Here is a 57,671-nt window from a genome sequence, read left to right on the forward strand (position 1 = left end):
ATGCAATGCACGACCTCGCCGGCTACACGCCGTTCGCGGGCCGCAAGCTGAAGGGCTGGCCGGTTAGCGTTCTCTCGCGCGGCCGGGTGATCATCGACGGCAACAAGTGCCTCGCGGAGGCCGGCAGCGGCAAATTCCTGGCGCGCGGCGGCGGCGAGGCGGCAAAGCCGACGGGGCGGCTCGTCGCCGACATGGATCCGGAGCGGAATTTTGGGGCAAAGCTGCTGTGACGGCAGATCGCGCGCGATGAAGATCGTCATCTTCGGCGGCACCGGCTTTGTCGGCCTCAATCTTGCCGAGGTACTGCTCGCGCGCGGGCATGACGTCACGCTGTATGACCGCGCGGAGTTGCCGCCATCCGCGCGGCGATCGCTTGCTGACTACGGTGCACGGCTCAAAGCCGTGCAGGGGGATATCACCGACGCAGACGCCATCGACGCCCTCATTGCCGCGGGCTGCGATGCGATCGCGCTGGGCGCGGCGGTGACGGCCGGCGATAAACTCGAGCGAGCGTCGACCTCGCGCGTTCTCGAAATTAACGTGATGGCGCAAATCCCCATCCTGCTCGCGGCGATCCGTCATGGCGTTCGCCGTGTCGTCAATCTGTCGTCGGCATCGGCCTATGGCGCATCCGGTGGGCGGGTGGACATTCTGGACGAGGAGACGCCCTGCGATCCCATCTCGTTCTATGCGATCAGCAAGTTCACCTCGGAGCGCTCTGTCGCTCGCCATGCCGAACTCTTTGGCGGCGATTTCCTGAGCGTGCGGTTGACTGCGGTGTTCGGGCCGTGGGAGCGACCCGGTTCAGTGCGCGATACACCGAGCCTCCAGTATCAGATCCTGGCCGCATTCGCTCGCGGTGAGCCGGCGATCATGCCGGGGCCGGGTATGCGAGACTGGACCTACGCGCCGGACGCTGCCGAAGCGGTCGCGATTCTGGTCGAGGCCGAGCGCCCTCGTCACCAGCTGTACAACATTTCGAACGGCGGGGCGTGGCCCGCATTGCAATGGGGCGAGGCGTTCGCGGCGTTGCATCCCGGCCTGGAGTGCCGGCTCGCGGCACCCGGAGAAAAGACCGCCATAAAGCTGCACGGGCCGGCTCGCGCGCCGCTCGCGGTGAACCGGATGGCGGACGAATTCGGCTGGCGCGCGCGGTTCGGCTGTGCCGAGTCCGCCGCGGCGATGAGCGCCTGGTTGACCCAGCACAAGGAGTGGATCTGAGATGCGGCTGCAAGGGCACACGGCCATCATCACGGGAGCAGCTTCGGGCATTGGCCGTGCCAGCGCAAAGCTGTTTGCGGAGGAGGGCGCGCAGCTTGCTTTGGTCGATCGCGATGCCGCCGGCCTCCAGGAGACGCTGAGTCTGGTCGGCGAGGCAACGACGCATGTCGGCGATGTCGGTGACGCCGGTTTCGCGGAGACCGTTGTCAGCGATGTCGTGGCGCGGCTCGGCCGGCTCGATATTCTGATGACCGCGGCGGGCTTCTCCTGCGGTGGCACGGTGCTGACGACGACCCTGGAAGACTGGGACGCGGTGTTCCGCGCCAATGTCGGGGGCACGTGGCTGTGGGCGCGCGCGGCGGTGCCGCAGATGCAGCAGCAGAAGAGCGGCTCGATCATCACGCTGGCGTCGCAGCTTGCGATCGCCGGCGGCAAGGGCAACAGTGCCTATATCGCCGCCAAGGGTGCGATCGTCAGCCTGACGCGCACCATGGCGGTCGATTTCGCGACCGACGGCATCCGTGTCAACGCGATTGCGCCCGGCGCAATCGACACGCCGATGCTGCGCCGCAGCTTTGCCCGCCACGCCAATTCGGACGAGGTGCGCGAAGCCTCCCGCAATCGCCACGCCATGAAGCGGTTCGGTGAGGCGGAAGAGATCGCGCAGACCGCGCTGCATCTCGCCAGTGATGCGTCTTCGTTCACGACCGGCACCGTGATGGTGGTTGACGGAGGCTGGCTCGCGGCATGAGCGACGCGCTGGCAAAGCTTGAAGCGACCGTGCGCGCCGATCTCGCGATGATCGCGCATCCCGGCGCTGCCTGGCTCGAGCCGAAGACGGGGCCGGATGGCAAGCCCGCGCTCGATGTTCTCATCATCGGCGCCGGCCAGTCCGGTATCGCCATCGGCTTCGGCCTGATGCGCTCGCGCGTCAGCAACATCCTGCTGCTCGACAAGGCCGAGGAGGGGAAGGAGGGCCCGTGGCTCAGCTATGCCCGCATGCCGACGCTGCGCAGCCCGAAAGATTACACTGGCCCGGACCTCGATATTCCCAGCCTGACCTATCAGTCCTGGCACGAAGCCCGTTTCGGCAAGGAGAGCTGGCAGGAGCTGAATCTGATCCTGAGAGAGCATTGGGCGGACTATCTGCTCTGGCTGCGACGCACGATCGGTCTGCCCGTGCGCAACGGCTGCGAACTTCTGGAGATTGCGCCTGCGTCAGGCGGTCTGCTCGCCGCGCGTGTGAGACGCGCCGATGGCGTCGGGACGCTCTATGCCCGCAAGATCGTGCTGGCGACGGGGCAGGAGGGCATGGGCGACTGGATGATTCCCGAGCCCCTGCGCGATCTGCCGGCAGATTCGGTCGCAACTGTTGCCGACGACATCGACTTCGAAAGCCTGCGCGGCAAGCGCGTCGCGGTGATCGGCGCCGGCGCGTCCGCCTTCGACAATGCAGCGACCGCGCTGGAGGCAGGCGCGGCGGAGGTGCATCTGCTCTGCCGCCGCGCTCAGATCCAGGTGATCCAGCCCTATCGCTGGCTCACCTTTCGCGGCTTCCTGCGCCATCTCAGCGATCTCGACGATGCCTGGCGCTGGCGCTTCATGCGCAAAATCCTCGAAATGCGCGAGGGATTTCCGCAGCCGACTTACGACCGCTGCGCGCGTCACGCCAATTTCACACTGCACGAAGGCGCGCCGGTCGAGGGCACCAGGCAAACCGATGGCGGTGTCGAATTGCACACGCCACGCGGCGCCATCACCGCGGATTTCGTCATTTGCGGCACCGGCATCGACATGAACTTCGCCGGCCGCGGCGAGCTCGCCAAATTTGCCGGCAATATCGCGACCTGGGCCGATCGCTATCAGCCGCCTTCGAGCGAGCACAACGCGCGGCTCGGCCGCTTTCCCTATCTCGCTGACGATTACGCCTTCACCGAGCGTGCGTCAGGCGAGACGCCGTGGATCTCCGACATCCATCTGTTCGCCATTGCCTCCACCATGAGTTTTGGTCCGTCGGGATCGTCGATCAATGCGATGACGACCGCCATTCCCAAGCTGGTCAATGGCCTGACGCGCGGCTTGTTTCGCGCCGATGTTGAACGCCACTGGGCTTCGCTCAGCGCCTACGACGTGCCGCAGGCCGTGGTTGCGCGGCCCGCGCGAACAATGGAGGAATCGCGATGATCATCCATGCACCGCCGCGACGAAGCGCCTCTGCGGGATTGGCGCGCAACTTGCTTCTTTCTTGACCTGCCTTGCTGGCGTTCTTGCCGAAATTTTGGGGAAAACGAATGCGTTTTGTGTCTTTCAGGCCCGCGGCCTCAGTCCTCGCCACCACTGCGCTGTTGCTCATTGCCACCGCGCCTTCGAAGGCACAGACCAGGGCGGAGACGTTGCGCTACGTCACGGGATCAGCGGTCAACACGCTCGATCCCAACATCCCCGGATCGACGCGCGAATCCTTCGCGCTGAGCATGAGCACCTACGATCGGCTGGTGGCGTTCGGCCGCAAGCAGCTCAACGGCAAATGGGTGTTCGATCTCGACACGATCACCGGCGAGCTCGCCGAATCCTACGATGTCAGCCCCGATGGACTGAAGCTGACCTTCCGCCTGCGCAAGGACGCCAAGTTCCAGGATGGCTCGCCCGTCACGGCCGAGGACGTGAAATGGTCGCTCGATCGCTGCGTCACCGCGCCGATCCTCGGCAAGGCCCAGCTCCTGACGGGTTCGTTGACGTCGGCGGACCAGTTCAAGGTGATCGATCCCCTCACCATCGAGGTGACGCTGCCGAAACCCGACAAGCTCGCGCTGCCCAATCTCGCCACCGTCTATCCCCTGATCATCAACTCGAAGGTGGCAAAAGAGCACGCGACGCCGGATGATCCCTGGGCCACCGCATGGCTGAAGGAGCACACCGCCGGCAGCGGTGCTTATGTGGTCGAGACCTTCAAGCCGGGCGAGCAGGTCATCCTCAAGCGCGACGAGACCTGGAACCGCGGTTCGGCCAACAAGCCCGCATTCTTCAAGCGCGTGATTATTCAGTCCGTGCCGGAGCCGGCGACCCGCGCCAATCTCGTCGAGCGCGGCGATGCCGACCTCGTCGTCGATCTCCAGGCCAGCGACGTGCAGTCGCTCGAGGCCAAGGGCAAGCTCAAGGTGGTCTCGACCCCGCAGTACAATGCGATCACCTATGTCTCGATGAACAACCAGATGCCGCCCTTCGACAACGTCAATGTCCGCCGTGCCATCGCTTACGCGCTGCCCTATGACGACATGTTCAAGGCCGCCCTGTTCGGCCGCGGCGCGCCGCTGTTCGGCGCGACCTGGCCGGACGGCAAGCCGCTGAACGGCATCTATCCTTTCCAGCAGCCCGTGAAGGTCGACCTCGACAAGGCAAGGGAATATCTCAAGGCGGCCGGGCTCCCCGAGGGTTTCTCGACTACCTTCAGCTTCAACGTCGGCCAGTCCTCGACCGCGGAGCCGATGGCCGCGCTGGTGAAGGAGTCACTCGGCAAGATCGGGATCAAGGTCGACATCCAGAAGCTGCCGGACGCGCAGATGTCCACGCAGATCAACGAGAAGAAGCTTCCCTTCTACACCGAGGGCATCGTAGCGTGGCTGCCGTCGACCGATTATTTCTACCGCAACTTCTACACCGGCAATCAGCGCTGGAATTACGGCTCGATCAACAACCCGGATCTTGCCGCAATCGCGCAGGAGGCGCGTTTCGAGCCGGACAAGGCCAAGTATGAGGACGCCGGCCGCAAGCTCAACGCGATGCATGTCGATCTGATGCCGCAGATCATGCTGTGGCAGCCGAACCAGGATGCGGTGATGGCGTCGTCGGTCGAAGGCTACACCTACGAGTTCCACCGCCAGGTCGACTATCGCGACGTCAGCCGCAAGTGACATCGGACAACGAGAGGAGCTCTCAGAGGTGACGACCGGTCTTGGTGCAACCATGGTGCGGGCGGGCAGGCGGCTTCTGTCGTCGCTGCCGGCGCTGTTCGGTGTGCTGGTGTTCACCTTTCTGCTGATGCGCGTGCTGCCCGGTGACCCCGCGGTGTTCTTCGCCTCGGGGCCGAATGCCGGCAAGGAGGAGATCGAGCAGATCCGCAAGCAGATGGGGCTCGACAGGTCGGTGCCGGAGCAGCTCGTGTTCTATCTCTCTGACATCGGCCACGGCAATCTCGGCCGCTCCATGATGACGGGACAGCCGGTGCTGAAGGACCTGCGCGAACGGCTGCCGGCTTCGCTGGAGCTCACCTTCACGGCGCTCCTGATCGCGCTGATCGCGGCGGTACCGCTCGGCGTTGTCGCAGCCTTGAAGCCCGGCTCGATCGTCGATCACGGCGTGCGGCTGTTCTGCGCGCTCGGCGTCTGCGTGCCGACTTTCGTCTCGGGCCTGCTGTTGATCTATGTCTTCTACTACCTGCTCGGGCTCGCGCCTGATCCGACCGGGCGGATCGACGTGTTCACTTCGCTGCCGCCGCAACGGACCGGGTTCCTGTCGATCGATTTCCTGCTGGCGGGAGATATCGAGGGCTGGTGGGCGGCCTGCAAGCAGTTGATTCTGCCGGCGGTGAGCATGGCGCTGTTCGTGATCGCGCCGCTGGCGCGGATCACGCGGGCCTCGATGCTGGTCTCGCTCGGCAGCGATTTCGTCCGCACCGCGCGCTCGGTCGGATTGTCCTGGCACAAGGTGGTCGTCACTTATGCGCTGCGGAACGCGATCCTGCCCGTCATCACCATCGCCGGCATCGTGTTCTCGACCATGCTGGGCGCCAATGTCCTGGTGGAGAAGGTGTTCTCCTGGCCGGGCGTCGCTTCCTACGCGCTCGATGCGCTCTTATCCTCCGACTATGCGCCGGTGCAGGGTTTCGTGCTGCTGATGGCCAGCCTGTTCGTGCTGGTCAATCTCGTGGTCGACATCTGCTACGGCATCGCCGATCCCAGGGTGTCAATCGAATGACCAGCGCAACTCTCCGCCATTCGGTCTGGATTCTGCGCGGCAATCCGCTCACCGCCGTTGCCGCGGCCGGCGTTGCGCTGTTCGTCCTGATTGCGATCTTCGGGCCTTGGATCGTGCCCTATGATCCCGTGGTCTCCAATGTCTCGGAGGCGCTTTTGCCGCCGAGCGCGGCCCATCTCGCCGGCACCGACCAGCTCGGCCGCGATGTGTTCAGCCGCCTCATCATCGCCGCGCGCCTCGATCTTGCCATTGCGGTTTCCGCGGTCGGCATCTCCTTCGTGATCGGCGCCGTCGTCGGCGCGTTCTGCGGCTATGCCGGCGGCAAGCTCGACCGTGGCGTCGGCCGCTTCGTCGATGTGATGATGGCCTTTCCGCTGTTCGTGCTGGCGATGGCGATGGTTGCCGCCCTGGGCAACCGGATTGAGAACATCGTGATCGCGACTGCGATCATCAATCTTCCGTTCTACATCCGCTTCGCACGCGCCGAGGTCAACGTTCGCCGCAATGTCGGCTGGGTTGAAGCCGCGCGCGCCTGCGGCGAGAGCCATTTCTCGGTGGTGCTGCGCTTCCTGCTGCCGAACATCCTGCCGGCGATGGCGGTGCAGATCTCGCTCAATCTCGGCTGGGCCATTCTCAATGCCGCCGGCCTGTCCTTCATCGGTCTCGGCGTCAAGCCGCCGACGCCGGAATGGGGCATCATGGTCGCGGAAGGGGCACGCTTCATCTCGACCGGGCGATGGTGGCTGGTGGCGTTTCCGGGCCTTGCGCTGATGATGGCCGTGCTGTGCTTCAATCTTCTCGGTGACGGGATGCGGGACATTCTCGACCCGCGGATGCGCACATGAGCGAGGAGCTGCTAGGGATCAACGACCTCCACGTCTCGTTCTCGACGCGGCGTGGCATGGTCGAGGCCGTGCGCGGCGTGACGCTCTCGGTCGAGAAGGGCGAGATGCTCGGCCTCGTCGGCGAGAGCGGCTCGGGCAAGTCGGTCACCGGCTTCGCGACCACGCGGCTGCTCGATGCGGCCGGGCGCGTCACCGGCGGCAAGATCCTGTTTCGCGGGCAGGACGTCACAAAACTCAGGGGCGATGATCTTCGTCAGCTCCAGGGCGCCGCGATGTCGATGATCTTCCAGAATCCGCGGGCCGCGCTCAACCCGATCCGCGCGATCGGCCTGCAGATCGCGGATGCGATCCTCACGCATAAGAAGATATCGAAGGACGCCGCAGGCGCCGAGGCGCTCGAGCTGCTGCGCGCTGTCCAGATCCGCGACCCCGAGACGCGGATGAACGCCTATCCGCATGAGCTGTCCGGCGGCATGTGCCAGCGCGTGATGATCGCGATCGCGATTTCCTGCAATCCCGCGCTGCTGATCGCCGACGAGCCGACCACCGGCCTCGACGTCACGACCCAGAAGGTGGTGATGGATCTGCTCGCAGAAATTGCCGCCGCGCGCGGCATGGCGACGATCCTGATCACGCACGATCTCGGTCTCGCGGCGCGCTATTGCCGCCGCATCGCCGTGATGGAGCGCGGCCGCATCGTCGAGGAAGCGAGCCCCAAAAAGCTCTTCAGCGCACCGCAGCACGCCTATACCCGCCGCCTCGTTGCGGCATCGCCGACCGCGACGTCGCGGATCGAGGATCTCGTGACGGAGGAGGAGCGGGAACGGCATGCGACGATCGTCAGCAAGCCAAGGCAGGAGCTCCCGCACGGGACGCCACCGCTCCTCGAGGTGCGCAAGCTCGCCAAGCGTTTTGACCAGGGCTCCGCGGCGGTCGCGGATTTCTCGATGACGATGGCCGGCGGCGAGAGCGTCGGGCTCGTTGGCGAGTCCGGCTCCGGCAAGAGCACGACGTCGCGGATGATCTGCCGTCTTATCGATCCGAGCGAAGGCGATATCGTGTTCGACGGGCAGTCGATCGGCCACGTCGCCTCGCGCGACTTTCACCGTTCGCCCTTGCGCAAAGACATCCAGATGGTCTTCCAGGACCCGAACGAGAGCCTCAACCCGCGCTTCACGGCGTTCGACTGCATCGCCCATCCCTTGATGCGGCTCGACGGCATGCGTACGGGCGATGCGCTGCGCAAGCGGGTGGAGGAGTGCGCCGAGCGGGTGGGCTTGCCGCTCGATCTGCTGCCGCGCTTTCCGCACCAGCTCTCCGGCGGCCAGAAGGCCCGCGTCGGCATCGCCCGCGCCATCGCCTGCCGGCCGCGGCTCCTGGTGCTGGACGAGCCGACCGCCGCGCTCGACGTTTCGGTGCAGGCGGTGGTGCTGCAACTGCTCGACCGTTTGCGCCGCGAGAACGACATCGCGCTGCTGTTCGTCAGCCACGATCTCAATGTTGTGCGTATGCTCTGCGACCGCACCATCGTGCTGCGCAATGGCGGCATCGTGGAGCAGGGGGAGAGCCGGGCGCTGTTCGACAATCCCAAGACCGACTACACGCGCAAGCTGGTCGAGGCGATTCCGCATATCGAGACCGGACCGGCACTGGCGGCCGCGCTTTGACGCCTGAACCGGTCGTAATCCAGATGAGATCCCGCTGGCGAAGGCCCGGTTAGTGGCATACCATTTGCACGCCAATGGGTTCTGGTTTCACCTGCCTTTGGCCAACGATGGCCGGCATCACGGCACTACTGGGAGGATTTCATGGATCGCAGGACCGTATTGAAGGGACTGGCCGGCGCGGGCGGTCTGGCATTGTCGGGCGGCCTCTCGGCCCCGGCGATCGCACAAGGCGCCTCTGCGCGCACCCTGCGCTTCGTGCCGCAAGCCAACCTCGCCAATTTCGATCCCATCTGGGGCACGCAATATGTCGTGCGCAACGCGGCGGCGCTGGTCTGGGACACGCTCTACGGCGTCGATGCCAAGCTCCAGCCGCAGCGTCAAATGGTCGAGTCCGAGGAGACCACCGACGACGGCAAGACCTGGACCTTCAAGCTGCGCGCGGGTCTCAAGTTCCATGACGGCGAGCCGGTGCTGAGCAAGGACGTTGTCGCGAGCCTGTCGCGCTGGGCCGCGCGCGATCCAATGGGTCTGATGATCCTCGCTATCCAGCAGGAATTGACTCCGGTCGACGACCGCACCTTCAAATGGGTCCTGAAGCAGCCTTTCCCGAAAATGTTGTACGCGCTGGCCAAGAACAACGCGCCGTGCTCCTTCATCATGCCCGAGCGCATCGCGAAGACCGATCCGTTCAAGCAGATCACCGAATATGTCGGCTCGGGTCCGATGAAGTTCGCCAAGAGCGAATGGGTGCCCGGCGCCAAGTCGGTGTTCGAGAAGTTCACCGATTACGTGCCGCGACAGGAGAAGGCGTCGTGGCTTGCCGGCGGCAAGAACATCCTGGTCGATCGCGTCGAGTGGCTGGTGATGCCGGATCCGGCCACCGCTGCGGCCGCCTTGCAGAACGGTGAGGTCGACTGGTGGGAGAACCCGATCTCCGATCTCGTGCCCGTGCTGAAGAAGAACAAGAACATCAGCGTCGATATCGGCGATCCCCTCGGCAATATCGGCTCATTCCGGATGAACCATCTGCACCCACCCTTCAACAATGTGAAGGCGCGGCGCGCGGTGCTGATGGCGTTGAGCCAGGAAGACTATATGCGTGCGCTGGTCGGCGACGACGATACGTTGTGGAAGCCGCTGCCCGGCTTTTTTACGCCGGACACACCGCTCTACTCCGAGTTGGGCGGCGAGATCCTGAAAGGAAAGCGCGATTTGGATGCGGCCAAGAAGCTGCTCGCCGAGAGCGGCTATTCCGGCCAGCCGGTCACATGCGTGGTCGCGCAGGACCAGTCGATCACGAAGGCGCAGGGCGACGTCACCGCGGATCTGCTCAAGAAGCTCGGCATGAATGTCGATTTCGTCGCGACCGATTGGGGCACGGTGGGCGCGCGCCGCGCGATGAAGACACCGCCGGGGCAAGGCGGCTGGAATATGTTCCACAGCTGGCACGCCGGCGCCGATTGCATCAATCCGGCCGCCTACACCGCCATCCGCGCCAATGGCGACAAGGCCTGGTTCGGCTGGCCCAACAGCCCGAATACCGAGAAGGAGATCACGGCCTGGTTCGACGCCAAGAATCTCGAGGAAGAGAAGGCCGCGATCGGGCAGGTCAACAAGGCGGCGCTCGAGGATGTCGTCTACGCGCCGACCGGCTTCTTCCTGACCTACACGGCATGGCGCAAGAACGTCTCCGGCATCACCAAGGGGCCGCTGCCGTTCTTCTGGAACGTGTCGAAATCCGCATGATGGTACGCTGAAGCCAGATGCTCTCTTACATCCTCCGTCGCATCGTCTCGACCTTGCCGGTGATGGCAATCGTCGCGCTGTTCGTGTTCAGCCTGCTCTACATCGCGCCGGGTGATCCCGCCGTGGTGATCGCAGGCGATCAGGCGAGCCCGGAGGATGTGGAGCGCATTCGCCAGGGCCTCGGCCTCGACCGGCCCTTCCTGATCCAGTTCGGCAGCTGGGTCTGGCGCATCCTGCACGGCGATCTCGGCACCTCGATCTTCACCAACCTTCCGGTCTCCGCGATGATCGGACAGCGTCTCGGACCGACGCTGTCGCTGATGACCGTCACGTTGCTGCTCACTATCGTGGTCGCCGTGCCGCTCGGCGTGGTGGCGGCATGGAAGGCTGGCAGCTTCATCGACCGCGCCATCATGGCGTTCGCCGTGTTCGGCTTCTCGCTGCCCGTGTTCGTCGTCGGCTATGTCCTTGCCTACATCTTCGCGCTGGAGCTCGAATGGCTTCCCGTGCAGGGCTACACGCCGCTCACGGAGGGCTTCTGGCCGTGGCTGCAAAACCTGATCCTGCCGTCGATCGCGCTGGGCTGCGTCTACATCGCGCTGATCGCGCGCATCACGCGTGCCACCATGCTTGAAGTCTTGCAGCAGGACTATATCCGCACCGCGCGCGCCAAGGGCCTCGGGCAGGGCGGCATCCTCTTCGTTCACGCGCTGAAGAATGCCGCGGTCCCGATCGTGACCGTGATCGGGATCGGCATCGCGCTCCTGATCGGCGGGGCGGTCGTCACGGAAAGCGTGTTCGCGATCCCCGGCCTCGGCCGACTCACGATCGACGCGATCCTGCGCCGCGACTATCCCGTCATCCAGGGCATCGTGCTCCTCTTCAGCTTCGTCTACGTCCTCGTCAATCTGATGATCGACGTCATCTATACGCTCGTTGACCCGAGGATCCGCTATTGACCGATACGACCGTCAATCCGCAAGCGCTGCCGGCGGGCTTCGTTCTCGCGCCGCAACTGCCTGAAATCCTGCGGCCGGTTAGGATCCGGCGCGGCTTCATCGGCCTCTTGCGTGGCCATCCCACGGTCGCGATCGGCGGCGCGCTGCTGCTGACGCTCGTTCTGATCGCGATCTTCGCGCCCTATCTCGGGACGGTCGATCCGACGGCACTTGCGCCCGCCAAGCGCACCCGCGCGCCGTCCGCCGCGTTCTGGTTTGGCTCCGACGTGCTGGGCCGCGACATCTATTCGCGCGTGCTCTTTGGCGCGCGGGTCTCGCTCACGGTCGGCCTGTCGGTTGCGATCCTCGCATCCGCGGCGGGCCTCGCCATCGGCATCGTCTCCGGCTTCATCCGCTGGGCCGACGGCATCTTGATGCGCTTCATGGACGGCCTGATGTCGATCCCGCCGATCCTGCTTGCGATCGCACTGATGGCGCTGACGCGCGGCAGCGTCGGCAACGTCATCCTGGCCATCACCATCGCCGAGATCCCGCGGGTTTCCCGTCTTGTCCGTAGCGTGGTGCTGTCGCTGCGCGAGCAGCCCTATGTGGACGCCGCGGTCGCCTGCGGCACGCGGACGCCGATGATCATCCTGCGCCACATCCTGCCCAACACGCTGGCGCCGATGCTGGTTCAGGCGACTTACATCTGCGCCAGCGCCATGATCACGGAGGCGATCCTGTCCTTCATCGGGGCGGGCACGCCGCCCACCATTCCGTCCTGGGGCAACATCATGGCCGAGGGCCGCGCGCTGTGGCAGGTCAAGCCCTACATCGTGTTCTTCCCGGCGGCGTTCCTCTCCGTCACCGTGCTCGCCGTGAACCTGCTCGGCGACGGCCTTCGCGATGCGCTCGATCCGCGCATGGCCAAGAGCCTCTGATGTCGAGGGGTTGATCGCGATGGCCTTGCTCGAAGTCGAGAACCTCCAGACCCACTTTCGCACGCCCGGCGGCATCAACCGCGCGGTCGACGGCGTGTCCTTTCATGTCAACGAAGGCGAGACGCTCGCCATCGTCGGCGAATCCGGCTGCGGCAAGTCGGTGACCTCGATGTCGCTGATGCGGCTGATTCCGGAGCCGCCGGGCAGGATCGCAGGCGCTGTCCGCTTTGCGGGCAGGGACCTGCTGCAACTGTCCGATCGCGAGATGCGTGCCATTCGCGGCAACGACATCTCGATGATCTTTCAGGAGCCGATGACGAGCCTCAACCCGGTTCTGACGGTCGGCCGCCAGATCCGCGAGACGCTGATGATCCATCAGGGCCTGGACAAGCAGGCGGCCGAGGCGCATGCGATCGAGATGCTGACGCTGGTCGGCATTCCCGAGCCCAAGCGGCGCGTGCGCGAATATCCGCATCAGCTTTCCGGCGGCATGCGCCAGCGGGTGATGATCGCGATCGCGCTGGCCTGCAATCCGAAGCTCCTGATCGCGGACGAGCCGACCACGGCGCTCGACGTGACCATCCAGGCGCAGATCCTGAAGCTGATGCTTGATCTCAAGCGCCGGGTCGGTGCGGCGATCATCCTGATCACCCACGATCTCGGCGTGGTCGCCGAGATCGCCGAACGTGTCATGGTGATGTATGCCGGCCGCAAGGTCGAGGAGGCGCCGGTGGCCGAGCTGTTCCGCTCACCCCGTCATCCCTATACGCAGGGCCTGCTCGGCGCGGTGCCGCGGCTCGGCTCCTCGCTAACAGGCACGGCGAGGCGGCTGGCCGAAATCCCGGGGCAGGTGCCTGATCTGCGCAAGCCCATCATCGGCTGCGTCTTCGCCGGCCGCTGCGCGCTCGCGACCGATCTTTGCCGCCAATATGCGCCGGGGCTCGAAGAGAAGGCGCCTCGCCACGTCGCCGCCTGCCACTATTCCGCCAAGGGGGCCATCGCGGCATGAGTCCTCCGCTGCTCCAGGTCAACGACCTCAAGAAGCATTTTCCGGTCAAAAAGGGCCTGTTCGGCCGCAAGTCCGAATATGTCTATGCCGTCGACGGTGTGTCCTTCGAGATCGCGAAAGGCGAAACGCTGTCGCTGGTCGGCGAGTCCGGCTGCGGCAAGTCGACGGTCGGCCGCGCCATCCTGCGGCTGTTCGACATCACGGCGGGCCAGGTGATCCTCGACGGCCAGCGCATCGACGACGCGCATCCGAGCACGATGCGCCAGATGCGCCGCCGCGTGCAGGTGGTGTTCCAGGATCCGTTCTCGAGCCTCAATCCGCGCATGCGCGTGCGCGACATCCTGGCCGAGCCGATCCGCAATTTCGGCCTCGCCAAATCCGCCACCGATCTCGAAACCCGCGTGACGGCACTGATGGATACCGTGCGGCTGCCGCGCGAGGCGCTCAACCGCCGGCCGCACGAATTCTCCGGCGGCCAGCGTCAGCGCATCGGCATCGCGCGGGCGCTCGCAGCCGAGCCCGAGCTGATCGTCTGCGACGAGGCGGTCTCCGCGCTCGACGTCTCGGTCAAGGCGCAGATCGTCAATCTCTTGCAGGACCTCCAGCGCGAGTTCGGCCTGGCGCTGCTGTTCATCAGCCATGACCTCGCGATCGTCGAGCACATGACCCATCGTGTCGCGGTGATGTATCTCGGCAAGATCGTCGAGGTGGCGCCGCGCCGCGAGATCTTTGCCGCGCCAAGGCATCCCTATACCAAGGCGCTGCTCTCCGCGGTCCCGCTGCCCGAGCCCGGCGCCCAGCGCAATCCCATCATCCTCAAGGGGGACGTGCCGAGCCCGGTCAACCCGCCGAGCGGGTGCCGCTTCCACACCCGTTGCCCATACGTCTTCGATCGCTGCCGCACGGAGGAGCCGACGCTGCGTTCGACCGGACCCGAGCAATGGGTGGCCTGTCACCTCGAAGAGGCGCCGTAGGCCCTTCAGCCCTGGCGGCGCAGGAAGCCTGTGATCGTGACTTTCTCCCAGATGCCGGCTGCGGCGAAGGGATCGGCGCGGTTGAAGGCTTCGACCTCGGCGCGGCCGGGCGCTTCGATTAGGAACAGGCTGCCGATCATGGTCGCGCCGTCGTCGGAGACCAGCGGCCCAGACATCACGATCTTGACGCCGAAGCGCGATGTGTCGCTCAGAAAGGCCTTGTGGGCGTCGTAATTGGCGAGCCGGGTCGGCAGCGCGCCGGCGCGGTCGAGGGCGTGAATKGCGAACAGCATGATGTCTCCGTTGACGTGTCGGTTTTCTTGTGACGATTCTTGGGACGGCCGCGAAGGCGGCCGTCCGTGCTTGTGATGAGCGGTTGGGCTATTTGGCGCCGAGCTTGCCGGCGTCCTCGAAGGTCGGGCAGGTCCGTTGCTCCAGCGGTACGTCGAACGGCTGGTAATTGTCCTTGGTGATGACGGTCGGCTTCAGCACGATCTCGGAAATGACAGGCTGGTTGCGCAAGCTGCGGATCGCCATCATGGTGCCGAGACACCCTTGCGCAAATCCGTTGTAGTCGCCGCTGGCGAGCAGCTTGCCGGACTTGATCGCGTCGATCGCCTCCTTGGTGCCGTTGATGCCGATCACCTGGGCCTTGCGGTTCGCGCCGTCGAGCGCCTCGATCGCGCCGACCGCCATGGCGTCGTTGGCCGCCAGCACGGCTTCGATCTGCGGGTTCGACTGCATCAGGTTCTCCATGACCTGGAGCGCCTGCAGCCGCTGGTAGTTGCCGGGCTGCGAGGCCAGCAGCTTGGCGCCCGAATTCTCCTTCAGCGCGTCGTTGAAGCCGCGGACGCGATCGACATTGGTCAGCGAGCCCTTGACGCCCTCGATGATGACGATGTTGCCCTTGCCGCCCAGCGTCTTGAGCAGGAAGCGCGCGGTTTCGAGTCCGAGGCTGTAATCGTCGGCGCCGACGAAGGAGAGGAACTTGCCGCCGGCGGAGCGGTCGGTGATGTTGACGACGGGGATTTTCGCCTCGTTGATCTTCTCGACGCCCGGCACCATCGCCTTGTAGTCGACCGGCGTGAACACGATCGCGCTCGGCTTCTTCACCACGACGTCCTCGATTTGGCTGAGCTGCTCGGGGATCGAGTCCGGCTTGGTCGGGATGTACTGCAGCGTCTTCGCGTTCAGCGCTTTCGCCATGTTGTCGGCACCGACCCGCACCGTCTGAAAGAACGGATTGGTCTGGTTCTTGGTGAACACGGCGATGGTCTCGCCGTCGGCGCGCGCCTGTGTCGTGAACGCGGCCGCCATCAGCAGCGGCAGCGCCAAATAACCCATTTTCTGTTTCATGTAGCCTCCATCCCTCATTTTGCTTGTTGGATTTCTAAGAGCTCATTGCGCGCGGCGGCGGGTCTTCATGTCGAGCCAGACCGCGAGAATGACGATGATGCCGGTGACGAGCGGCTGCCAGTTGGCGCTGAGCGACAACAGGTTCATGCCGTTCAGCACCAGCGTCAGGATCAGCGCGCCGATGAAGGTTCCGAACACGGTGCCGACACCGCCGAACAGCGAGGTGCCGCCGATCAGGACGGCTGCGATCGCGGGCAGCGTCAGGCTTTCGCCGATGTCGGCTTCGGCGGAATTGAGCCGCGACAGGAAGATGATCGAGGCCAGTCCTGCCATGGTGCCGGATACCGCATAGACCAGCAGCAGGCGGCGCGCGACCGGGATGCCGGAGAGGCGGGCGGCGACCGGATTGGCGCCGATCGCATAGATCTCCTGGCCCCAGATCGTTCGCTGCGCAAACAGCGTCCCGATTCCAAGGAACACCAGCAGCAGGTAGACCGGGATCGGCAGGCCGAACAGATAGCCGCTGCCGATCTGGCGGAAGCCTGCCGGGAAGCCGTGCAGGGTTTCGCCCGCCATGTACCAGTAGGTGAGGCCGTTCAGCACCCAGAGCATGCCATAGGTGGCGATGAAGGAGGGGATGCGCAGAGCGGTGACCATGATGCCGTTGAGCAGGCCAACGATGCCGCCGCAGGCGAGCCCGGTGAGGATGCCGAGCGCCGGCGAACCGGTCTTGTGGATCACGGTGCCGGCGATGCAGGCCGACAGCGCGACATTGGCGCCGACGGAGAGATCGAGGCCGGCGGTGAGCACCACCAGCGTCAGGCCTGAGGCGATGAAGAAGGTCAGGCTCGCTTGTCTCAGCACGTTGAGGATGTTGCCGAGGCTCAGGAACGAGTCGCTGAGCACGGCAAGCACCGCGCAGATCAGCAGAGCTGCGAGCAGGCGGTAGAACACCTGGATTGCGTCCTGCGACAGGAACGAGCGGGGCGGCGAGAGGGCCTCTTTGGAGATGTCGGTCATGCGCGGCTCCGGAGGCCGTCGAGGAAGAGAGCGACGATGACGAGGACGCCGACGCTTGCGACCTGCACCGAGGAGGGCATCGAGATCAGGTTGAGCCCATTGCGAAGCACGCCGACCGCGATCACGCCGAGCAACGTGCCGAGCAGCCAGCCATTGCCGCGCTCGAACGAGGTACCGCCGACCGCGACCGCGGCGATGGCGTCGAATTCGAGACCGAGGCCGGCGGTCGGATGGCCGGAATTCATGCGCGCGGTCATCAGCAGGCCGGCAATGCCGGCCATGGCGCCGCCGATCGCGTAGACCGCGATCAGCAGCTTGTTCGGCGAGAGGCCGGCATAGCGCAGCGCCTCGCGGTTGCCGCCAAGCGCGAAGATGTAGGTGCCGAAGCGGGTATGGTAGAGCAGTCCGTGGAAGGCAGCATAGGTCACCAGCGCCATCACGATGGGCACTGGCACGCCCAGAAGCGTCGCCGAATAGATGTCGCGCACGCTGTGGGGAATGCCGACCACGCTCTGGCCGTCGCTGACGATCAGCGACAGGCCTTGTGCCATGCCGAGCGTGCCGAGCGTCGCGACGAAGGGCGGAATGCCGACGATGGCGACCAGCCAGCCGTTGGCGAAGCCGAAGGCCGCGCCGACGAGAAGCCCGGCGCCGAGGCCCAGCAGCATCGACTTGGTCGCGAGCGACACGATGGCGACGCAGAGCGAGGTCAGCGTCAGCACCGCGCCCATCGACAGGTCCAGCCCCTCGGTCATGATGATCAAGGTCATCGGCAGCGCCAGCATGGTCAGGATGGTCGACTGCACCAGTACGTTGGAGAGGTTGGCGACCGACAGGAATCCGGGCGCGATCGCGCTGAACAGGGCGATCAGCAGCACCAAGACGATGGCAACGCCGGGAATGCGTTGCAGCGGATTGGGTTGAGAGACGACCGCGGCTTCACGCATGATGCATCCCCAGTCGCACGATGTTCTCCTCGGTCAGTTCGTTGCGCTTCAGGTGCCCCGCGATGCGACCCTCCCGCATCACATAGGCACGGTCGCAGACATGGCAGATCTCGACCTGCTCGGACGAGATCATCAAGGCCGCCGCGCCTTCGGCGACCAGCCGGTCGATCAGCGCAAAGATCTCGGACTTGGCGCCGATGTCGATGCCGCGCGTCGGCTCGTCGAAGATGAAGAGCTTTGAGCCGGCCGCCAGCCATTTGCCGATCACGACCTTCTGCTGGTTGCCGCCCGAGAGCAGGCCGACAATCTGGCGCGCGCTTGGCGTTGCGATGCGGAGCTGCCGGATCAGGCCGTCGGAGGTGCGCTGCGCGCTGCGCTGGTCGAACAGGCCGCTCGGGAACAGTTTTCGCAGCGCGGACACCACCAGATTGTCGCTCACCGACCGCAGCAGGGCGAGGCCCTCGCTCTTGCGGCTCTCCGGGATCAGCGCGATGCCGCGGCGGGCGGCAAGATCAGGCTCGCCGGAGATGGCCTTGCCGTCGAAAATGATCTCGCCTGACGTCACGGCATCGGCGCCGAAGATGGCACGGGCGACCTCGCTGCGGCCGGAACCGACCAGGCCGCACAGGCCGACGATCTCGCCCCGGCGCACCTCGATGTTGATATCGGAGATACCGGTCGACGAGCTCAAGCCCTTGACCTCGAGCAGCAGTTCGCCGGGCTTGTCGGCAAAATTGCGCGGGTAGGTCATGTCCACGTTGCGGCCGACCATCATGCGGACGAGCTGGTCCGGCGTGACGTCGGCGGGGCGAACGCCGTCGATGCGGCGGCCGTCGCGCATCACCGTGATGCGGTCGCCGAGCGCGAACACCTCGGCCATGCGATGCGAGATATAGACGATGGACACGCCGTCGGCCTTCAGCCGCGCGATCAGGGCGAACAGCAGCTCGGTCTCGCGGTCGGACAGCGCCGCCGTCGGCTCGTCCATGACCAGGATGCGCGCGTTCTGGCTGATCGCCTTCGCGATCTCGACCATCTGCTGCTGCGCCACCCCCAGCTTGTCGACGGTGGTGGAGGGATCGATCTCGAACCCGATCGTGCCGAGCACGCGCCTGGCGTCGGCCAGAATCTTGCGGCGGTCGATGGTACCGGGAATGCGGCCCTTCGGCTCGCGGCCGAGGAAGATGTTCTGGGCGATATCGAGATGGGGGACCAGCGAGAATTCCTGGAAGATCACGGCGATGCCGAGCTTCTGCGCATCCGCGGTCGAAGAGATCGCGACCTTGTCGCCCTTGTAATAGAACTCGCCGGCATCAGCACGGTAGGCTCCGCACAGCACCTTCATCAGGCTCGACTTGCCGGCGCCGTTCTCCCCCAACAGCATATGGACTTCGCCGGGGAAGACGGCAAAGGAAACATCATCCAGCGCCTTGACGCCGGGAAACTCCTTGCTGATGCCGCGCAGCTCCAGCAGAGGCGCGGGTGAGGCGGGCTCGATAGCCAATGCGGCGCTGCTCATGCGTGCACTCCGCTCGCAAAAATCTTTCCGGGATTCATCAGTCCATCAGGATCGAGCGCGGTCTTGATCGATCGCATCACGTCGACGGCCTCGCCGAGCTCATCGGTGAGATATTCGATCTTGCCGAGCCCGATGCCGTGCTCGCCGGTGCAGGTGCCGTCCATCGCGATGGCGCGGGCGACCATGCGGGCCTGAAGCGCCTTGGCGCCCTCGGCCTCATCCGGCTTTGCCGGGTCGATCAGGATCAGCATGTGGAAATTGCCGTCGCCGACATGGCCGACGATCGGGGCGGTAAAACCGTGCTCGTCCGCGTCGCGCCTGGTCTCGGTCAGGCATTCCGCCAGCCGCGAGATGGGGACGCAGACATCGGTGATCACGGCGCGTGCGCCGGGCCGCAGGCCCAGGCCCGCATAGAGCGTGTTGTCGCGGGCGTGCCAGAGCCGGCTGCGGTCCTCCTGCGCCTTCGCCCAGGCAAAACCATGGCCGCCGTGGTCGGCGGCGATGGCTTGCGCGGCCTCGGCCTGCTCGGCAACGGAGCTCTCCGAGCCGTGGAATTCGAAGAACAGGGTGGGGGCCTCGCGATAGCCGAGCTTTGCGTAGGCGTTGATGCCGCGCATCATGACGTCGTCGAGCAGCTCGATGCGGGCCACGGGGATCGCGGACTGGATCACGGAGATCGCAGTGTCCACGGCATCGTGCAGGGTGTCGAAGCTGCAGACAGCGGCCGAGATCGCCTGCGGAACCGGGTGCACTTTCAAGGTGACTTCGGTGATGACGCCAAGCGTGCCTTCCGCGCCGACGAACATCCGCGTCAGGTCATAGCCGGCGGCCGATTTGCGTGCGCGCCTTGCGGTCCGGATCACGCGGCCGTCGGCCAGCACCACCTCCAGCGCCATGACGTTGTCCTTCATGGTGCCGTAGCGCACCGCCATGGTGCCGGAGGCACGCGTGGACGTCATGCCGCCGATCGAGGCGTCGGCGCCGGGGTCGATCGGAAAGAAAAGTCCGGTGCCGCGCAGCTCCGCATTGAGCTGCTTTCGCGTGATGCCGGGCTGCACGACGACGTCCATGTCGCTGTCATGCACCGTCAGCACCTTGTTCATCCGGGCGAAGTCGAAGCAGACGCCACCCGCGACCGCGGCCGCATTGCCTTCGAGCGAGGTGCCCGCGCCGAACGGAACGATTGGCATGCCCGCACTGGCGCAGAGCTTGACGATCTCGGCGACCTCCTGCGTGGTTTCAGGGAAGACGACGATGTCCGGCGGCAAATTGCGATAATGCGATTCGCTCTGCCCGTGCTGATCGAGCACGCCGCGCGCGACGCTCGCGCGCGGGCCGATCATGCCGGTGAGGCGATCGGCCAATATGCTCGTGCTGACCCGCGGTCCCATCCTTAGCTCCCGTCTGCTCCCTGTTGCCGGACTCTTGTTGGTCCTTCGTCTAGCCTAGGCGGCTCTCGCGTTACTCGCGACCTGCTTCAGGCCGAAATCGTAATTGAGGTGGAAATAGTCGCGCTCCACCATGCGACCATCCGGCGCACGGCCAGCAGGATGACCAGTGAATTCGCGGATCAGGCTGTCCTTGACGCCGAACACCACGTCAGAGTCGAGATATTTGTCGCCGGCGACGAACACATGGGTCACCAGCTGCTCGAAACCGGGCGCCGAGATCATGAAATGGACATGGGCGGGACGCCAGGGATGGCGGCCCTGGACCTCCAACATCTCGCCGACAGGGCCGTCATGCGGGATCGGATACGCCGCCGGCTTGATCGACCAGAAATGGAAGCGGCCATTGGCGTCGGTATGGAAGCGCGCGCGCATCGCGAGATCGCCGATGTCGTCGAGCTGCTGCACGTCGTAATAGCCGTCATCGTCGGAATGCCAGACATCGACGATGGCGCCCGCGAGCGGTTGTCCGTCGACGGTCGAGACCGAGCCGGTGACGAGCATGGGATCGCCTTCCATCGGCCCCGAGATATCCGCGCCGCTGTCCTTCTCCGGCGCGGCCTGGACGAAGAACGGGCCGAGCACCGTCGTCTCGGTCGCGCCTTCCGGCACCGGATGGTTGATCGCGTCGACCAGCATGGAGACGCCGAGCGTGTCGGACAGCAGGATGAACTCCTGGCGCTTGTCGTCGCACATGTGCCCGGTGCGGGTCAGGAAATCGATGCCGTATTCCCATTCCTTCTGGGTCGGGCGGACCTCGCGGACGAAGGCATGAAGGTGGCGCACCAGCGCTTCGCTGACCTCTTTGATGCGTGGATCGGTCGCGTCCTTGATCCGCTCCAGCACCGCGTCCGTGATCGTGGTCTCGTTGAAGTTACGCATAGGTGTCTCCGCGATCAGAGTTTGGGTTCGCCAAGCCCGGACAGACGTTCCAGGTGCTTGACGGTCGCGATGAAGTCGGTGTCGCCGTCGCCCTGCGCGACCAGCGAGCCATAGGTCTCACGCACCTGCGCGGCGAGCTGCAGCGGCACGCCCACGGCGTGGCCGGCGCCGAGGATGAGATCGAGATCCTTGGCCATCTGCTTGCACGAGAAAGTCGACTCGAAATCGCGTGTCCGCAGCGGTGCGGTCTTGTACTTCACCATCGGCGAGGCCACCGCGCTATCGTCGAGCACCTTCAAAATGTCCTGCCAGGCGATGCCGCCCTTGCGCGCCAGTGCCAGGCTCTCGGCCATCATCGCGGCCGACACCGCGATCATCAGATTGACCGAGAGCTTTGCGTAGCGCGCTTCCTCGGCCGGCCCGAGATAGGTCTGGGCGCGGGTGAAGGCGGCGAACAACGACTTGGCGTTGTCGAAGGCATCCTTCGGCCCGGAGACGAAGCAGGTCAGGGCGCCGGTATGAACGATGCTGGCGTTGCCGGAGACCGGCGAACGCAGATAGGCAATGCCGCGGGCTTGATCCGCGGCCGCAACTTCAGTGGAGGCCTCGACGCTCACGGTGCTGGTCTCGATCAGAACAGATCCAGCCGCCATCGCGGCGATCAGACCAGCGGGGCCGAGCAGCGCGCCGCGCAAGGCGGCGTCATCGGGCAGGGACGTGATGACCGTGGCCTTTCCGCTCACGGCCTCGGCCGGCGAAGCCGCAATCGAAATGCCTTGCGCACGCGCCTCGTTGATCCGGGCTGCGCTCTGATCGAATGCGGTCACGGCGTAGCCGGCCTTGGCGACGAGCGCCGACATCGGCAGGCCCATCTTGCCGATCCCGATGAAAGCGACATTCCTTGAAGCGTCGGTCATTGATCTCATCCATCGGCGCCTTCAGGCGGCGCGTCCCTGTCGTTCGATATCCTGCACCAGCCGCCGGCCGGATTGGGCCAGCAGGTCCTTCTTCGTCTCCAGCCCCTCGACCAGCAGCCGGCCGTCCCGCTTCTTCCAGGTACCGCCGATCATGACGGCCTCGATATTGGCAAGGCTCGTCTGCATCACGACGGTCGCGACGGGATCGTGCACCGGGAAGAGGTTGAGATCGGATGCGTTGATGATGACGAGGTCGGCGAGCTTGCCCGGCGTCAGCGAGCCGATCTGGCCCTCGCGGCCGAGCATGCGGGCGCCTTCGGTCGTGATCCAGCGCAGCGCCTCGCGGACGGGGATCGTGGTGGTCGCCGGAATGGTGCCGCTCACTTGACGCGACTCCGCATTGTCGAGCGCCCGCTGCATCGACAGCGCGACGCGGGCGACGGAGAAGAGATCGCCGGCCAGCACGGATTCCAGGTCGATCCCGATGGTCGGGCGCACGCCGCGCTTGAGCAGCCGTCCGGTGATCGGAAAACCGTGGCCCTGGATCATCTCGTTCTCGGGCGTCACCGAGAAGGAGACGCCGAGATCGACCATCTTGTCGAGGAGATCGTCGGGCAGGTCGTTGCCATGGACGATGTTGATGCCGGCGCCGACGAGGCCGGCCTCGATCAGCTTCTCCCAGCCGCCGGGCGTCTTGGCCGGACCGCCGCCCTGATGCATCGAGGCGATCAGCTTGAGCTCGCGCGCCAGGCGGAAATCGTGCATGGCGACGTCGAGCGTCGAATAATGCGGACCCAGAATGGCAAGCCCGAGCGTGACGAGGCCGTCGCGATCGGCGAAGGGACCTGCCAGCAGCCGCTCGACTTCGCTGCGCGGATGCGGAATCTCGGAGAAATGCGGCTCGCCCGGTTTCGGCTCGGGCTTCGGCGAGCCATGGAAGAAGGCGGCGCGGATGCCGCTTTCGATCAGCCCGCGCACGGCAGCGTCGGTATGGTCAGGCGTCGGATTGTTGTGGCACCAATCGACCAGCGTGGTGGTGCCGCAATTGATCTGGTTCAGCGCTCCGACGAGGGTCGCAATGTGGATGTCGTCGGGCCGGAACACGGTCGCGAGCCCGGCATGCATGCGGCGGAAATATTCCAGCAGCGTCCAATTGGCGGCATAGCCGCGCAACGCGGTCTGCCAGGTGTGCATGTGCGCGTTGATCAGGCCGGGGATGACGATGCGCCCGGTGCCGTCCACGATCTCGGTCTCGGAAGCGCCGCTGCCGAGGTCGATCGATGGGCGCACGTCGACGATGCGGCTGCCCTCGACCAGCACATCGCCGGTGCTGAGGTCGCCAATCGCGTCATCCATGCTGATGATGACCGCGGATTTGATCAGCGTGCGCCGCATCGCTTCAGGCCGCCGCTTTGATGGTAACAGGCGGCTCGCCGGCCCAGGCGCGGGCTATCAACTCCCGGATGGCATTGCGCTCGAGCGGGCGCGGATTCCAGTAGGCGTTGGTGACGGCAAGATCAGCCGCCCTGTCGATGCCGCTCTCGGGCATGCCGATGTCGCGCAATGCCAGCTTCGCGCCCAGCCGCTTCGCGAGCTCGTAGAGCCCCTGGGACGCGTCGGCCGCGCCGATCGCGCGCGATATCCGCGCCATGGCATCGGGCACCGCCGGTGCGTTGTAGGCCAGCGCATGCGGCAGCACGATGGTGTGGGTCTCGGCGTGCGGCAGATCGAAGGTACCGCCGAGCGTGTGGCAGAGCTTGTGATGCAGCGCCATGCCGACCGTGCCGAGGCAGACGCCGCAGAGCCAGGCGCCGTAGAGTGCTTCGGTGCGAGCCTCGCGGTCATCGCTTTTGGCCGCAATGGCGGGGAGGGCGCGCGCGATCGCGCGGATGCCTTCTTCCGCCATCAGCGACGTCACGGGATTGGTGTCGCGCGCATAGAGCGCTTCAACGGCATGCGCGATCGCGTTGATGCCGGATGTTGCGGCGAGGCTCGCCGGCAGCGTCAGGGTGAGGTCGACGTCGTAGATCACGGTCTCCGGCAGCACGGCTGCGTCGCGCACCGTGGTCTTCAGGCCGTTCTCGGTCTGGCCGACGATTGGCGTCATCTCCGAGCCGGCATAGGTGGTGGGAATGCAGAGCTGGTTGACGCCTGTGCGCAAGGCCAGCGCCTTGCCGAGGCCGGTGGTCGAGCCGCCGCCGAGCGAGACAACGCAATCGGCCTCGCATGCCTTCATCGCCGCGAGCGCGCGCTCCGTGACCTCGACCGGCGTATGCATGGTCGCGCCGGGAAAGATGCCGGCGTAGAGCGGGCCGAGGGCGGCCCCCAAGCTCTTGCCTTGCGCCTCCTGCTGCGGCGTCGTCAGCACCAGCGCGCGCTTGCCGCCGAGCCGCTCGATCTCGGCCTTGGCCGAGGCCAGCGTTCCGCTGCCGAACACGACGCGGCAGGGCAGGTTTTCAAAGGTGAACGAACCGATCATGCGCCGGTCTCTTTGATGGGATAATCGACCTGGAAGCGTCCGATCCGCAAGTCGCCCAGCGCCTCGCGGACGCGCAAATGTTCGGGGTGGGTGGCATAGGCGGCGAGTGCGGCCTGGTTGGTGAATTCGGAGAACAGCACCACGTCGCAGGCGTAGTCGACATCGCTGACGTCGACGCCCACCTCGATGTGGGTGAGGCCGTCGATCCGGCCCCGCAGTCCCTCGAACAGGGTCTTGACCTTGGAACGGGCCGCGGAACGCTCCGCGGGGGTCTCCCCGCGTAGCCGCCACATCACGATGTGCCTGATCGGGCCCGACATTTCCCAGTTTCCTCACCTGCTATCTTGCTCGTGTTCTGGCCATTTTGACTTGCGGGATGTGGAAATAAAGGTCAATATTTGTAAGTCTCTTTTTCTAAAAGTGGAAAAATGGATCGCCTGCTGCAATTGGAGGTGTTCTCCAAGACGGCCGAGCTCGGCAGCCTGTCAAAAGCCGCCGAGGCCTTGCGCATGTCGAATGCGGCGGCGAGCCGCCATCTCAGCGCGCTCGAGGAGCGCCTTGCGGTCAGGCTGATCGAGCGCAACACACGCAGGCTGTGGTTGACGGAGGCGGGGCAGGAGCTGCTGGAGCGCTCCAGCCGGGTGCTGAGCGAACTGGCGGAGGCCGAGGACATCGTCAGCGATCGCGCGCTGTCGCCGCAGGGCACGCTGCGGGTCACGAGCTCGCTGTCTTTTGCGGTGATCTATCTGGCGCCGATGCTGCCTTCCTTCCGCGCGCGCTATCCGAAGCTCAACATGCAGATCACGACCGCCAACCGCTATCCCGATTTCATCGAGGCCGGCATCGACGTCGCGATCCGGACGCGCGAGCAGGAGCCGGATTCGAACATCATCGTCCGCCGCATCGGCCAGATGCGGCGCGTGCTCGCCGCCGCGCCCTCCTATCTCGCAAGCGCCGGCGAGCCGGAGCAGCCCGCCGATCTCGCGCGCCACAACATGCTGGTCTACAATCTCGCGAACGATCCCTATTCGTTGCGCCTGCGCAAAAGCCATGGCGCGCAGACCGTCCGCATCACGCCGACGCTCGACAGCAATGACGGCCAGGTCATTCGCGGCGCGGCGCTGGCAGGGCTCGGCATCCTCATCCAGCCGCTCTACATCGTTCAAAGCGATATCGCGGCGGGCCGTCTCGTCCCGGTGCTGGTGGATTGGGAGCTGCCACTGCTCACCATGAACATCGCCTACCAGAACCGCGCCGGGCTGCCCGCCAAGATCAGGGCTTTTTCCGACTTCCTCGTCACCCACATCCGCGAGCATTCGGAGCCGGGCATCTGGATGGACGCGGCGAAGTGAGCGGGTAGCAGCCATGTATCTCGGCATCGATCTCGGCACTTCGGCGGTCAAGACCGTTCTCGTCGACGGTGCCCAGCGCGTGATTGCGAGCGAGAGCCGGCCGTTGACGACCGCCTCGCCGCTATCAGGCTATTTCGAGCAGGATCCCGCGCAGTGGATCGATGCAACCTTCGCCACGCTGGATGCCTTGAAGGCGACGCATGCCGGCGCGTTGGCGGCCGTCGAAGGCATTGGACTGTCCGGGCAGATGCATGGCGCCACGCTGCTCGATGCGAGCTCGAGACCGTTGCGGCCCTGCATCCTCTGGAACGACGGACGCTCCGCCGCCGAGTGTCGTGTCCTGGAACGACGCTGGCCCGCCTTGCGTGCGACGTCGGGCAACAAGGCGATGCCGGGATTCACCGCGCCGAAGCTGCTCTGGATCGCGACGCACGAGCCCGAAATCTTTGCGGCGACGAAACTCGTTCTGCTGCCAAAGGCCTATCTGCGCCTGGTGCTGAGCGGCGAGGCCATCGAGGACGTCTCGGATGCATCGGGATCGCTGTGGCTCGACGCCGCGCGCCGGGACTGGTCGGACGCAGCACTGGCAGCGACCGGCCTGTCGCGCGATCACATGCCGCGTCTGGTCGAGGGATGCGCGCCCGCGACCACGCTGCGCGGCGAGCTGGCGCGGCGTTGGGGCATGACCGGACAGCCGGTGATCGCAGGCGGTGCCGGCGACAATCCGGCAGGCGCTGTCGGCATCGGCGCGATCAGGCCGGGAACCGCGTTCGTGTCGCTGGGAACCTCGGGGGCCTTGCTGGCACCGACCAGCAGAATCGCTGCCAACCCGGACCGCGCGGTGCATACGTTCTGCCACGCCATTCCCGACATGTGGATTCAGGCCGGCGCGATCCTCTCGGCCGCATCCTGCCTGGCCTGGATCGCGCGCCTGTTCGGCGCCACCGAGGCCGAGTTGCTGGCGCCGCTTGGATTGCGCCCGCAGGCACCGTCGCCTGTGAGCTTCCTGCCTTATCTGGCGGGTGAGCGGACACCGCACGACGATCCCGCCGTGCGCGGCATGCTGAATGGTTTGAGCCATGGCACCGATCGCGGGTCGATCGTGCAGGCGGTGCTCGAGGGCGTTGCCTTCGCGCTTGCCGATTGCCGCGACGCGCTCGCGGATGCCGGCATTGCGATGACGGAAGCCGACGCCATTGGCGGTGGTTCACGGTCCGGGTTCTGGCTCTCGGTGCTGGCAAACGTGCTGAATGTTCCGGTCCATCGCTTTGCCGGAGGCGAGACCGGCGCGGCGTTCGGTGCGGCGAGATTGGGGCGGCTTGCTGTCACCGGTGAGGCGATCGCCGCCGTGTGCACGCGGCCGCAACGCATTGAGACGTTCGAGCCCGACGCAAGACTGGTCGATGCCTATGCCGAGCGGCTTCCCGCCTGGCGCGAACTGTATCGGCCGCGCCACTAGCACCGCCTCGACGTTGCATTCCCGTCTGTTCGGTATTGCTCTGTGCCGCAGCCTTTTGTTTAATGCGTGAACCGCGCTGACAAAATCATTGAGACGCGGGTAGGAAACGCATTGTGCGTCGGGAGGCACGATGAACGATCCGATCCTGGAGATGCGTGGGGTCTCAAAATCCTTCTTTGGCATCAAGGCGCTGCGTTCCGTCGATCTCACCGTCTATGCCGGCGAAATTCATGCCCTGATGGGTGAGAACGGCGCCGGAAAGTCGACGCTGATGAAGATCTTGTCCGGCGCCTACAGGCCCGATCCCGGCGGCGAGATCCGCATTGAAGGAAGCCCGGTACGGATCGAAGGTCCGCTCGGGGGGCGCGCGGCGGGCATCTCCATCATCTACCAGGAGCTGTCGTTGGCTCCCAATCTCAGTGTTGCCGAGAATATCTATCTCGGCCGGGAGCTGTCGCGAGCAGGCTTGCTGGCACGCGGCGCCATGCGCGAGGGCGTCGGCCCCATCCTGAAACGGCTGGGCGCGGACTTCCTGCCGTCGACGCTGGTGGCGCACCTCTCCATGGGCCAGCGGCAACTGGTCGAGATCGCGCGTGCGCTGCACGTCAGATCAAAAATCCTGATCATGGACGAGCCGACCACCGCGTTGTCGGCCGGCGAGAGCGCGCGGCTGTTCGCGCTGATCCGCCAGCTTCGCGCCGAGGGGCTTGCCATCATCTACATCTCGCATCGCATGGACGAGGTCTACGCGCTCGGCGACCGCGTCACCGTGCTGCGCGACGGCCGGCTGGTCGGGGCGCTCGACAAGCAGGACATCCGCGCCGACACCATCGTTCGGCTAATGGTCGGGCGTGACGTCTCCTCGTTCTACAAGAAGGATCATGATCCGGAGGCGGGGCGGGGGCATCCCGTGCTCGCAGCGATCGACATGGCCGATGGCCGGCGCGTCAAGGGCTGCTCGCTGACCGTGCATGCGGGCGAGGTGGTCGGCCTCGCCGGCCTGATCGGCGCGGGTCGCACCGAGCTTGCGCATCTCATCATTGGCGCGGCGCCCAGGACCTCCGGCCGTGTCGAGCTGGAAGGACGCCCGGTCGATATCCGCACGCCGGGTGAGGCGCTCGACATCGGCGTCGCCTATCTGACCGAGGACCGCAAGGCGCTCGGCCTGTTCCTGGACATGTCATGCCTGGACAACATCAACCTCGCGGTGCTCGGCCGGGATGCCCGGATCGGTTACATCCTCGACCGCGACAAGGCCCGCGACCGTGCCAACAGGGCGTTCGCAGCGCTCGGCATTCGTGCCGCCGATATCAACGTCACCGTCGGCGCATTGTCCGGCGGCAACCAGCAGAAGGTGCTGCTGTCGCGCCTGCTTGCGACCACGCCAAAGGTCCTGATCCTCGATGAGCCGACGCGCGGCGTGGATGTCGGCGCCAAGTCCGAGATCTATTCGATCATCGACAATCTTGCCAAATCCGGCACCGCGATCCTCGTCATYTCGTCCGATCTGCCCGAGATCATCGGCATCTGCGACCGCGTGGTCGTCATGCGGGCGGGGCATATCGCCGGTGAAATCGAGCGTGGCGCGACGTCGCCCCTGAACCAGGAAGACATCATGGCGCTCGCCACGGGGATGGAGCAACTCGATGCATGACGGCTCTCCAAAAACGGACACCGCCGCCGCCGCGGGCCTCGCGGCCGCGCAGGAGACGAAGCGTCAGCGTATAAGGCTTCTGATCCGCGCCGCCGGTATGCTGCCGGTGTTGTTGATCTTGTGCGGCGGCTTCCATTTTCTGTCGGAGGGCCGCTTCTTCACCGGACAGAATCTCGGCATCGTGTTGCAGCAGGCCGCAGTGAACACCGTGCTCGCCGCAGGCATGACTTTCGTCATCCTCACCGGCGGCATCGACCTCTCGGTCGGCTCGATCCTGGCGGCGTCCGCGATGGCCGGGTTGACGCTCTCCAAGCTGCCGGAGCTCGGGATGCTGTGGCTGCCGGCCGCGCTGCTCACCGGCCTCGGCTTCGGCGTCATCAACGGCGCGCTGATTGCACTCCTCCGCCTGCCGCCTTTCATCGTCACGCTCGGCTCTCTCACCGCCGTACGCGGCCTGGCGCGACTGCTCGGGGCCGACACCACCGTCTTCAATCCTTCCATTCCCTACGCCTTCATCGGCAATGGCTCGCTGACGCTCGTTCCCGGCGTCGCGTCGATCCCGTGGCTCTCGGTGATCGCCTTGCTCGTCATCCTCGTCTCGTGGCTGGTGCTGCGCCGGACGGTGCTCGGCGTGCACATCTATGCGGTGGGCGGCAATGAAAGCGCGGCGCGGCTTGCCGGCATCAAGGTCTGGGCCGTGCTGATCTTCGTCTACGGCATCTCGGGACTCTTCGCCGGGCTCGGCGGCGCCATGCAGGCGGCGCGGCTCTATGCGGCCAACGGTCTCCAGCTCGGTCAGTCCTATGAGCTCGATGCGATCACCGCCGTGATCCTGGGCGGCACCTCGTTCGTCGGCGGCATCGGCTCGATCTGGGGCACGCTGGTCGGCGCGCTGATCATCGCCGTCCTGTCGAACGGCCTGATCCTCGTCGGCGTCTCGGACATCTGGCAATATGTGATCAAGGGCCTGGTGATCATCGGCGCCGTGGCGCTGGACCGCTACCGGCTGCAGGGCTCCGCCAGAACCTGAATGGGTTCGGCGCGCACCTGAGTGCGCATGGTGTGATGCGAATTTCCGCTGCGGCAACTGGTCTGCCGTGCCGGATAAGAATACAGACCAGGGAGGAAGCCAATGTTGAAGACGATCACGCTCGCCGGCGCCGCGATGGCGCTTGCCCTAAGCACCGCGCCATCCTTCGCCAAGGAACTCAAGTCGATCGGCGTCTCGCTGGGGTCGATGGGTAATCCGTTCTTCGTCGCGCTGTCGAAGGGCGCCGAGTTCGAGGCCAGGAAGACCAATCCCAATGTGAAGATCACGACGGTCGGCTTCGAATACGACCTCGGCAAGCAGGTTACCCAGATCGACAATTTCATTGCCGCCGGCGTCGACCTGATCCTGTTGAACCCCGGCGATCCCAAGGCGATCGGGCCGGCGATCAAGAAGGCGCAGGCGGCGGGCATCGTGGTCGTCGCGGTCGACACCGCGGCCGAAGGCGCCGACGCCACCATAACCACGAACAACGTGCAGGCCGGTGAGATCTCATGCCAGTACATCGTCGACAAGCTGGGGGGCAAGGGCGACGTCATCATCGAGAACGGGCCGCAGGTCTCGGCCGTGATCGACCGCGTCGTCGGCTGCAAGAACGTTCTCTCGAAGAATCCCGGGATCAAGGTGTTGTCCAGCGACCAGGACGGCAAAGGCTCGCGTGAAGGCGGTCTCACCATCGCGCAGGGCTATCTGACGCGCTTTTCCAAGATCGACGCCATCTTCGCTATCAACGATCCGCAGGCGATCGGCACCGATCTCGCGGCGCGCCAGCAAGGCCGCAGCGGCATTGTCATCACCGCGGTCGATGGCGCGCCCGACATCGAGGCCGCGCTGAAGGATCCGGCGGCGCCGCAGGTCCAGGCGTCCGCTTCGCAGGACCCGTTCTTCATGGCGCGGCGCGCGGTGCAGGTGGGCGTCGGCATTCTCAATGGCCAGAAGCCGGCCTCGACCGTCGAGCTCCTGCCCTCGAAGCTCGTGACCCGGGACAACGTCGCCGAGTACAAGGGCTGGACCTCGGATCGTTCTCAGTAGAACGCCGCCTGCTGCGGGAGCGGTCGGAACACGAGATGACGGGCGGCGTTGTGATCCACGCCGTCCGTCGTGCCACGCGCTAGCAGGCGGTGTGGGGGCTGGTTCGCGGGGGCAAGACGACCGATGGAAATTTGCTTGCGAAGGCGCGGGTCTTGGGTTGAACGCGCGATCCGTCGATCACCTCGAGCCGGCCGCAGCGGTTCAGCGTGTGCAGCTTTCTGCCGGGCCATGCCGGTCCGGGTCTGAGGGAGTGGCGCACGACCTGCTTGAACGTCGTCGGAGACAGTTCGATCACTTCCGCGAGGCCGAGCGCGGCGCCATATCCGTCGGCGCAATCCTGCACCGGCCGCCACAATTTGCCATCGATGGTGACGAAATTCCCCGCGGGTCGCGTACTTGCGCGATCGATCAGGACGGGGTTGCTGGCATGGGGCAACCAGGGGCCGAGCAGGTGCTCGGCGCAATAGATCGCAAGCGAATCCGAATAGCCGCCGGTTCCGTCTCGCCAGGCTCCGAACAAATAGTTCAGACCGTTGTGCTGCGTGATGGTCACATCGGCCAGTTCGAGGCCCGAGAGCAACGTGGCGTGTCGCTCCCATTTGTCCGGAAACCGAATGCATTTGTAGAGCGCGACGTCCCCGTGGAGCGAGCTCTCCGGGATCATCCACAACTCGCCATTGTCCTCGATCAGGAACGGATAGGACAGGTGCCAGGCCTCCTCCAGCACGGGCACGACCTCTCCGACCGGGCCGGCGTCGCCGAACTCGACGGCCGAAATGATGCCTTTTCCAACCCGATGATCGAGATCTTCGAAGTAGACGAATGTTCGTCCCTGCCATGTGATCGGGAAGGGATCGGCGTAGAAATGATTTCCGGGATCGGCGAGAACGTTCCAGCGAGGCCCGGAGAGATCTCCCGTCTGCCAGACACCCGCGCCATCATTGAAGCGCCATCCGACATGCCAATGCGGCGCATAGCAGCAGAGGCGGTAGATCTCCTTGGCGATCGATACGGCGAGGCCGCGCACGACATAGGCCGCCGGCGGCAGGCCGTTGCCGGCTCGGGCCCGGCGTGCCAGCTGAGGCACGATACGCGGCCGTCCCGACAGGATGGCCGCCACCATGGTCAGGGTTCGCGCCATGACCGTTTCGAGTCCACCGCTCAAACCGGCCGCGATCTCTGCGGAGGGATGGCCGCGATCGAGCACCGCGCCGTCGACCTCRTTGACGATCTCGATCACGGGCAGGTCGCCGGCGAGAATCGCCGCGAGTGCCGCGTTTTCACCTGCAGTTCCGTTGAACTGCGGGCGGAGATACAGCCGGGCCGAACAGTCCGGATCGCGCGCGGCGCTCGTGAAATCGACGATCACATCGGCCGTGCCGGTGCGGGCCTGCGTCTGTTCCGGATCGATCTTCAGCCCGTCGGCGCCGCTGTGCCTGCCTTTACGCAGCACCACGCGCTCGAGCTCGAACAGGGCGTCGAGCCCCGCGGGCCGTGGCTCCGCCGTTGCAGTCAACGCGATTTGAACCGGAACGTCCCGGCCGTCGATCGACAGCGTCTGGCGGTGCATCCACCGCCGCGCATGGTCACGTTCGCAGCGAAACTCGATGATCATGTCGAGCCAACCTATTCCAACGCATCGGTTCAGACGACCCGGTTGAGGATTTGAACGTATTCCTCAACCATCGCATCGACCGAATAGCGCAACCTCAGGCCTTTGGCGTTCTCTTGCAGTTCGTCGCTCAGTGCTTGGTCGGTCAGAAGTCTGGAGACGGCAGCCGACAGCTTCGCTTGATCTGAAGCATCGACAAAGAGGGCAGTGGGCTTTCCTTCGAAAGACAGCACCTCGCGCAGCACGGGAAGATCGGTGACGACCGAGGGAACGCCGGCGTTGGCGGCTTCGACGGCGGCAAGGCCAAAGGTCTCGGCCTGCGTCGGAAACACGAATATGTCGAGACAGGCGAGAAAATCCGCGATCTGGCGTGGCGCGATTTCACCGAGCAGATGCAATCGGTCCGAGACCTTCAGCTCGTCCGCGAGCTGCCGCAGTCGCGCCTCATCGGCGCCCTGGCCGGCGAGTGCAAGGTGCCACGACGGCTCGTCCGGCAAGAGGCGTATCGCCGCATCGAGCCGCTTGTGCGGATGCAGCCTCGCCGCGCAGCCGAGCAGGACGCGGTCCGGCGGCAGGTTGAATTTCTGTCGTGCGGCGCCCTTCGGCAGGATGAGGGCCTTGTCCTCGAAGCCGTGCGGGACATGCACCATGCGCGACCGGTAGGCCTGAGGGTAGCGCGAATACTCGCGCTCCATGTCCTTTGAGTTCAGCGTGATGCGGTCGAAGAAGCCGACGCTGCCCATGACGATGTCGGCCGTGCGGATCGGCCAGCTCATCGACAGCGCGGATGAAACCTGGTTGGCGACGACAGGGGCGCGGCTGACGAGGCGCGTCACGCCCGCGCCGATGACGTTGCCGAAATGCTGGAAGGTCAGGACGGCGTCGGGCCGCGTGGCTCTGATATGACCGCCAAGCGTCCACAGCATCCGCAGCAGCGCAACCGGATTGCTCGGCCGGCTCGATGCGCAATAGAACGTCTCGGGCGGCTCGTCGAACGAATCCGATTTGCGGAAGAAAAACAGGTTGGAGACGCGATGGCCGCGCGCGGAGAGGCCGGCGCCGAGAAGCCTGGAGATCTCCTGCGCGCCCGCGTTCTCGGCCTGGGTCTGTACGAGAAGGACATGCAGCTTTCGTTCGCTGCCGTTCAGCCGCGCCAGTTCTGTCGCGGTCGTCTCGCCCAATTCCTTGTTCGGCTGGTAATGGAGCACGGATCCCGACCGCTAAAGAAACGAAATCTTCACCTTCTTAACCCCGTACCTATCATGCAGGCATCGGGCAGACACCGACTAGCAACAAACGGAGTTAATGCGCGAGCCGCCGATTGCCGCGTTCTCGCGGGAATTCTGCCGATTCCCGGATGGTGCGCAGCGAGCGCGTTAACCAACGGGACCTGCACGCGCCGTCGCGGATCAACCAAGCCGATCGTACGGCTGACGCCTATTCGGCGGAGTCGGCGCCGCGAACCGCATAGCGGCCGCGCCGCCACGCCGAGAAGCGCAACAGCACGAGAACCGAAGGATCGACCCCGGTTCGCCGGCGGCACAAGATATTGAGCGCGATGGTCGTGAGCGCCAGCGACACCGTGGCGGCAATCGCCGCGCCAAGCACGCCGAGCCAGGGGATCAGGACGAGGAATCCGACCAGTCTCAATGCGACATTTGCGGCGACGACGGGGACGTAGATGCGTTCATGGCCGGTCAATTGCAGGATCGCCGCCGACGGACCGCCCGCGGCCTGGATGGCCGTTCCGATCGCCAGCACGATCAGCACCGAGTGCTGCTCGGTGAAATGAGGCCCGAACAGGTTGAGGAGATAGGGGCCGCCGATCCAGATCATGGCGAGCCCCGCGACCACGCAAAGCGCGGTCACTTCCGCCATGAGCTGCAGCGTCCGCTCGAATTCCTGGTGATTTTTGCTGAAGTAGAGCGAAGGAAGCCGGCGCGCGCCGAACGAGTACAGCGCGGCGGAGAGCATGGCGAAGATGTTGGCGAGGCGTGACGCCGCGAAGTAGATGCCGGCGGTCGCCGGATCCAGCATCCAGTAGACCAGAATGACGTCGAAATACTGGTTCGCGACTTCAAGGATGGACGCAAGCCAGAAATGCAGCGCGCTCGATCGCCAGCGCGATGCTTCGGAATTCGCTGCTGTCGTGCGCAAATCCGGCAGCACCCGTACAATCGCAATGATCTGTGCGACGAGGCCCACCGACATCGCAATCGTCATTGCGGCGATCAGCTCGGCGGGATCGAGCTGCCGATGCCCGAACAGCATGGCGWGCAGAAACAGCACGACGAAAACCCGCCAGAAGAACTCGCGGTTGCCTTCGCCCATGATAATGCTGACCAGCGAGCGCGCGATCTGGCTGCCGAGCATCAATCCGGCACTCACGGCGGTGTAGGCCGAGACGGCGAGGATCAGCAGCCACAAATCCCCTCTGAAATGCGCAACCAACGCAACCGCGGCGATCGCGATCAGCATCGCGACGGCGGAATTCCTGAAGCTGGAGAGCAGGAGGCCCTTGGTGAGGTCGGGCCTGTCGCCGACCTCATACTCGTTCAGGAATYGCACCAGCAATGCTTCCTGACCGACCAGTCCTACGACTGCGGCGATCTGGGCAACCGAAAGCCAGGTCGCAAAGATACCGAATCCATCGGGCGTCATCGTTCGCGCGGCCAGCGAGAACAACGCAAACGCGAGCGCGCCGCTGCCAACCTTCAGAAGGATGGTCCCGACGACACCGCGCGTGACGTCACGCCGCAGAAATTGAACAATGGAATCGATCATCGAAGATGCGGAGCGTTCCCCGAAGATGGGCGTTGCAAGGACGGCGAGAGCCTAGCATGCCGGAAAAATGCGAGTGTTAATGCGCGGTCTTGAGGTCCCGTCGTCTGTCGTCGACGAAGGTCGTACGCCGCTGCTTCACTGCGGAACAGCCGCGTCCCCGATGTGCCAGATTGACCGGGCACCGGCTCGATCGAAAAGCGGCGCGATGTCGTGCCGGTGCAAGATGCGGGGCGAAGCCGGCCGGCCTGCGGCTGTTCGAGCATTGGAATGGCCTCTCTGGAACGAATTCGGACGCTTGGTCTGACGAGACAGCAGTATTTCGAGGTCGTTCTGAGCAAGGCGCGTGCCGGGACGGATGTGTCCGGCGACCCGTTAACCTCAATCGCCGGAAATGATCGCGTTTGGCTCTGCGATACGACATCAGGCGAGGGAATTGCACATGGAACCACCGTTAACCGTGGAGCCCTAAACCATGACGACGGATAGACCCGTGACCGAGCCGAGCGATGCAGCTGCGACTGCGGCCATCGTCGCAGACATCGCGATCGTCGGTGGCGGCCTTGCGGGATCGCTCGCCGCGTCCGTGCTTGCGCGGGCGGGGCATCGCGTCGCACTCGTCGACAAGCGCGCGGTGCATCCGGACGAATTCCGGGTCGAGAAGCTCGGTGGCCAGCAGCTCGAGATGTTCCGCAGGCTGGGCTTCCTCCATGCGCTCGAGAACGTCGCCTGCCGGTATGACCGGGTGCTCAATATCCGGGAGGGCAAGGTCGTCGATGTCAGCGTCGGCCAGGCTTACGGGTTTTCCTATGCCGGCCTCGTTGCGATGGCGCGCAGCCAGCTGCCTGATCCGTCCAATCTGATCGTCGACGAAGTCATCGCAATCAGCCCCAGCAATGATGTCCAGCATATCGAGCTTGCGTCCGGACGACGCCTTGAGGCGCGGCTCGTCGTGCTCGCCACGGGCATGGCGGGAGCTCTCGGCTACAAGCTCGGCATCAAGCGGCGCGTGCTGGCCGAGCGCCATTCGGTGTCGTTCGGCTTCACGATCGCCCGCCGCGATGGCACGCCGTTCGATTTCGAGGCGCTGACCTGTTACGGCGAGCGCACCACTGACGGCATCGACTATCTCAGCCTGTTCCCGGTGCCATCAGGTATGCGGGCCAATCTGTTCATGTTCCGCGACCCGACCGATCCGATCATGCGCGAGCTGCGCCGCGAACCGGAAGCGACCGTCCCGCGGCTGCTGCCGGGACTGCGGCCTTACCTCGGCGACTTCCACGTGACCGACAGGGTGCAGAACTGGGTGATGGATCTGACCGTGGTGGAGGGACACCTTCAGCCCGGAATCGTCCTCATCGGCGATGCGTTCCAGACCAATTGTCCCGCCGCCGGCACGGGCGTCGCCCGCCTGCTGGTGGACGTCGATCGCCTTTGCACGGAGTACGCGCCGCGCTGGCTCGCAAGCGCCGGCATGGGCACGGAGAAGATTTCGCAGTTCTATTCCGATCCCGACAAGCTCGCGGCAGACCAGCGGTCGCTGAAAATGGCGCGCTTCCGTCAGGCCCTGACGTCCCGCAACGATATCGAATGGGATGTGCGGCGGCGGTTGCACTTCCTGCGGCGCAGTCTCACGCATCGTGTCGATCAGATGCATCCGGGCTGGCTCGGACGCGTCCGCGGCGCGCTCCGCGCGTGAGCTCTGCGCTCCCTCGCTTGCGCTTCGGCTAGCGCGTGGGCGTCGGGGTGCGGGCCGGCAGGAGCCTGAAATCGGACAGCCGCTTGGCCGCCAGTTTGAGCCAGGGAGCCTGCTTCAGCGCGAACAGGCTGATGGCGCCCGCGGTGCTGCCGGCCTGCGTGACCATCCACATCGGCGAAGGCTGGCCGCCGAACAATTTCTTGTACGGCTCGTCGCCGATCGTGAAGTCGAGCATCTGATCGCCGCGCTCGATGCAATCCCGCGCCACTTGCTCGAACATCAGAGAGCCCAGGGATTGGCTCTTGTAGCCGTCGATATCGAAGGCGCTCATGATGACGAGGAAGCTGCCGCGATGGCGCAGTCCGAGCACGGCGGCGATCACGCCGCCGTCCATCTTCATGGCGTAGAGTCGGACGAACGAGCCGAGACCGCGGGCCGCCACGTCAGAATAGAAGCTGTAATATTCGGGGCGCTGGAGCAGGTCGCCGTCGCCCTGGGCGTGAAAGCGCGGGCCGCGATATTGCTTCATCGCGTCCATCGCCTCGGAGATCGAGGCGCTGTCGTCGCAGCATGAGAAGCTCAATGCTCCCTTCTTCTGGAGCTGGCGATATTTCTTGGCGAGCTCCTTCTGATAGGAGCGATCCAGCGCGCTGGCACGCCATTGCTCGAACGGGGCGACGAGAACGGTCGCGTAGGCGTTCGTCTCCATCGAGACGCGGCGTGGCGCGCCGAGTAAGCTCTCGATCGGAAGCCGTCCGTCGGGCAGCTTGGTCATGCGGAGCAGATCGAACGGGCGGACGAGGCGCCGGATCTCTGCGCAGGCCGCTTCGTCCTCCAGCAGGCTGGAAAACACCTCGGGACTGCAGACCGGCGCCAGATAGTCGGATACGCGCAGATCGGCGAATTCGATGGTGCGGATCGGGCCGCGGCGGATTCGGAGCAGGGGCAGCACCATCGCCAGTGCCCCCGGCGTACGGCGGCGGACCACGACGACCAGCGGCGTCGCGCCTGCATGGGATGCGAGCCTGGCGTAGAGGCTGTCCAGCCAGAGCGGATGCTGAAACGCGGTCGCGGCAGAGCTGTCGAAAAGCGCCGCGTATTCCGAAGACAGGAAGTCGAACGCCTGCTCGATGGCGATATCGAATGTATTGCTCGGCTTATTCATGCGTGACCACGGAAACCAGATAATCCGGAGAAGTCGATCGAGCCGGATCCCACGCTTGTATAGCAGGGTCGTGACGGCCGAGGCACCAGCGGGGTGCGATTTGCATTAACGCATCGAGCAGGGGCCGTATCGTTATCAATCCCCGAAGTTTCGAGATTTCGTGGTGCCGGGGCCCGGGAGATCAACCCGCAGTAGTAGATAATTAACCAAGCTTAAGGGAAAGTCACCGCATGACCATCCTGCAGACCGAGAGAGACTCCGAGGCACTCACGAGCGCGATCTGGAAGACGCGCAGTGCCGGCGTCGAGAAGATCGCCAGGCTCGCCATCTGCGTATCGATCACCGTCAATGTCGTCGCGTCGATGGGGACATTCAATACGGCGATACTGCCGGCGGGACTGACTTATCTGCAACAGGCGGTCGCTCTGCTGATGTGGAGCGTCCTGATCTACGCAAGCGCGTTCGTGCGCCCGCGTCTGCAGCTGGCGTTCAATCCTGATCTGATCGCGCTCCTCGCATTCTACGCGCTGGCGGTCGTCTCGGTGTTGTGGACCACTCTGAATGCCGCAGCCATCATGAAGAGCGCCGCTCTTGCAATGACGACGTTTGGCGCGTTCTGCATGATCACGCGGATCGATATCGACGATGTCGTGAAGGCGACGTCCTCCGGGCTCTTCATATTGGTCGCCGCATCGGCGCTTTGCGCGCTCGCCGTGCCCGATATCGGGATAGATCATAGCTGGATGCACAATGGTCAATGGCAGGGCGTCTATGAATCGAAGCAGACGCTGGGCTTTGTCGGCGCGTATCTGATGTTCTTCTCCTGCTACCGGAAGATGACGGGGCAGGGGTGGTTGGCGTTCCTCGTCGCGTTCCTGCTGGCGTCGACCTGCGTCCTCGCGTCGGAATCGCGCGGCGCCGGTGCTGTCGCCCTGGCGGCTTGTGCGCTGCTCGTGACGTCGATGTGGTCGGTCGGCTGCATGAGGCTCTATGCGATCCTGCCGTTCRTCATGTGCGTTATGGCCGGCTTCCTGATCGTCTATTTTTATGCGACGGGATACGACGCCATCCACATTGGCGATGCGACCGTCAACTTCACCGAGCGGACCTTCATCTGGCACTACGCGATAAGCCATTTCGACGATGCGCCGCTGCTCGGCTTCGGAATCAACGGTTTCTGGACGATCCCGTCGATCTACGATTATTTCGAGCAGAACCACGGTTGGGTGCTCGACAACTATCATAGCGGTTATATCGCGATCCTGATGGAAACAGGATTTCTGGGCTACGTGCTTTTCGCAGCGAGTGTTCTTCTGTTCTCGAACAAGGTTCTCTATTTGATTTCTGCACGATCGATCCACCGGGCGCACTGTGCCCTCATCATCGGATTTGTCGCCCTCAGCTTTCAGACCAATTTCACCGAGACGACGTTCCTTCGCTCGACCATGTTCACGTCGGTGCTCCTCGTGGCGTTCCTCCTTGCAACGTGCAGGCCGGTGCCGGAGACCGATTTCTAACCCTTACGGAATGGAAGCAAGATGACCGCCCCCCGCGCTCGCTGGTCGAGACGCTTCAATCTTGCCGCAGTGGCTTTCGTCTTCGCATCGCTCTGCTCCGACGCACACGGCGCGGGGCAGGTCGTGCCTCGTGATGCCGCAAAATTGGGACGCGGGATCAACATTCTCGGTTATGACGGAATCTGGGAAGGCGGTCAGAACGCGCCGTTTCGTCTGGACAATTTGACGGCGATCAGAAAGGCCGGATTCTCGCACGTCAGGATCAATTTCTTCGGCTTCAAGTTCATGGATCGCGGGAATGTGCTGGATGAGGTCGTGCTGAGAAGGCTTGATGCCGTCATCGAGGAAATTCTCGCCAGGAACCTCGTTCCCATCGTCGACGAGCACGACACGCATGTCTGTCAGCGTGATGTCTCCGAATGCGGCGAGAAGCTCAGGGCATTCTGGCGGCAGATCGCGGAGCGCTATGCCGGAAGATATCCCGGGCTCGTCTTCGAGGTCTTGAACGAGCCGGGGGGACAGATGACGTCCGCCAGCTGGAATTCGCTCCTCAACGAATGTATCGGCATCATCCGCCGCACCAACCCCGAGCGGCGGGTCATTGCTGCCGTTCTCAACACTGACGAGATTCCCATCGACGATCTGGCTCTCCCCGCCGACGACAGGAATCTCATCGTCACCTTTCATTATTACGCGCCGATACGCTTCACGCATCAGGGTGCGCCATGGTCCGAGACGTTCGCGCGCATCGGGCCGCTGGATTGGGGCAGTCCGGACGACGAAGCCAGGGCGGCCGCTGATTTCGAGAAGGTCAGTCGGTGGTCGGAGCGAGAGAAACGCCCGATTTATCTCGGCGAGTTCGGGGTCTACGAACGGGCTCCATCCGAGAGTCGCCAGAGATACCTGTCGTTCGTGGCGCGTAGCGCCGACAGACGCGGCTGGGCATGGGCCTATTGGCAGTTCGACCATGATTTCGCGGCCTTTGACAGCGCCCGTCAGGCCTGGAAGCCCGACATCCTGCGCGCCCTGATCCCGCCGGCCCGTTGAAGCCGCAGTTCAAAGCCAATATCGGCCGGATCACGATCGCCTAGCGGTGACGGCTAACCGCCGTCCCTCGCCCGGCAGAACAGATCGATCCCGCCGACCTGTCCGCCCTTGAGCGCGATCTCGATGTTCGCATGCGCGCGATCCGATGATGCGCGGTTGAGTGGCGCGCCTTCTGCGAGAGGGGCGATCGCGGTCAGCGCATAGATGCCCATCGCCTGCAGCGCATGGCCGGACGTGTCGCCGCCGGCGACCACGGCGCGCGGGAGCCGCGCGGTTTCCAGAATGGCGTCCAGCGCCTGGCCGAGCCCCGCGCCGATGCGCTCGTTCACCGCACTCGCCGTTGCGCCGCTCGCCTCGATGGCTGCGTTGAGCGCGCCGATGGCGGGATCGTCGGGGCCGCTTGCGGTGATCAGGAGCGCATCGCGCCCCGACGCGAGCGCCGCGACCGCACGTTCGGCAGCGCGGCCGATCTCCCTGGTCCATTCAGCCGCGTCGACCGCGCGCGTCGCATCGAGCCGCTCGACGTCGAAGCCGTTGTCCGCGGCATGCGCGATCTGCGCGGCGGTGACGGGCGAGCAGGAGCCGGAGACGCACGCGATGCGCTCGACGCCGGCAAGGCGCAGATCGGGCTTGCTGTCGGCAATCAGGCCGGCCGACCGCCAATAGGCGACCAGGGCCTGCTCGACACCTTGCGAGCCGGCGACAAAGAGGCGCTCGCCGCGATATTCCCAGATCAGGCGGCCGGCTTCGATCAGCGATGCCTGGTCGAGCACGTCGAGCGAGATGATCTCGGTGCCGGCGCCCCTCGCGCGCATCAGCGCCAGATCCGCGCCGCCATTGGCCATGGTGACGAAGTCGATCAGCCCGATCGATCGCGCCGTCTGTTTTGCGAGATGCCGGCCGAGATCGGACTCGTCCATCGGCGTCACCGGATGACGCGACATGGTCGGGTGCCGGTCGAGACGATGGCCGACGCCATTCACGGCCGCGAACAGGTGGCCGAACATCTGATAGCGGCCCATCGCCGGCGATCCCACGAGGAGGGGATGCCAGGCGCCGCCGAGTTGCGGCACCGCGAGGTCGATCGCACGCCCGATCGAGCCGATCTGCGGCGAGGAGTCGAAGGTCGAGCACACTTTGTAGTGTGCGATCGGCGCGCCGATACCTGCGAGCACCGCGAAAGCCGGGGGAAGGTTTTGCTCCATCCAGGCCGGATCCTTCGCGCGCGCCGTGCCGGCGATGCCGATGCCGCGGTACTGCCCGATAGAAGCGAGACGTTCGGGCGTCGGAGTCTCCAGGAACAGGATTGTCGGYAGGCCCGCGAAGGTGAGGGCCTCCATCGCTGCGGACGAGCCAGTGTAATCGTCGCCATAGAAAGCAACGAGTGGACCGTCGGGCAGGGCGGACGCGCCGCTCACGGCTGTGGACTCGCCATCGCGGCGTCCCATGCTGCGCGCAAATCGGCAACGCCGGCGGCCGGTCCGTCGGGATGGGCGAGAATGCCGCCGCCTGCTGCGAAGATCAGATCTGTCGAGCCGAGCGCGCGCCAGGTCGGCGCGGCCTGGGCCGGCGTCTGGCCCGACGAGAACACCGGCATCGCGGTGCACGGCTTGTGCGCGAACATCGGCGTCAGCGCCGCCTTTGCGGATGTGACCACGCTGTCATCGGTCTCGCTGAACTTGTTGCCGATGCCGTTGACGTGCATGTGGTCGGCGCCGGCCAGCCGCCAGATCTTGTGCCACGCCGTATAGTCCCAGCCGAGTGCCGGATGACGATTCAGCGCGCCCCAGCCGTTGCGATGCGCATGAACGGGAAGCTGCGTGTGGCGGCCGAGCTCGACCATGCCTGTGAGCCCGACCGAGTTGATGCTCGCCATCACGCAGGTGCCGCCCTCGCTGAGCACCAGATCGTGCCGGCGGCGCATCTGGTCGATCTCGCCGGTGAGGTTGAAGGCGACCATGACCTTCTTGCCGGTTCGATCAGCGTGGTCGTTGACGACGCGCATCACGGCGCGCACACGCGCGTCGAACGGACAATAGGCGCCGTCCGATTGCAGCTCGTCGTCCTTGATGAAGTCGATGCCGGCCTCGCACAGCGTGGCGACCAGATTGGCCGTCTCGGCCGGGCTGAGCCCGATGCTCGGCTTGATGATGGTGCCGATCAGCGGGCGACCGCTGACACCGGTCAGCTCGCGCGTGCCGGCGACGCCGAACTTCGGTCCGGGATAGGCGGCGGCAAACGCGAGCGGCAGGCGCAGGTCGAGCAGCCGCAGGCCGGTCAGCTGGCGCAACTCCCAGAGATTGCCGGCGATCGCCGTGACGAGATTTGGCAATGACGCGCCGATATTGTCGAGCGGCCATGACAACGTCAGGCGCGCGCGATTCCAGGGGCCATCGGGGTTGATCGGGCGGGCGACCGGGAGCGACGGCGCGGAGATTGCATCAAGCAACTCGATGCTCTCGACGCGGGCGGCCGCACGCGCTTTCAGCTCCGGCGTTTCGCCGGGCACCGCAACGAACGTGCCGCTCGACTGCTCGCCCGCCATGGTTTCCGCGGCAAGACGCGGATCTTCAGGCGTTTCGATCAGATAGTCGGCTTCGATGCGAACGGGATTTTGCGTCACGGGAGCGCAGACAATCTAGAGCTTGGTCAGATCGGGGAACGGCCGCACGGGGTCGCGCCCGTCCCAGCCCTTGGCGGCTGCGCGGATGAGATCGAACATCTTGCCCTTGGGTCCCGAGACTTCAGACAGTTCGATCACCGTTCCCGGATGATACTCCGTGTCGAAATAGACGAAGCGACCGCGCGCGCCGACTTCGCCGCTCATGACCGGCTTGAAACCCTCAGCTTCGAGACGGGAGAGATCGGCGTCGTAGTCTTCGGTCCAGTAGGCGACGTGCTGCAGACCCTTATGTCCGGCTTTCAGGAAGTCGGCATACATCGACGGCGCATCGTTGCGGATCTGGATCAGCTCCATCTGCAGCGGACCGGAATTGGCCAGCGCCACCGAATTGTGCGGCTCATAGGCCTTGCCGCGATAGTGGTAGTTCACGATTGGAACCCGCGGATTATAGAACCACGGCCCGATGCCGAGCTCGCGGCTCCAATAACCCATGGCCTTCTCGATGTCGTCAACGACGTAGCCGGCTTGCCGGATCTCACCAAAAAAACGGCTCATTGCATGATTCCCATGATCTTCAGAATTTGAGGAAGCCGATCGACAGCCACGGCACGGCTGCGACGATGGCGAGGCCGATGAAGAGCGCCGCGACATAGCCCCAGATGTGCTTGAGGCCTTCGTCCGGCGATATCTTGCTGATCGCGCAGGCGCCGTAGTAGCCGACGCCGAACGGCGGCGCGAACAGGCCGATGCCCATCGCGAGGATCACGACCATCGCATAGTGCACTTCATGCACGCCGGCCTGCTTGGCAATCGGAAACAGCAATGGGCCGAACAGCACGATGGCCGGAATGCCTTCGAGCACGCTGCCGAGCACGACGAAGGCCACAATCGAGATCGCGAGGAAGCCGTAGGCGCCGCCGGGGATCGCCGCCATCGCCTTCGCCAGCTGTTGCGAGAAGCCCGATTGCGTCAGTCCCCAGGCCATCGCCGTGGCGCAGCCGATGATGAAGATGATTGCGCCCGTCAGCGAGGCCGTCTCGACCAGCATGGATTTCAGCCGCCGCCAGGGAAACTGGCGGTAGACCACAAGGCCCATCAGCACGGCGTAGGCGATGCCGATGGTCGAGACCTCCGTGGCAGTGGCAACACCTTCGACCACGGCAGTGCGGATCACGAAGGGCAGCAGGATGGCGGGCAGAGCGATCATTGTGAGCTTTGCGATCTCGCGCTTCGAGGCACGCCGCACATGGCTCAGATCCTCGTTCCGGTAGCGTCGCCACACCACCACGCAGAGCGCGGTGCCCACGACCAGGGCCGGCAGCAGCCCGCCCGTGAACAGCGCTGCGATCGAGACACCGGTCACCGAGCCGATGGTGATCAGCACGATGCTCGGCGGAATGGTCTCGGTCTGCGCGCCGGTGGCTGACAGCAGCGCGACGAGGTCGCCGGGCTTGGCGCCGCGCCGCTGCATCTCCGGCAGCAGCACCGGCGCGATCGCGGCCATGTCGGCGATCTTCGAGCCGGAGATGCCGGAGACCAGATACATGGCCCCGATCAGCACGTAGGACAGTCCGCCCCTGACATGTCCGAGCAGGCTGGCCAGAAACTGGATCATGGCCCGCGCCATGCCGGTCATCTCGATCAACGCGCCGAGGAAAATGAACAGCGGCACCGCGAGCAGGATCAGGTGCGACATGCCTTCATCGAGACGGCCGACCATCACCATCATCGGGACGCTGGTTGTCAGCGCCAGATAGCCGAAGGTCGCGAGCGCAAAGGAGAAGGCGATCGGTACGCCGGCGAACACGTTGGCTGCGACCACGCCGACGAAGAAAATGATGAGATTGTAGCGTCCGAGCGGGGCGAGCAGCGGTCCGGCAAGCCAGAATGCGGCAATCAGGACGGCTGTGATGATGAGGGCTGCGACGATCAACGCGGGGCGGTGATGCGTCGCGAGCCGGATCGCGGCGACGACGGCCATCAGGGTCATCCCGACGGGAATTGCGGCTGCGCGCCAGGCATTGCTGATCTCCAGCGCCGGGGTGACGATGACCTGTTCCTCGCTCGCATAATCGAAGGCGGGATGCAGGATCAGCGCCAGCAGGGCTAGCGGCGCCACCGCCGCGATCGTGTCGAGAAAGGCGCGCGCGCCCGGGCCGACATGRCTGACGAGCCCTGTCATGCGCATGTGCTCGCCCCGGCGCAGCGCGATCACCGCGCCCAGCATCGAGAGCCAGAGAAACAGGATCGAGGCCAGCTCGTCCGAGCAGATCAGCGGGCTGTGGAAGACGTATCGCATGATGACGCCGGCGAGCATGATGCCGATCTCGACCAGCACGACACCGGCCGCGGCGGTCTCGACCACCGCACCGAGCCAGCGGTCGACGGTGCCAAAGGCGCTCGCAAGCTTGCGCGTGCCCGCAGCGGAAGCAGGGTGCGCGGCCGCCGCCAGATAGTCCGTCATCTGATGCTCTGCGATCGTCATCGCGCTCAGGCCAGCTTGCCGACGGCGCCTTCGAGCAGCGCCCAGGCTTCGTCGCCGRAGCGGCCCTTCCATTCGCCGTAGAAGCCGGAGTCGCGCAGTTTTGCGCGGAACGAGTCCGGTGAAGGCGTGGTGAATTTCATTCCATTGCGCTGGAGATCGGCCTGCACGGTCGCATTGAACGTCTTGATGTCCTCGCGCTGCTTCAAGCCGGCATCGTTGATGGCGTTGCTGACGATGGTCCTGAGATCGGCGGGAAGGGCGTTGAAGGCGCGGGCGTTGGCGATGAACCAGAAGCCGTCCCAGATGTGGTTGCTGATCGCGCAGTACTTCTGCACCTCGTAGAGCTTCGCCACCTGGATGATCGGCAGCGGATTTTCCTGCGCGTCGACAATGCGTGTCTGCAGCGACGAATAGACCTCGCTGAATTGCAGGCTGGTCGGCGAGGACGAGAGCGCCTTGAACATGGAGATGCTGAGCGGAGACACGGGCACGCGGATCTTGAGGCCGTCCATGTCCTTGGCGCTCTCGATCGGCTTGGCGCCGCTGGTGATCTGGCGGAAGCCGTTGTCCCACATCTTCTCGAACGTATGGAGGCCGACCTTGGCCATGGCGGCACGGATATGCGCGCCGAGCCCGCCGTCCATCGCTTTCCAGACCTGATCGTAATCGGCAAAGGCAAAGCCGACCGCATTGATCGCGGCGATCGGCACCAGGGTCGCGACCACGAGCGCGGAGGGCGTGAAGAAGTTCAGCGCGCCGTTGCGCACCTGGGCGAGCATGTCGGTGTCGCCGCCGAGCTGGTTGTTCGGGAAGATGGCGATCTCGACCCGGCCATTGCTCTCCTTGGCGACGCGGTCGGCGGCTTCCTGGGCGCGGATGTTGAGGGGGTGCGTCAGCGGCAGGTTGTTGCCGTATTTCAGCGAAAAGTCGGCCGCCCGGGCCGGGCGCGAGAGACCGCCGATCAAGCCCGCGGCGGGGAGGACGGACAGGGCTTGCAAGGCGCGCCGACGGGTCAGGGACATGGGCTTCTCCTCCAACAGCGATTTGATGTTATTTGATGTTTCTGTGACAATGTTGATGCGAAAATTGCGACTTTGAGCTAGCATGTCAAACGATAAAGGTGATGGTTTTTGATGTATTCGACGATTGGGCCCCGGAATGAATAAACCAGTGGCTCCTTCGCTGAGCCGCATCGTTGACGTGGCGCGCCGGGCCGGCGTCTCCACGGCGACGGTGGACCGCGTGCTGAATCGTCGGCCCGGTGTGCGGGCGATGACGCAGCAGCGGGTGCTCGCTGCCGCGTCCGAGCTCGACTACATGCCGGCCGAGAACCTCCTGGCGGCGATGCGGCCCAAGCCGATGCGGCTGCTGTTCCTGCTGCCGGCCGGCACCAACCGCTTCCTGTCCACGCTCGGGCAGCTGATCGCGCATTCCGACGGCCGGCTCGCGCCCTTCAACGTCCATTGTCAGGTCGACACCATCAAGGGCTTCAATCCCGACCTGCTGGCACGTCAGCTCTGGCGGGCCCGCGACAAGGCCGACGGCATCGCTTTCATGGCGCTCGAGCATCCCGTCGTGAGGGAAGCCGTCGACCGATTAGCGGAGCACGGGGTGCCGACGGTGACGCTGATCTCGGATATCCTGAATGCGCGCCGCGCGGCCTATATCGGACTGGACAATCGCTCGATCGGACGCACCGCCGGCTATCTGATCGCGCGTTTTCTGGGCGAGCGTCCGGCCAAGGTCGCGATGATCGCGGGCAGCCGCAGCTACCGCGCGCACGAAGAACGCGAAATGGGCTTTCTGCACGTCTTCGAAGAACTATTCCCGGCGATCAAGGTCGTGGGCCTGCGTGAAGGCCACGATGACGCCGACCGCAACTATCGCCAGACGCGCATGCTGCTGGGCCAGCATCCGGATCTTGCCGGAATCTACAACATCGGCGGCGCCGCCGACGGTGTCGCTCGCGCCCTGAACGAAATGAACCGGGCGCACGACGTGGTCTTCATTGGCCATGGTCTGACCTCGGATACGCGCAGCTTTCTGCTCGATGGGACGATGGATGCCGTCATCACTCAAAATCAGCTCAACACGATGATGAGCTGTGTCGGCATCTTCGACAATTTGCGCGCCGGCCGCAGCGCCATGCACGGCATCGAGGCGCCGCGCAGCGAAATCATCTTTCGCGAAAATATTCCGGCGCTTGGGGGCTAGGATCCAAGGAGGCGGCTTGCTGGACCCATGGTCGGCCTGGTCGAGCGCATCCATGGCCTGATTGGCACGATGCAATTTTGCCGGTGTTTTGCCCGACGAGTCAAATGACCGGCGTCTGAAGACATCGGACTCGTCGAGCGGCTCAACGTGCGTTGCAGGAGAGATGCCTCTCGTTCTGCGCGCGCAAGGCAATTCACCCAAGCCTCATCTCGACTTAAGCCGCGCCACCGCGACCAACCGGCCAAGGGCGGTTCTACTGTGCATGGGGTTGTTTTTCAGTTTTTTGTTTGGCGAGGCGCCGGCAGGCGCTCTACAGGCCGGCCGCGACGCCCAGGCGGCCGATGCCGGGGAGCTTGAGCGCCGGCCGCCGGATGTCGATGCCCAGCACCGCGCCGAAGAAATTGATCTCGAACCCTTCGACCCAGCCGATCGTCATGCCGAGGTAACCCGATAGCGAGGCGTAGGCGCCGGTGCGGGAAGGGGTGATGCCGGCCCAGCGTCCGCTGTACGGATAGTCCTTGCCGACCGCGGTGGGTGGAAGGACGGCACGAAGCTCGGGAACGGCGTCCAGCGCCGCCTGCACGAAGGTGTTGGAATTCGGTCCGGGCCAGGCGCTGTAATCGCCGTAGGCGCGGAACTTGTAGGTCTCGACGACGTGGCGGATCTTGGGGATCAGCGCTTCGGCCCGTGCGCCGTCGACCGCCACGACGGTTTCGGGCATGGCGCCGAACCAGCGGCCGTCGGGTGCAAATCCGTTGCTCCGGATCGGGTCGCCCCACGCCGTGTAGTCGTATCGGCTGTAGGTGCTGGCACCTTTCTCCTTGACGACGATCCAGCTGTGGACGGCGAAAATGCTGCGCCACCGCACCGTGCGCGCGGCAAAGACCCGGATCAGCGCGTCCGGATTGGCCGATGCCGGCGGCAACAGGCCGGCGCTCGAGCGATCCGCCGTCTGCCAATTGCCCCGGCCATCGCCGAACAGATAATAGCGTCCGGCCGACAGTCCTATCGGCACGGAGACCAGCAGCAGGAAGAGAATCAAGAGTTTCCTCAAGGGCAGACGGGGGCAGGCGGGACGACACGATTAATATAGTTCGCCCGGCGGGTCGCGCCAGCACGCTTCCGCTCTTGCATTTGGGAGGTGCGCCCCCATGTTCCCGATTATGATGAAACTGTCCCTCATCGAAGACCAAGCCATCCAGGCGCGAATCGCGGGCATCGCGGGCGCCGAGACGTTCGATCGCATCTTCGCCGGCATCCGATTCGACGAGATCGACGGCAATCTGCTGTTCGCCATTGCCAGGGACGAAGACTGCGCGAGCGAGATCGAGGACGAGTTCTCGCATCACCTCGCGGTGGTTGCGACTCAAGTCCTCGGGCAGAGCGTCGACGTGGTCGTGGTGCTGCCGAAGGTCCTGCAGTAGGCCTTATTTTGCCGTGCAAGCGGCCTCCCGGGCTTGCATCCATGCTTTCCAACGCAATCGTGAAATTGTAATGACGTGCTTGGGCGCTTAGGCCCAGTCCGCGTTGTCGACCGAGCTCTACGGCAGGGCTCGTCGGCGCGCGACTCTATTTCTAAAACAAAATTGGATACACATTGGCGTCCACCAAAAAAGCCCGGGCCGCGACCGGCGCGAAAAAGACCAAGGCCAAAAGCTCGAAAGGCGAGAGCCCGAAGACCAAGAGCTCGAAGAGCAAGGGTTCAAAGAGCAAGGGTTCGAAGAGCACAGAGAGCAAGGGCTCGAAAGGCAAGAGCGCGTCGCGTTCTACGGTCTCGTCCTCATCGCCGCTCGGCATGCTGGCGCTGCATCTGCGCGAGCAATGGGAGAAGTCTGGCCGCGACGGCCTCGTGTTCCTCTGCGACAATGAGAACAGGGCGGAGCGGCTGGGCGGCGTGATCCACGCGCTCGACCCTTCGGTCGACGTGCTGGTGTTCCCGCGACTGAACAATCTGCCATTCGATGGTCTGGAGCCGTCGCGCGAGATCGCGGGCAGGCGGAGCTCGGTGTTGCGGCGCCTTGCCAAGGCAAGGAAGCCGGTCTTCCTCGTATCGACCGCAGAAGCCATCATGGAGCGGCTGCCACTGCCGGCGAGCTGGTCAAAGACCAGCCTCAGCCTGAAAGTGGGCGCGGCCTATTCGGAAGCCGAGCTGGAGCGCCGTCTGGAAGCTCTCGGCTACGACCTCGACGAAGAGGCAGAATATCYGGGCGGCGTCCTGTTCCACGGCAAGACGTTCGAGGTGTTTCCCGCGGGCGGACTTGGTCCTTTCAGGATCGAACATTCCGACGGTGTTATCCGTAAGATCGTTGCCGTCGATCCGGTCGAGCATGAGGTCGTCTACGAGACCAGGGAATTGCTGATCGATCCGATGTCCGAACAGATTGCGCTCGGAGGCAAGCGCGGACAGCGGGCGACGCTGCCGGATTATTGCGCTCGCGCGCGGTGGATCGTGGATGCCGGCGTACCGGGCCATGCCGATATCTGGCTGGGCACCATCGAGGAGGCCGCTGGCCGCAGGGATGCGGAGCGCGAGTATCTCGGACGGGCGGACTGGAAGCGGCTGAAGAAGAGCATCAGCGTGCTTCCGCAAAAATCGGCCTTCACGCCGACGCCCGATTTCTCGAAAGCCTCATCGCCAAGAAAGATCCTCCGCGCATTTATTGACGACATGCAACGCGCCGGGTCGCGGGTGCTGTTCGTCGCGGCCGTCGAGGATGACCTTCGCGCAATGGAGCGGATGAGCGGCATCAAGGCGGAGCGCTGCGCCGATTGGAGCGAGGCGACGGAGGGACGGGATCGCGAAACGGCGTTCCTGGCCGACTTCGATGCCGGCTTCGTCGGGGCCGGCCGCAAGCCTCTCGTCATCGTCACCGCGTCCGACGTGCTCGGCAGCAGAGCCCATCATCCCCAGCCCATGGCGAGAGCCTGGACGGCCGCGTTCGATCATCCGGACGTCCCGGAGCGCGGCGCGGCGGTGGTGCATTTGCAGCGTGGGCTCGCTCTGCTCGACGGCTTGCAGACCCTCGCCATGGGGACGGGATCGCGGCGCGAGATGGTCAGGCTTGCGTTCGCGGGAGACAACGCCGTTCTCGTGCCGCCGGCCGATCTTGCCTTGATCTGGCCGTATGCGGCCGAGCCCGGCAAGCTGGCACGGGACAAGGCGGACGGAAGCACATGGTGGGCGCGGCGGACCGAGGCCGAGGCGGAGATTCAGGTCGCCGCCAAGGCGCTCGCGAAGCACATCAGCCAGCGCCACCGCCGCCGCGCGCCGAAACTGGTCGCGCCCGGGCCACTCTATGAAAGGTTCGTTGCGCGTTTTCCGTATTTCCCGACGGTCGATCAGGCGAAGGCCATTCAGGACGTGCTCGATGATCTCGCGGTAGGCCATCCCATGGACAGGGTGGTGTGCGGCGACGTCGGATTTGGAAAGACCGAGGTGGCGTTGCGCGCGGCAGCCGCCGTGGCGCTGTCCGGGAAACAGGTGGCGATCGCGGTGCCGACCACGGTCCTGGCGCGGCAGCATGTCGAAACCTTCCGCAAGCGCTTCGGTCCTCTCGGTATCGACGTCGGAAGCCTGTCGCGAGCGACCTCCGGCCCGGAGACGCGAGGGATCAAGGAGGGCCTGCGAAGCGGCAGGCTGAAAGTCGTTGTCGGCACGCAGGCGCTCTCTGCAAAGGATGTGAAGTTCGCCGATCTTGGCCTCGTCATCATCGACGAAGAGCAGCACTTCGGAGCGGCGGAGAAGGCGAAGCTTTCAGGCCTGGCAAAGAATGCCCATACGCTCTGGATGAGCGCGACGCCCATCCCGCGCACGCTCGCTGCTGGTCTTGCGGGCTTCCGGGATCTCAGCGTGATCGCAACGCCGCCGGTTCACCGGCTTCCGATCGTGACCAAGATCGCTCCGCTTTCGGATGCGGCCATTGCCGGAGCATTGCTTCGCGAGCGGCGGCGGCACGGACAGAGTTTTCTGATTTGCCCGCGCATCCAGGATCTGGAGCCGATGCTGGCGCGCGTGCAATCACTGGCGCCCGACCTCCGCATCGTCTGCCTTCATGGCAAGATGCCCGTCGACGACCTCGACGACCGCATGATGAGTTTCGTCGATGGCGAGGCGGACGTCCTCCTGGCGACCAACATCGTGGAAAGCGGTCTCGATATCCCGCGCGCGAATACCATCGTGGTGTGCTGGCCCGAAAAGTTCGGCCTCGCACAGCTCCATCAGCTCAGGGGGCGGGTGGGACGCGGCGGAACGCGCGCCTTCGCCTATCTGCTGACGGAGTCGACCTCGGAACAGTCCGAGAAGCGTTTGGCCGTCCTCGAGGAGTTCAGCAAGCCCGGCGCCGGCTTTGCCATCAGCGAGCGCGACCTGGACCTCAGGGGCGCCGGCGATCTGTTTTCCGAACAGCAGTCCGGGCACGTGCAGGTGTTCGGACCGGTGCTCTACAGTCATCTCCTGAAGCTCGCCTCGGAAAGAGTGAACGACTCGGGCGCCTTTCTGTGGGTGCCGGATCTCAATCTGCCTGTCGGCGACATGTTGCCTGAAGGTTATGTGCAATCGGAAGCAATGCGGCTCGAGATCTATGGTCGCGCCGCCAGATGCCGGAGCGACGACGATCTGGAAGACCTGGAGGAGGAGACCTCGCGCCGTTTCGGCAGGCTCCCGCCGGAGGCGCGCGATTTCTTTGCGGCCGCCAGGCTCAGGATCGATTGCAAGCGGCGTGGCATCGTCAGGCTCGATGTCGGGCCCGAGGCCGTCGCCGCGACTTTCCTCCCCGGGCGGCTGCGGAAATCCAGGGCGCGATCGCTCCAGCGCGACGGCGATCGCGTCGTCTGCGCCGCCCGCGGGCACGCGGACCCGTTCGGCCGGATCGAGGAATTCCTGGAGCTTCTGGACGAGTGAAGCAGGCGGGACCTACTGCGGTTCGATTCCGGCTGCCTTGATGATCCGGCCCCATTTGGCGATCTCCGCCTTCAGGAAGGCTTCGAGCGCAGCCGGCGTCGCGCGCTCGGCCTCAACCGGAGCCATGCTGAGCTCGGCGAAGCGGCTGATCAACGCAGGGTCCTTGAGTGCCGTCYGGAGCGCGCCGACGAGCTGGTCGATCACGGGCTTCGGCGTGCCGCGCGGCGCGTAGAGGCCATACCAGGTCGTCACATCGAATTCGGGAACGCCGGCCTCGGCCGAGGTCGGCACGCCAGGCAGTGTCGCGACGCGCGTCTTGCTCGTGATCGCGTAGCCCTTGATCGTGTTCGACTGGATATAGGGCGTCGGTCCCGTCGCGGGATCGCAATAGACGTCGATATGGCCGGCGATGACGTCGTTCAGTGCGGGCCCGCCGCCCTTGTAGTAGATTTGCGAGAGTTTCGTATCGGTGGTGCTCATGAACATCAGGCCGCAGAGCTGCGAGGCTGAGCCGAGACCGACATTGCCGAAAGTCATCTTGTCGCCCTCGCTGCGGATGCGCGCGATCATCTCGCCGAGATCCTTGGCCGGGAAATTCGGCCGGGCCACCAGGATCATTGGTACGTCCGTGACGAGCCCGATCATGGCGAAGTCGCCGACGGGATCGAACGGCAGTTTTGCGTAGAGCGCGGGCGCAGTGGCCTGGCCGACATGCATCAGGAGCAGCGTGTAGCCATCAGGCGCGGCCTTGGCGACACGGTTGGTGCCGAGTGTGCCGCCGGCACCGACGACATTCTCGATGACGATGGACTGCTTCAGCGTAGCGCTCATGGCGTTGCCGAGAATTCGCGCGATGACGTCGCCGGGGCCGCCGGCGGAGAACGGCACGATCATCGTTACCGGGCGGGTGGGGTAGTCGTCTGCGATTGCCGCGCCGCAGGGCAAGAGCAGGAGACACAGGATCAGCGATCGTACCAGAGACAACATCGAACACTCCCTGAATTCTTGTTTTTCTAGTCGTCGGAAGGCGCCGCCTCCTTGGCGGCGTTTCGTTCAATCATGTCGAGCGCGGCCACCGCAGCCGCATTGATGTGATCGACGCAGCAGCGCTCGGCGAGATCTGGATCGCCGTTCTGGATCGCGCGCCAGATCGCGGTGACCTCGCGGAGGCTCTTGTTGATCCGTTTCGGCTGCGACATCGACGTGATCCGCAACAGTTGGATCCGGTCGTGCAGCGGCTTGAGCATGCGCTCGATGAAGGCGTTGCGGCAGCCGCCGATCAGCGCGGCGTAGAAGTCGGTCTTGGCTTCGAGGCTTCCGACGAGATCCTGCTTGGCCGCGGCCGCCTTCAGCCGCGTCAAGGCTTCCCCGATCCGCCGAGCCACTTCCGGATCGTGGATTCTGGCGCATTCGCGGCCGGCGAATCCTTCGAGCACCGCGCGCGCCGCGTAGAGCTGCCGGGCTTCCTCGAGGCTGATCGTGGAGACCACGGGGCCGCGGTGCGGGACGATGTTGACGAGGCCGTCGGCTTCGAGGGCGCGCAGCGCTTCACGGATCGAGGGCCGGCTGACGCCCATCATCTCGCAAAGCTCGCGCTCGACCAGGCGCTGGCCCGGTTTGAGTGTTCCGGACATGATCGCCTCGCGCAGCTTTTGCGCGACCATCGCCCGGACGGTCGGGACGTCCTCGATGCGGAGTGTCGACTGCAATTCGCTACGTCTTTCCATGTCCGGACCCTGGTTGGGAAAAGTCAGTACCGGTTTACAGGCAGAATCATCATTTCGGCAATTTGAACGTGCGCGGGCTGGTCCAGGGCGAAGACGATCGAACGGGCAATATCGGCAGGCTCGAGCGCCATCCTGAACTGGTCGAAATAGTCCTTTTCCTTCTGCCTGTCGCCGCGGTAGCGGGTCAGGATGATGTTGGTCCGGGTCAGGCCTGGCTGGAGTTCGGTGACCCGGATGCCGGTTTCCGCCAGTTCGCCCCGCAGCGTCTCGGTGAACATGTGCACGCCCGCCTTGCTGGTGCTGTAGGCGGCCATATCGGGGACGATGCGGACGGCGTTGATGGAGCTGATGTTGACGACATGGCCGGCGTTGCGCCTGTCCATGTCGGGCAGGATTGCGCGGGTGACGCGCATCAGGCCGATCAGATTGGTCTGGATGATGTTGGACCAGTCGTCGGCGGAGCCGGCATCGAACCGCGTCCGCCCGCCGATATCGTGCCCGGCGTTGTTGATGAGGACGTCGACCGGCTTGAACTGCGCGGGAATGGCGTCCGGCAGGCGATCCACGGCCTGCCCATCGCTAATGTCGAGCTGGATCGGAAACACCGCGTTGCCCGCCGTGGACGCGAGTTCGTCAAGCGCCTTGGCGTCGCGATCGACCAGCACGACGCGGCGGCCGCTTTCCAGCAAGGCCTTGGTGATGGCGCGTCCCATGCCGCCGGCGGCACCCGTCAGCACGACGCTCTGGCCCGATTGTTCAGTCATCGCAACACTCCCAATGCTTTCATGCGACCGACCAGCCGCCGTCGATCGGCAGGCTGGCGCCGGTGATATCGTTTGCTGCGGGCCCACAGAGAAAGGCGACCATGGCGGCGACCGCATTCATTTCGACGAAACGCTGCGTCGGCTGGCGCTCGCCGAGATATTCCTTGGTCACATCGTCGACCGGACGGCCGCTGTTCGACGCGATCGTTGCGATCTTATTCAGGATCGCGGGCGTCGGCAGCGTGCCCGGGCAGAGCGTGTTGCAGGTGATGCCGCTCCGCGCCGTCTCGATCGCCACCGCACGGGTCATGCCCAAAATCGCAGTCTTGGTGGTGACGTAGTCGATGCGGTCTTCGACCGCGCGGCTCGAATAGATCGAGCCCATGCTGATGATCCGGCCCCAGCCGCGCTGCTTCATCGCCGGCAGCGCCAGGCGGATCAAATGGAACGGCGCCGAGAGATTGACCGCCAGCGCCTGCTCCCAGCGATCGGGCGGAAACTGCTCGATCGCGGAGAAATGCCTGACCACGGCGTTGTTGACGAGGATATCGATGGCACCGCAGCGGGCGAGCAGATCGGCCATCATGGCCTCGATCGCCTCGCGCCGGGACAGATCGACGGCGGCCGAGACGACCTCGACGCCGAAGCGGGCGCGGAGGTCATCCGCGGCCTGCTTCGGCGCGACGAGATCATGAAGGACGATATTGGCGCCCGCGCCGGCAAGGCCTTCCGCGACGGCGAGGCCAAGGCCCGCGGTCGCACCGGTCACGAGTGCCCATTTGCCCTTCATCGTCGTCACGCTCCGTTATTTCTTGTCGAGCTCGACGAAGACTTCCTTCGCGTTCCGGAACGCATCCACGCCGGCCGGCACGCCGCAATAGATCGCGACCTGCATGAAGACCTCGCGGATCTCCTCCTTGGTGGCGCCGTTGGCGAGCGCGCCGCGGACATGGGTCTTCAGCTCGTGTGGGCGGTTGAGCGCGCAGAGCATCGCCAGATTGAGGAAGCTGCGGGTCTTGCGCGTCAGGCCGTCGCGTCCCCAGACGTAGCCCCAGCAATATTCCGTGGTAAGGTCCTGCATCGGACGGTTGAACTCGTCCGCGGATGCGATCGCCTTGTCGACGAACTCGTTGCCGAGCACGCTCTTGCGGATTTCGAGCCCGCGGTCGTAGGTCGCCTTGTCCATGTTGTCCTCCGTTTCTCTTTCCGGCGTTGTCAGTTCTCAGTTCAGTTTTTGGGCCAGAACGGCTGCGCCAGCGCGAGCTGGGGCGGGAACACCGTCACCGGCACGCCGGACTGCCACTGCACGATGGTCATGCCGGCGCCGACGCGGCGGCCCTTCTCGTCGAACTTGATCTCGCCCAGCGGATAGTATTTCGAGGGGCCGGCATCCATGGTGCGCAGCGCCTCGCCGACGGCAACGCGGTCGGCCTTGCCGGCCTTCTCGAGCGCGTCCTTGATCACCCACATGTCGCCATAGGTGGAGATCGCATTCTGCGTCATCCACGGCTCCTTGTAGCGGGTCTTCAACTCGGCGATCAGCGCCTCGTGGCCCTTGGCGCCCCAGCTTGCGACGCAGGTCAGCACGCCCTGGAGGAGTTCGGACTGACGGTTTGCAGCATGTCGGGCTCGGCGATCGCGATGCCGAACGAGATGGTCGGAATCTTGCCCTGGCCGAGGCCGAACTCGTTCATCTTCTCGAGCAGCAG

The 57,671-nt window shown here is 64.9% G+C and carries 49 protein-coding genes and 2 pseudogenes (1 of these 51 running past the window's edge); 24 read left to right on the plus strand and 27 right to left on the minus strand.

The features are described 5' to 3' along the window. From AB4Z51_RS22575 to AB4Z51_RS22635, 13 genes and pseudogenes are all read left to right on the plus strand, one after another. A pseudogene (locus AB4Z51_RS22575) lies at nt 1-230 on the plus strand (dihydropyrimidinase); the annotation flags it as partial. 16 nt (nt 231-246) lie between these two features. Next, on the plus strand, nt 247-1,221 hold the full coding sequence (locus AB4Z51_RS22580) for an NAD-dependent epimerase/dehydratase family protein (RefSeq protein WP_441498001.1): 975 nt from the start codon (nt 247-249) through the stop codon (nt 1,219-1,221). Between the two features lies 1 nt (nt 1,222). Beyond that, nucleotides 1,223-1,972: an SDR family oxidoreductase gene (locus AB4Z51_RS22585; protein WP_441498002.1), complete on the plus strand. Its 750-nt coding sequence runs from the start codon at nt 1,223-1,225 to the stop codon at nt 1,970-1,972. After that, the gene (locus AB4Z51_RS22590) at nt 1,969-3,405 is read left to right on the plus strand and encodes an NAD(P)-binding domain-containing protein (RefSeq protein WP_208085917.1); all 1,437 of its coding nucleotides are present in this window, start codon (nt 1,969-1,971) and stop codon (nt 3,403-3,405) included. The genes AB4Z51_RS22585 and AB4Z51_RS22590 overlap by 4 nt, the downstream gene beginning before the upstream one ends. A 107-nt stretch (nt 3,406-3,512) precedes the next feature. Continuing rightward, entirely contained in the window at nt 3,513-5,132 is a 1,620-nt protein-coding gene (locus AB4Z51_RS22595) for an ABC transporter substrate-binding protein (protein WP_441498003.1), read from the plus strand. Between the two features lie 28 nt (nt 5,133-5,160). Beyond that, on the plus strand, nt 5,161-6,195 hold the full coding sequence (locus AB4Z51_RS22600; RefSeq protein ID WP_063984406.1) for an ABC transporter permease: 1,035 nt from the start codon (nt 5,161-5,163) through the stop codon (nt 6,193-6,195). Next, nucleotides 6,192-7,040 (plus strand): ABC transporter permease, encoded by an 849-nt coding sequence (locus AB4Z51_RS22605; RefSeq protein WP_008131147.1) that lies wholly within the window; start codon nt 6,192-6,194, stop codon nt 7,038-7,040. The genes AB4Z51_RS22600 and AB4Z51_RS22605 overlap by 4 nt, the downstream gene beginning before the upstream one ends. Beyond that, entirely contained in the window at nt 7,037-8,707 is a 1,671-nt protein-coding gene (nikE, locus tag AB4Z51_RS22610; RefSeq protein ID WP_441498004.1) for a nickel ABC transporter ATP-binding protein NikE, read from the plus strand. The genes AB4Z51_RS22605 and nikE overlap by 4 nt, the downstream gene beginning before the upstream one ends. 141 nt (nt 8,708-8,848) lie before the next feature. Further along, entirely contained in the window at nt 8,849-10,453 is a 1,605-nt protein-coding gene (locus AB4Z51_RS22615; RefSeq protein ID WP_135215853.1) for an ABC transporter substrate-binding protein, read from the plus strand. 17 nt (nt 10,454-10,470) lie between these two features. Further along, nucleotides 10,471-11,412 carry an ABC transporter permease gene (locus AB4Z51_RS22620; RefSeq protein ID WP_135215852.1) on the plus strand — a complete coding sequence of 314 codons (942 nt, stop codon included), beginning with the start codon at nt 10,471-10,473 and terminating at the stop codon, nt 11,410-11,412. After that, nucleotides 11,409-12,332: an ABC transporter permease gene (locus tag AB4Z51_RS22625; RefSeq protein ID WP_135215851.1), complete on the plus strand. Its 924-nt coding sequence runs from the start codon at nt 11,409-11,411 to the stop codon at nt 12,330-12,332. Before AB4Z51_RS22620 ends, AB4Z51_RS22625 begins: the two co-directional genes overlap by 4 nt. Before the next feature lie 19 nt (nt 12,333-12,351). Further along, a complete protein-coding gene (locus AB4Z51_RS22630; protein WP_063984401.1) occupies nt 12,352-13,341 on the plus strand; it encodes an ABC transporter ATP-binding protein in 990 nt (329 codons plus the stop codon). Continuing rightward, complete coding sequence (locus AB4Z51_RS22635; protein ID WP_135215849.1) at nt 13,338-14,315, plus strand: ABC transporter ATP-binding protein; 978 nt, start codon at nt 13,338-13,340, stop codon at nt 14,313-14,315. The genes AB4Z51_RS22630 and AB4Z51_RS22635 overlap by 4 nt, the downstream gene beginning before the upstream one ends. Nucleotides 14,316-14,320: 5 nt before the next feature. Here AB4Z51_RS22635 and AB4Z51_RS22640 read toward each other — a convergent pair whose 3' ends face one another. The 11 genes from AB4Z51_RS22640 to AB4Z51_RS22690 form a co-directional block, all read right to left on the minus strand. Continuing rightward, nucleotides 14,321-14,608, minus strand: a complete 288-nt coding sequence (locus AB4Z51_RS22640; protein ID WP_085403158.1) for a YciI family protein — start codon at nt 14,606-14,608, stop codon at nt 14,321-14,323. 88 nt (nt 14,609-14,696) lie between these two features. Further along, the gene (locus tag AB4Z51_RS22645; protein WP_441498005.1) at nt 14,697-15,671 is read right to left on the minus strand and encodes a sugar ABC transporter substrate-binding protein; all 975 of its coding nucleotides are present in this window, start codon (nt 15,669-15,671) and stop codon (nt 14,697-14,699) included. Nucleotides 15,672-15,713: 42 nt separating this feature from the next. Next, nucleotides 15,714-16,691, minus strand: a complete 978-nt coding sequence (locus AB4Z51_RS22650; protein ID WP_441498006.1) for an ABC transporter permease — start codon at nt 16,689-16,691, stop codon at nt 15,714-15,716. Further along, entirely contained in the window at nt 16,688-17,638 is a 951-nt protein-coding gene (locus tag AB4Z51_RS22655; protein ID WP_063984397.1) for an ABC transporter permease, read from the minus strand. Before AB4Z51_RS22655 ends, AB4Z51_RS22650 begins: the two co-directional genes overlap by 4 nt. Beyond that, nucleotides 17,631-19,157, minus strand: a complete 1,527-nt coding sequence (locus AB4Z51_RS22660) for a sugar ABC transporter ATP-binding protein (protein WP_135215848.1) — start codon at nt 19,155-19,157, stop codon at nt 17,631-17,633. The genes AB4Z51_RS22655 and AB4Z51_RS22660 overlap by 8 nt, the downstream gene beginning before the upstream one ends. Further along, nucleotides 19,154-20,548 carry an FAD-linked oxidase C-terminal domain-containing protein gene (locus tag AB4Z51_RS22665; protein WP_135215847.1) on the minus strand — a complete coding sequence of 465 codons (1,395 nt, stop codon included), beginning with the start codon at nt 20,546-20,548 and terminating at the stop codon, nt 19,154-19,156. The genes AB4Z51_RS22660 and AB4Z51_RS22665 overlap by 4 nt, the downstream gene beginning before the upstream one ends. 54 nt (nt 20,549-20,602) lie before the next feature. Further along, entirely contained in the window at nt 20,603-21,487 is an 885-nt protein-coding gene (locus AB4Z51_RS22670) for an intradiol ring-cleavage dioxygenase (RefSeq protein ID WP_028155718.1), read from the minus strand. Between the two features lie 14 nt (nt 21,488-21,501). Beyond that, nucleotides 21,502-22,404, minus strand: a complete 903-nt coding sequence (locus tag AB4Z51_RS22675) for an NAD(P)-dependent oxidoreductase (protein WP_441498007.1) — start codon at nt 22,402-22,404, stop codon at nt 21,502-21,504. Between the two features lie 21 nt (nt 22,405-22,425). Continuing rightward, the gene (locus AB4Z51_RS22680) at nt 22,426-23,799 is read right to left on the minus strand and encodes an amidohydrolase family protein (protein ID WP_135215845.1); all 1,374 of its coding nucleotides are present in this window, start codon (nt 23,797-23,799) and stop codon (nt 22,426-22,428) included. 4 nt (nt 23,800-23,803) lie between these two features. After that, entirely contained in the window at nt 23,804-24,883 is a 1,080-nt protein-coding gene (locus AB4Z51_RS22685) for a maleylacetate reductase (protein ID WP_135215844.1), read from the minus strand. Then, nucleotides 24,880-25,203: a Dabb family protein gene (locus AB4Z51_RS22690; protein ID WP_135215843.1), complete on the minus strand. Its 324-nt coding sequence runs from the start codon at nt 25,201-25,203 to the stop codon at nt 24,880-24,882. Before AB4Z51_RS22690 ends, AB4Z51_RS22685 begins: the two co-directional genes overlap by 4 nt. Before the next feature lie 108 nt (nt 25,204-25,311). Here AB4Z51_RS22690 and AB4Z51_RS22695 point away from each other — a divergent pair, with 108 nt between their 5' ends. The 5 genes from AB4Z51_RS22695 (at nt 25,312) to AB4Z51_RS22715 (ending at nt 31,428) form a co-directional block, all read left to right on the plus strand. Then, a complete protein-coding gene (locus tag AB4Z51_RS22695) occupies nt 25,312-26,235 on the plus strand; it encodes a LysR family transcriptional regulator (protein WP_135215842.1) in 924 nt (307 codons plus the stop codon). A 13-nt stretch (nt 26,236-26,248) separates the two neighbouring features. Continuing rightward, nucleotides 26,249-27,694, plus strand: a complete 1,446-nt coding sequence (xylB, locus tag AB4Z51_RS22700) for a xylulokinase (RefSeq protein WP_135215841.1) — start codon at nt 26,249-26,251, stop codon at nt 27,692-27,694. 130 nt (nt 27,695-27,824) lie between these two features. After that, the gene (locus tag AB4Z51_RS22705; RefSeq protein ID WP_028155725.1) at nt 27,825-29,348 is read left to right on the plus strand and encodes a sugar ABC transporter ATP-binding protein; all 1,524 of its coding nucleotides are present in this window, start codon (nt 27,825-27,827) and stop codon (nt 29,346-29,348) included. Further along, nucleotides 29,341-30,378, plus strand: coding sequence for an ABC transporter permease subunit (locus tag AB4Z51_RS22710; RefSeq protein ID WP_085403168.1), 1,038 nt, complete (start codon nt 29,341-29,343; stop codon nt 30,376-30,378). Before AB4Z51_RS22705 ends, AB4Z51_RS22710 begins: the two co-directional genes overlap by 8 nt. Nucleotides 30,379-30,480: 102 nt before the next feature. Beyond that, nucleotides 30,481-31,428 (plus strand): ABC transporter substrate-binding protein, encoded by a 948-nt coding sequence (locus AB4Z51_RS22715; protein WP_135215839.1) that lies wholly within the window; start codon nt 30,481-30,483, stop codon nt 31,426-31,428. A gap of 79 nt (nt 31,429-31,507) precedes the next feature. Here AB4Z51_RS22715 and AB4Z51_RS22720 read toward each other — a convergent pair whose 3' ends face one another. The 3 genes from AB4Z51_RS22720 to AB4Z51_RS22730 all read right to left on the minus strand — a co-directional run bounded on the left by AB4Z51_RS22720 (nt 31,508) and on the right by AB4Z51_RS22730 (nt 35,824). Next, nucleotides 31,508-33,043 carry a glucosamine inositolphosphorylceramide transferase family protein gene (locus AB4Z51_RS22720; RefSeq protein ID WP_441498008.1) on the minus strand — a complete coding sequence of 512 codons (1,536 nt, stop codon included), beginning with the start codon at nt 33,041-33,043 and terminating at the stop codon, nt 31,508-31,510. Between the two features lie 29 nt (nt 33,044-33,072). Next, complete coding sequence (locus AB4Z51_RS22725; RefSeq protein ID WP_135216543.1) at nt 33,073-34,248, minus strand: glycosyltransferase family 4 protein; 1,176 nt, start codon at nt 34,246-34,248, stop codon at nt 33,073-33,075. 229 nt (nt 34,249-34,477) lie between these two features. Continuing rightward, entirely contained in the window at nt 34,478-35,824 is a 1,347-nt protein-coding gene (locus tag AB4Z51_RS22730; RefSeq protein WP_441498009.1) for a lipopolysaccharide biosynthesis protein, read from the minus strand. Nucleotides 35,825-36,296: 472 nt separating this feature from the next. Between AB4Z51_RS22730 and AB4Z51_RS22735 the strand changes: the two genes are divergently transcribed. After that, on the plus strand, nt 36,297-37,520 hold the full coding sequence (locus AB4Z51_RS22735; RefSeq protein WP_135216545.1) for an FAD-dependent oxidoreductase: 1,224 nt from the start codon (nt 36,297-36,299) through the stop codon (nt 37,518-37,520). Between the two features lie 28 nt (nt 37,521-37,548). Here AB4Z51_RS22735 and AB4Z51_RS22740 read toward each other — a convergent pair whose 3' ends face one another. Continuing rightward, nucleotides 37,549-38,685: a GNAT family N-acetyltransferase gene (locus AB4Z51_RS22740; protein ID WP_441498010.1), complete on the minus strand. Its 1,137-nt coding sequence runs from the start codon at nt 38,683-38,685 to the stop codon at nt 37,549-37,551. Between the two features lie 230 nt (nt 38,686-38,915). Here AB4Z51_RS22740 and AB4Z51_RS22745 point away from each other — a divergent pair, with 230 nt between their 5' ends. Next, the gene (locus AB4Z51_RS22745) at nt 38,916-40,202 is read left to right on the plus strand and encodes an O-antigen ligase family protein (RefSeq protein ID WP_441498011.1); all 1,287 of its coding nucleotides are present in this window, start codon (nt 38,916-38,918) and stop codon (nt 40,200-40,202) included. A 21-nt stretch (nt 40,203-40,223) separates the two neighbouring features. Further along, the gene (locus AB4Z51_RS22750) at nt 40,224-41,249 is read left to right on the plus strand and encodes a glycoside hydrolase family 5 protein (protein WP_135216548.1); all 1,026 of its coding nucleotides are present in this window, start codon (nt 40,224-40,226) and stop codon (nt 41,247-41,249) included. A gap of 53 nt (nt 41,250-41,302) precedes the next feature. Here AB4Z51_RS22750 and AB4Z51_RS22755 read toward each other — a convergent pair whose 3' ends face one another. From AB4Z51_RS22755 to AB4Z51_RS22775, 5 genes are read right to left on the minus strand one after another with little or no spacing between them, the layout of a single operon-like run. Beyond that, a complete protein-coding gene (locus AB4Z51_RS22755; RefSeq protein ID WP_244623384.1) occupies nt 41,303-42,667 on the minus strand; it encodes a four-carbon acid sugar kinase family protein in 1,365 nt (454 codons plus the stop codon). Continuing rightward, complete coding sequence (locus AB4Z51_RS22760; protein ID WP_441498012.1) at nt 42,664-43,872, minus strand: ribulose-bisphosphate carboxylase large subunit family protein; 1,209 nt, start codon at nt 43,870-43,872, stop codon at nt 42,664-42,666. The genes AB4Z51_RS22755 and AB4Z51_RS22760 overlap by 4 nt, the downstream gene beginning before the upstream one ends. A 15-nt stretch (nt 43,873-43,887) precedes the next feature. Further along, nucleotides 43,888-44,427: a VOC family protein gene (locus AB4Z51_RS22765; RefSeq protein ID WP_441498013.1), complete on the minus strand. Its 540-nt coding sequence runs from the start codon at nt 44,425-44,427 to the stop codon at nt 43,888-43,890. Nucleotides 44,428-44,446: 19 nt separating this feature from the next. Then, complete coding sequence (locus AB4Z51_RS22770) at nt 44,447-46,357, minus strand: TRAP transporter large permease (protein ID WP_441498014.1); 1,911 nt, start codon at nt 46,355-46,357, stop codon at nt 44,447-44,449. A gap of 5 nt (nt 46,358-46,362) precedes the next feature. Next, the gene (locus AB4Z51_RS22775) at nt 46,363-47,379 is read right to left on the minus strand and encodes a TRAP transporter substrate-binding protein (RefSeq protein ID WP_441498015.1); all 1,017 of its coding nucleotides are present in this window, start codon (nt 47,377-47,379) and stop codon (nt 46,363-46,365) included. Nucleotides 47,380-47,515: 136 nt separating this feature from the next. Here AB4Z51_RS22775 and AB4Z51_RS22780 point away from each other — a divergent pair, with 136 nt between their 5' ends. Then, complete coding sequence (locus AB4Z51_RS22780; protein ID WP_135216554.1) at nt 47,516-48,571, plus strand: LacI family DNA-binding transcriptional regulator; 1,056 nt, start codon at nt 47,516-47,518, stop codon at nt 48,569-48,571. Nucleotides 48,572-48,881: 310 nt separating this feature from the next. Here the strand turns inward: AB4Z51_RS22780 and AB4Z51_RS22785 are convergent, their stop codons facing one another. After that, nucleotides 48,882-49,613: a DUF3750 domain-containing protein gene (locus AB4Z51_RS22785; RefSeq protein WP_135216555.1), complete on the minus strand. Its 732-nt coding sequence runs from the start codon at nt 49,611-49,613 to the stop codon at nt 48,882-48,884. A 121-nt stretch (nt 49,614-49,734) separates the two neighbouring features. Between AB4Z51_RS22785 and AB4Z51_RS22790 the strand changes: the two genes are divergently transcribed. Both AB4Z51_RS22790 and AB4Z51_RS22795 read left to right on the plus strand, forming a co-directional pair. Further along, entirely contained in the window at nt 49,735-49,995 is a 261-nt protein-coding gene (locus tag AB4Z51_RS22790; RefSeq protein WP_071917581.1) for a hypothetical protein, read from the plus strand. A 371-nt stretch (nt 49,996-50,366) separates the two neighbouring features. After that, the gene (locus tag AB4Z51_RS22795) at nt 50,367-53,471 is read left to right on the plus strand and encodes a DEAD/DEAH box helicase (RefSeq protein ID WP_441498027.1); all 3,105 of its coding nucleotides are present in this window, start codon (nt 50,367-50,369) and stop codon (nt 53,469-53,471) included. Nucleotides 53,472-53,483: 12 nt separating this feature from the next. Here AB4Z51_RS22795 and AB4Z51_RS22800 read toward each other — a convergent pair whose 3' ends face one another. From AB4Z51_RS22800 to AB4Z51_RS22825, 6 genes and pseudogenes are all read right to left on the minus strand, one after another. Then, nucleotides 53,484-54,458, minus strand: a complete 975-nt coding sequence (locus tag AB4Z51_RS22800; RefSeq protein ID WP_441498016.1) for a tripartite tricarboxylate transporter substrate-binding protein — start codon at nt 54,456-54,458, stop codon at nt 53,484-53,486. A gap of 26 nt (nt 54,459-54,484) precedes the next feature. Beyond that, a complete protein-coding gene (locus tag AB4Z51_RS22805; RefSeq protein ID WP_208085946.1) occupies nt 54,485-55,198 on the minus strand; it encodes a GntR family transcriptional regulator in 714 nt (237 codons plus the stop codon). A gap of 23 nt (nt 55,199-55,221) precedes the next feature. Further along, a complete protein-coding gene (locus tag AB4Z51_RS22810; RefSeq protein ID WP_441498017.1) occupies nt 55,222-55,962 on the minus strand; it encodes an SDR family oxidoreductase in 741 nt (246 codons plus the stop codon). Nucleotides 55,963-55,981: 19 nt separating this feature from the next. After that, nucleotides 55,982-56,752 carry an SDR family oxidoreductase gene (locus AB4Z51_RS22815; RefSeq protein WP_441498028.1) on the minus strand — a complete coding sequence of 257 codons (771 nt, stop codon included), beginning with the start codon at nt 56,750-56,752 and terminating at the stop codon, nt 55,982-55,984. A 15-nt stretch (nt 56,753-56,767) separates the two neighbouring features. Next, entirely contained in the window at nt 56,768-57,148 is a 381-nt protein-coding gene (locus tag AB4Z51_RS22820) for a carboxymuconolactone decarboxylase family protein (protein WP_135216560.1), read from the minus strand. A gap of 41 nt (nt 57,149-57,189) precedes the next feature. Beyond that, nucleotides 57,190-57,671 (minus strand): annotated as a pseudogene (locus AB4Z51_RS22825) (ABC transporter substrate-binding protein); it runs 753 nt beyond the window's last position.

Origin of the sequence: Bradyrhizobium sp. 2TAF36, from assembly GCF_052114925.1 — a bacterium.
Classification (GTDB): Bacteria; Pseudomonadota; Alphaproteobacteria; order Rhizobiales; family Xanthobacteraceae; genus Bradyrhizobium; species Bradyrhizobium barranii.

Coding starts and splice junctions, on each gene's coding strand:
- AB4Z51_RS22590 (WP_208085917.1), top strand. CDS start 1,969: ATGAGCGACGCGCTGGCAAAGCTTGAAGCGACCGTGCGCGCCGATCTC.
- AB4Z51_RS22650 (WP_441498006.1), bottom strand. CDS start 16,691: ATGACCGACATCTCCAAAGAGGCCCTCTCGCCGCCCCGCTCGTTCCTG.
- AB4Z51_RS22715 (WP_135215839.1), top strand. CDS start 30,481: ATGTTGAAGACGATCACGCTCGCCGGCGCCGCGATGGCGCTTGCCCTA.
- AB4Z51_RS22710 (WP_085403168.1), top strand. CDS start 29,341: ATGCATGACGGCTCTCCAAAAACGGACACCGCCGCCGCCGCGGGCCTC.
- AB4Z51_RS22635 (WP_135215849.1), top strand. CDS start 13,338: ATGAGTCCTCCGCTGCTCCAGGTCAACGACCTCAAGAAGCATTTTCCG.
- AB4Z51_RS22735 (WP_135216545.1), top strand. CDS start 36,297: ATGACGACGGATAGACCCGTGACCGAGCCGAGCGATGCAGCTGCGACT.
- AB4Z51_RS22660 (WP_135215848.1), bottom strand. CDS start 19,157: ATGAGCAGCGCCGCATTGGCTATCGAGCCCGCCTCACCCGCGCCTCTG.
- AB4Z51_RS22585 (WP_441498002.1), top strand. CDS start 1,223: ATGCGGCTGCAAGGGCACACGGCCATCATCACGGGAGCAGCTTCGGGC.
- AB4Z51_RS22665 (WP_135215847.1), bottom strand. CDS start 20,548: ATGGGACCGCGGGTCAGCACGAGCATATTGGCCGATCGCCTCACCGGC.
- AB4Z51_RS22790 (WP_071917581.1), top strand. CDS start 49,735: ATGATGAAACTGTCCCTCATCGAAGACCAAGCCATCCAGGCGCGAATC.
- AB4Z51_RS22680 (WP_135215845.1), bottom strand. CDS start 23,799: ATGCGGCGCACGCTGATCAAATCCGCGGTCATCATCAGCATGGATGAC.
- AB4Z51_RS22630 (WP_063984401.1), top strand. CDS start 12,352: ATGGCCTTGCTCGAAGTCGAGAACCTCCAGACCCACTTTCGCACGCCC.
- xylB (WP_135215841.1), top strand. CDS start 26,249: ATGTATCTCGGCATCGATCTCGGCACTTCGGCGGTCAAGACCGTTCTC.
- AB4Z51_RS22740 (WP_441498010.1), bottom strand. CDS start 38,685: ATGAATAAGCCGAGCAATACATTCGATATCGCCATCGAGCAGGCGTTC.
- AB4Z51_RS22675 (WP_441498007.1), bottom strand. CDS start 22,404: ATGACCGACGCTTCAAGGAATGTCGCTTTCATCGGGATCGGCAAGATG.
- AB4Z51_RS22810 (WP_441498017.1), bottom strand. CDS start 55,962: ATGACTGAACAATCGGGCCAGAGCGTCGTGCTGACGGGTGCCGCCGGC.
- AB4Z51_RS22690 (WP_135215843.1), bottom strand. CDS start 25,203: ATGTCGGGCCCGATCAGGCACATCGTGATGTGGCGGCTACGCGGGGAG.
- AB4Z51_RS22620 (WP_135215852.1), top strand. CDS start 10,471: ATGCTCTCTTACATCCTCCGTCGCATCGTCTCGACCTTGCCGGTGATG.
- AB4Z51_RS22685 (WP_135215844.1), bottom strand. CDS start 24,883: ATGATCGGTTCGTTCACCTTTGAAAACCTGCCCTGCCGCGTCGTGTTC.
- AB4Z51_RS22605 (WP_008131147.1), top strand. CDS start 6,192: ATGACCAGCGCAACTCTCCGCCATTCGGTCTGGATTCTGCGCGGCAAT.
- AB4Z51_RS22820 (WP_135216560.1), bottom strand. CDS start 57,148: ATGGACAAGGCGACCTACGACCGCGGGCTCGAAATCCGCAAGAGCGTG.
- nikE (WP_441498004.1), top strand. CDS start 7,037: ATGAGCGAGGAGCTGCTAGGGATCAACGACCTCCACGTCTCGTTCTCG.
- AB4Z51_RS22765 (WP_441498013.1), bottom strand. CDS start 44,427: ATGAGCCGTTTTTTTGGTGAGATCCGGCAAGCCGGCTACGTCGTTGAC.
- AB4Z51_RS22615 (WP_135215853.1), top strand. CDS start 8,849: ATGGATCGCAGGACCGTATTGAAGGGACTGGCCGGCGCGGGCGGTCTG.
- AB4Z51_RS22780 (WP_135216554.1), top strand. CDS start 47,516: ATGAATAAACCAGTGGCTCCTTCGCTGAGCCGCATCGTTGACGTGGCG.
- AB4Z51_RS22670 (WP_028155718.1), bottom strand. CDS start 21,487: ATGCGTAACTTCAACGAGACCACGATCACGGACGCGGTGCTGGAGCGG.
- AB4Z51_RS22695 (WP_135215842.1), top strand. CDS start 25,312: ATGGATCGCCTGCTGCAATTGGAGGTGTTCTCCAAGACGGCCGAGCTC.
- AB4Z51_RS22655 (WP_063984397.1), bottom strand. CDS start 17,638: ATGCGTGAAGCCGCGGTCGTCTCTCAACCCAATCCGCTGCAACGCATT.
- AB4Z51_RS22580 (WP_441498001.1), top strand. CDS start 247: ATGAAGATCGTCATCTTCGGCGGCACCGGCTTTGTCGGCCTCAATCTT.
- AB4Z51_RS22815 (WP_441498028.1), bottom strand. CDS start 56,752: ATGAAGGGCAAATGGGCACTCGTGACCGGTGCGACCGCGGGCCTTGGC.
- AB4Z51_RS22645 (WP_441498005.1), bottom strand. CDS start 15,671: ATGAAACAGAAAATGGGTTATTTGGCGCTGCCGCTGCTGATGGCGGCC.
- AB4Z51_RS22595 (WP_441498003.1), top strand. CDS start 3,513: ATGCGTTTTGTGTCTTTCAGGCCCGCGGCCTCAGTCCTCGCCACCACT.
- AB4Z51_RS22805 (WP_208085946.1), bottom strand. CDS start 55,198: ATGGAAAGACGTAGCGAATTGCAGTCGACACTCCGCATCGAGGACGTC.
- AB4Z51_RS22750 (WP_135216548.1), top strand. CDS start 40,224: ATGACCGCCCCCCGCGCTCGCTGGTCGAGACGCTTCAATCTTGCCGCA.